Here is a 57,671-nt window from a genome sequence, read left to right on the forward strand (position 1 = left end):
AGTCATATTAATAGATTAATTAGAGGAACAGATTCTAATACTAATAAAAATGTTAGATTAGGGCTTTCGGTTACACAAAATATAAATAACGGTAATAGATACGGGATTAAAAATGCCTTTGTGGGGACTACTAATCAAAATGTTCCAATTGGATCGATCATGAATCCGTTAGGAACAGTTTTATATGGTAATTTACCACAGGTTCCTGAAGCAAAAAGATTGAAGTTTGAAATTTATTATACTAAAGCTAATTAAAATTAATTTATGTGTGGTATTGTTGGTTATATAGGTCATAGAGATGCATATCCAGTTCTAATTAAAGGTTTAAAAAGACTTGAATATAGAGGATATGATAGTGCAGGAGTAGTGTTGTTTGATGGTAATGATCTAAAATTATCAAAAACCAAAGGGAAGGTTTCGGATTTAGAAATTAGAGCAGCAGAAGAGAATACTAAATTTGGAAAAATTGGTATGGGGCATACGCGTTGGGCAACTCATGGAGTTCCTAACGATATAAATTCGCATCCTCATTATTCAAATTCTGGTAATATTGTTATTATTCATAACGGTATTATTGAGAATTATGAACCAATAAAGAAGGAGCTTATAAATAGAGGTTATTCTTTTCAATCAGATACTGATACAGAGGTATTGGTCAATTTGATTGAAGATGTGAAAAAGAAAGAAAATGTTGGTTTAGGAAAGGCGGTTCAGATTGCTTTGAATCAAGTCGTTGGTGCTTATGCAATTGCTGTTTTTGATAAAGAAAAACCAAATGAAATAGTTGTAGCTCGACTAGGAAGTCCATTAGCAATTGGAATTGGAGAAGATGAGTTTTTTATTGCCTCAGATGCAACACCTTTTATAGAATATACTTCAAATGCTATATATTTAGAAGATGAAGAAATGGCAATTGTGCGTCTGCACAAGCCAATGAAAGTGCGTAAAATTAAAGATGATTCTTTGGTTGATCCTTACATTCAAGAGCTTCAAATGAATTTGGAGCAAATTGAAAAAGGAGGATATGATCATTTTATGTTGAAAGAAATTTATGAGCAGCCAAATGTTATAAAAGATACTTATAGAGGTAGGTTGTTAGCTAATAAAGGGATTATTCAAATGGCAGGGGTAGAGGATAATATTGAAAAATTCCTTAATGCAAAGAGAATAATAATTATTGCTTGTGGTACTTCATGGCATGCTGGTTTAGTTGCGGAATATATTATTGAAGAATTCGCTAGAATTTCTGTTGAGGTTGAATATGCTTCAGAATTTAGGTATAGAAATCCAATTATAAATAAAGATGATGTTGTAATAGCAATTTCTCAGTCGGGAGAAACTGCAGATACTTTAGCGGCTATAAAATTAGCAAAAGAAAATGGAGCTTTTGTTTTTGGAGTGTGTAATGTTGTGGGGTCATCTATTTCGAGAGAAACTCATGCAGGAGCATATACGCATGCTGGACCAGAAATTGGTGTAGCTTCTACAAAAGCGTTTACAACACAAATCACTGTTTTAACAATGTTAGCATTGCGTTTAGCTAAGGCTAATGGGAAAATGACAAATTCAGATTATCAAAGATATTTGTTCGAATTAGAATTGATTCCAGAAAAAGTAACTGAGGCATTAAAGAGTAATGAAGTAGCAAAAGAAATTGCTGTAAGTTACAAAGATGCACCAAATTGTTTGTATCTTGGAAGAGGATACAATTTTCCAGTGGCATTAGAAGGAGCGTTAAAGTTGAAAGAAATATCATATATACATGCAGAAGGGTATCCTGCTGCAGAAATGAAACATGGGCCTATTGCCTTGATTGATGAATCAATGCCTGTTGTGGTGATTGCTCCAAATAAAGGGCATTATGATAAAGTAGTGAGTAATATTCAAGAAATTAAATCAAGAAGTGGAAAAATTATTGCTGTAGTAACAAAAGGAGATACTCAGGTTAGAGCCTTAGCAGATCATGTAATAGAGATTCCTGAAGTTTCAGAAGCGTTAACACCATTATTAACAACAATTCCTTTGCAATTACTGTCTTATCATATTGCAGTAATGAGAGGGTGTAACGTGGATCAGCCAAGAAATTTAGCCAAATCGGTTACTGTAGAATAATATATATAAAAAAGCGAATTTGATGTTTTCGCTTTTTTATTTCAAAAAACTCAAAGAAATTATTGCAAAATTGTTAACAAAAAAACTATCTTTGCAATCTGAAAAATGTATCGGTTTTTCAATACTAAATAGCTATTAAATAAATACATAAGCAATGTCTAAAGTTACAGGAAAAGTTGCAAAAATTATCGGACCAGTTGTTGACGTGGTATTTAACACGGAAAATGCTGAGCTTCCTAAAATTTATGATTCATTAGAAATCACTAAAGCAGACGGAACAAAATTAGTATTAGAAGTACAATCTCACATTGGTGAAGATACTGTTCGTACAATCTCTATGGATTCTACAGACGGTCTATCAAGAGGGCAAGAAGTTGCAAGTCTTGGTACTCCTATTCAAATGCCAATTGGTTCTGAAGTGTTTGGTCGTTTATTTAATGTAATTGGTGATGCAATTGACGGTTTAGGTGATTTACCTAAAGAAGGTTCAAATGGTTTGCCAATTCACAGACCAGCTCCAAAATTTGAAGATTTATCAACTTCTACTGAAGTTTTGTTTACAGGGATTAAAGTTATTGATTTAATTGAGCCTTATGCAAAAGGAGGTAAAATTGGTCTTTTCGGTGGTGCTGGAGTAGGTAAAACAGTATTAATTCAAGAGTTGATTAATAATATTGCAAAAGGTCACGGTGGTCTTTCTGTATTCGCTGGAGTAGGTGAAAGAACACGTGAAGGGAATGACCTTTTAAGAGAAATGTTAGAATCTGGAATTATCAAGTATGGTGATGATTTCATGCATTCTATGGAAGAAGGTGGTTGGGATTTATCTAAAGTAGATAAAAATACTATGAAGGGATCTAAAGCTACTTTCGTGTTTGGTCAAATGAATGAACCACCAGGAGCACGTGCGCGTGTTGCTTTATCTGGTTTAACTATTGCTGAGTATTTCCGTGATGGAGCAGGAGATGGACAAGGAAAAGATGTACTTTTCTTCGTTGATAACATTTTCCGTTTTACTCAAGCTGGTTCTGAAGTGTCAGCTCTTTTAGGACGTATGCCATCTGCGGTAGGTTACCAACCAACATTGGCTACAGAGATGGGAGCTATGCAAGAGCGTATTACATCAACAAAAACAGGATCTATTACATCTGTACAAGCGGTTTATGTACCTGCGGATGACTTAACTGACCCTGCACCGGCAACAACATTTGCTCACTTGGATGCTACTACAGTATTGTCTCGTAAAATTGCAGAATTAGGTATTTATCCTGCGGTTGATCCATTAGACTCAACTTCTCGTATTTTAACACCAACAATTTTAGGAAATGAGCATTATGCTTGTGCTCAAAGAGTAAAAGAGATTTTACAGCGCTATAAAGAATTACAAGATATTATCGCAATTCTTGGTATGGAAGAATTATCAGAAGAAGATAAATTAGTTGTGTCAAGAGCGCGTCGTGTGCAACGTTTCTTATCTCAACCTTTCCATGTAGCAGAACAATTTACAGGATTAAAAGGAGTTTTGGTAGATATCAAAGATACTATCAAAGGTTTTAATATGATTATGGATGGTGAGTTAGATCATCTTCCAGAGGCAGCTTTTAACCTTAAAGGGACAATTGAAGAGGCTATTGAGGCTGGAGAAAAAATGTTATCAGAAGCTTAATTTAGTATTCAGTGTTTAGTTGCAGCATTTAATATGTTAGCTAATCACTATTACTAATCACTAATTACTAGAAAATATGATTTTAGAAATAGTATCGCCAGAAGCTACATTATTTAAAGGAGAAGTTATTTCGGTAGCAGTTCCAGGAGTTAATGGAGAATTTCAAATGTTAAATAATCACGCACCAATTGTTTCATTGTTAACAAAAGGAAACGTGAAGATAAACGCTCAAAATATTAAAATAGAAAAAGAATTTATTTCTAAATTTAGTAAAATTAATGAGCAAACGTTTTGGTTACCAATTGATTCAGGTACTATCGAAATGAATGAAAATAAAGTTATTGTTTTAGCTGATTAAAACAATAAAAATAAATCTAAAATAAGTCTTGCAATTTGCAAGACTTATTTTTTTTCATAATATTTGTATATTAACTATCAATTTATCATGAAAAAACTGTTATTATTAACCTTGACAATTTTTACATGCAATACTTTTTCCCAGGATAATTGGCAAGAGCTAATGCATAATAAAAATGCTAACTTTAATGTAATTAAAAAAGATTTCGAGAAGTACTATGATTTAAATGTTTCTAATGCAAAGAAACTTCCAAAAGGAAGAGGGGTGAAACAATTTGAAAGATGGAAATATTATTGGCAAAACCGTGTAGATGAGAATGGAAATTTCCCTGAAGAAGGAAGTGTTCTTGAAGAAATTATAAAATATAGAAATTTACATACTAATAAATATACGACAGGTTCTGGTAATTGGTCTATTGTAGGACCTATTTCTTCACCTAGTAATGGAACTGGACAGATGAATGGTAATGGACGAGTAAGTTCGATTGCGTTTCATCCTACAGATCCAAATATTATTTATGTAGGAGCTCCTTCTGGAGGGTTTTGGAAAACATCAGATGGGGGAACAACTTGGACAGAATTTTCTAATGGATTAGTTCGTTTAGGGGTTTCGAGTATTGTCATAGACCCAATAGATCCAAATATCATTTATATTGGAACCGGTGATAGAGATGGTGGTGATGTTCCTGGTTATGGTGTTTGGAGAAGTATAAACGGAGGAGTAACTTGGACTGCTCGTAATACAGGAATGGGAAACAGAACTATTAATGAATTATTGATGGATCCTACCAATTCGAATATTATGGTGGCAGCAGGTTCTAATGGAGTAATTTATAGAACAACAGATGCAGGAGCTACTTGGACTGGATCTGCTGCATTAGCTTCTAATCCAAAAGATATTGCTTTTCATCCTACAAATTCAAATATAGTTTACGCATCTGGGACAACATTTCATAAGTCAACAAATGGGGGTGCCACTTTTACTCAGATAACGAGTGGTGTTCCAGCAGGTTCTCAAAGAATTGCACTTGCAGTTTCTGCAAATCAACCAGACTGGGTTTATCTTCTTGCGGGAGGAGGAAGTGGCTTGATAGGGATTTATCGTTCTACAGATAGTGGGAATAATTTTGCAACAAGAACAACTACTCCCAATATCTTAGGATATGTTACTAACGGTTCAGATACAGCTAGTCAAGCTTGGTATGATCTTGTTATTGCTGCCGATCCAACCAATGCAAATATAATTTACACTGGTGGCGTTAATCTTTGGAAATCTGTTGATGGTGGAGCAACAATGACCTGTGCTTCCTATTGGGTAGGAACGAGTGGTACGATTGATGGGGTTCATGCAGACCAACATGCATTGGAGTTTTCTCCGCATACTAACAATATATATAATGGGAATGATGGTGGGATTTATTTTTCTACTGATAACGGTTTGAATTGGAATGATATTAGTAGTGGTTTAGCCATTGCACAAGTTTATAAAATTGGAGTTGCGCAAACTGTTCCAGAAGTTGTTATCAATGGGTATCAAGATAACGGGACAGCTGTTAGTAACGGAACTACTTTTTCAACCGAGATTGGAGGAGATGGAATGGAGTGTATTGTTGATCCAACCGATGCTAACTATATGTATGGCGCTCTTTATTATGGAGATATTCGAAGATCTACGAATGGCGGTAATACGTTTTCAGGGAATATTGCAGGAACAATTGGTGAAACAGGAGCATGGGTAACACCTTATAAGTTAGACCCAAACAATGTAAATACCATGTTTGCAGGGTTTGATAACGTTTGGAGAAATACAGCAGTTAAAACAGGTGCAACATGGACTAAAATATCAAATTTTTCAGGAACATCTGACATTGTAGATTTAGCGATTGCTCCTTCAAATAGTAATGTCATGTATGTTTCTCGAAATGCTTCTGATAGATTCTATTCAACAACAAATGCATTAGCAGGTTCGCCAACTTGGACAAATTTAACAGCAAATTTACCATTTGCATCTACTCCTAAAGATATTGAAATAGATCCAACAGATCCAACACATCTATTTATTGCAATAGGGAATGATATTTATGAATCAACTAATTCAGGAACAAGTTGGACTAATGTTTCGGGTACTTTACCAAATATTTCTTTAAATACAATTGTAATTGATCATTCTAGCGCTGTAGATGCGATGTATGTTGGGATGGATGTTGGAGTGTATTATAAAGACAATAATTTAACAGACTGGGTATCATATTCTGCTGGGTTGGCGAATATTGAGATTTCTGAATTAGAAATTTATTCTAATGCAGCAGATTGTAAAAGCAAACTATATGCTGCTACTTATGGTCAAGGACTATGGATTAGTGATTTAAAAGACCCAGGAAATGTAGCACCAACAGCATGTTTTGAAGCTAGTCCAACAAATGGTTGTGTGGGTTCTGATTTTGTGTTTACAGATAATTCAGATTTTACTCCAACGTCTTGGTTGTGGACTATTACACCAGCAACGGTAACATTTGTTAATGGGACTTCATCAACTTCTCAAAATCCAGAAATGAGATTTTCAAATCCTGGTTTTTATACGGTAGAATTAACAGCTACAAATGCATATGGGTCAGATTCACAAACAAGAGTGTCTTATATTGAAGTTGTTGCAGGAACTATTGCTTCTGGATTTAATGAAGATTTTGAAGGAGATGCATTATGTAGTGTTGCAACAGATTGTGGAGTAACAGTTTGTGGCTTGAGTGGCTTATGGTCTAATTTAGTTAATGGAACTGAAGATAATATTGATTGGAGAGTAGATGAAGGGGGAACACCTTCTGCAGGAACAGGTCCAAGTGTAGATTATAATCCAGGAACAGCTACAGGGAATTATGTATATTTAGAAGCTTCTGGAGGATGTGTGAATCAGACAGCAATTCTCGAAAGTCAATGCATGATAATAGATCAAGGTTATGACTTTAAATATGCTTATCATATGTTTGGAACTACAATGGGAACCTTGCATACAGATCTTTTTGTTGATGGTTTGTGGCAAGAAGATGTAATTACTGCAATTTCTGGAAATAAAGGTAATGTTTGGAATATTGCAGTAGTAGATTTATCTCCATATATTGGTAAAACAATAAAGATAAGAATTAGGGGGATAACAGGAAGTGATTTTGAATCTGATATTGCTATTGATGATATTCAATTGGTGTCTAAATGTTCAGGAACTACAACTTGGAACGGATCGGCTTGGTCTAATGGAGTGCCAACAATAAGTACGCCTGTAGTTATAAATGGTGATTATAATACATCCGTAAGTTCAAGTTTTAAATGTTGTAGTTTAGTGATTAATTCTGGTTATGAATTAAATATTAATGATTCTAATTATGTGGTAGTTGAAAATGGAATTACTAATAATGGATCATTAAATGTAAAAAATAACGGTTCGTTAATTCAAATTAATGATACCGATACAAATGTGGGGGTTATTTCCTATGAAAGAATAGCGAATATAAGACAGCAAGATTATGTATTTTGGTCCTCACCAATTAAAAATTTTAATGTTGCAGACGTTTCTCCTTTAACACCTTCAGGTAAAATTTTTAAATGGAATCCAACCTTTGCAAATCCGAATGGAGCACTTGGGTACTGGATAAATACTCCCTCAGAAATTATGGCAGAAGGAGTTGGTTATATTGTTAAAGGACCAACAACATTTACGGCAACTCCACAAAACTATACTGCATTATTTAATAATGGAGCTCCTAATAATGGATTAATTCAAGTGCCAATTTCTAGAGGAGGCTATACTGGAAGTGATTATTCTGGAACCAATTCTGTTACAATTACACGATTCGATGATAATTGGAACTTAATAGGTAATCCTTATCCTTCGTCAATAAGTGTAATGGATTTCTTAACACTAAATAATACAAAAATTGAAGGGGCAGTTAGAATTTGGACACATGGAAATTTACCAAGTAGTAGTAATCCAAATCCTTATTATGGTAATTATAATTCAAATTATTCGGTTACAGATTTTATTGTTCATAATGGGACAGGAACAGTGAGTGGTCCAGCTGGATTTAACGGGTATATTGCAGGTGGTCAGGGTTTCATGGTTTTAATGAATGATGGAGCAGCTACTACAGATAATGTAACATTTAATAACGCATTGAGAAGTGAAACCTATTTAAATAATCAATTTTATAAGAGCAATAATTCAGAAATTGAAAGGAGTAGAATTTGGTTAGATTTGTCAAATGAAGATGCGAGTTCAGATAGAACCCTTATTGGATATGTTACTGGTGCTACAAATGCTAAAGATTGGTTGTTTGATGCTTTTACTAAAGTGGAACCAAACCAGCAACGAATCTATACTTTTGCTGAAAGTGATAAAATGATTATTCAAGGCTTAGGACTGCCATTTTCAGATGAAGATACAATTCCTCTAGGGGTTAATGTGCCATCAAATGGGAATTATACAATATCTGTTCATGCCGTTGATGGTCTTTTTGCAAATCAAGATATATTTGTAGAGGATACTAATCTAGGTACTCAAGCAGAAATTTCTTTGCAGCCTTATACTTTTTATGCAGATGCTGGTGAGATAAACGATAGATTTATTTTAAAATTTAAAGAGTCTGCATTATCAAATGATGATTTTACTTTAAATCCTAACGATATTATTATAAGTGGAGTTGATCAAATTGATGTAGTATCAAAAACAGACAATATTAAAGATATTTCAGTCTATGATGTTTTAGGAAGAAGGTTATTAGATATGAAAAACATCAATACTGATAAATATGAGATTAATACCTTAACGAAATCAAATACAGGACTATTCATAAAGATTACGTTAGAGAATAATAAAACAGTATATAAGAAGTATATTTTTTAGTTTTTTTTAAATAATAAAAATAAACAAAGTCCTGCAATTGCAGGACTTTGTTTATTTTTGAACTATGAAATTTCCAGAATCATTACACAATAAATTAGAGAATAGAAAGGAGAATAGCTTATTACGTTCACTTCCTCTAACAAGCAATTTAATTGATTTTGCTTCAAATGATTATTTGGGTTTTTCTAGGAATGAAGCTGTTTTTCAAAAAACACATCAATTATTAGTAGATAGAAAAATAATTCAAAATGGAGCAACAGGCTCTCGATTACTTTCAGGAAACCACGAATTATATTTTGAAGTAGAAGAACATATCGCTAATTTTCATGAATCGGAAGAAGCTTTGATTTTTAACTCTGGCTATGATGCTAATGTTGGTTTTTTTAGTGCTGTACCACAAAGAAATGATGTTATTTTATATGATGAGCTGATACACGCATCTATTAGAGACGGCATTCAAATGAGTTTAGCAAAAGCGTATAAATTCAAACACAATAACCTTGAAGATTTGGAGAAAATTATACAAAAGAATAAGACTATATGTAATGAAATTTATATTGTTACAGAATCTGTCTTTTCTATGGATGGAGATTCTCCCCATATTTTGCAATTAGTAAAGTTGACAGAACATTATGATGCCTTATTAATTGTTGATGAAGCGCATGCATTAGGCGTTTTTGGAAGCAAAGGAGAAGGTTTAGTACAAAGCTTGCAATTGCACGAGAAAATCTTTGCAAGAATCATGACATTTGGAAAAGGACTAGGTTGTCATGGGGCTGCAATTTTAGGAAGTAAGTTATTAAAGGATTATTTGGTGAATTTTTCAAGAAGTTTTATATACACTACAGCACTGTCTCCACATGCCGTAGCTACTATTTTGATAGCTTATCAAGAGTTAGAAAAAAGTAAGGAGTTAATCGAAAAGCTTCAATATAACGCTGATTTTTTTAACAAAGTAGCGTCTAATTTTTACACAACCACTCTTTACAACTCTTCTATAAAATCAATAGTTATTTCGGGTAATGAAAAAGTAAAAAATACAGCTTGGCTTTTAAAAGAAAAAGGATTTGATGTAAAACCAATTGTCTCTCCAACGGTACCTCAAGGGGAAGAACGACTTCGTTTTTGCCTACATTCCTATAATTCAGATAAGCAGATAGAACATGTTCTTCAATTGCTACAAAACATTTATAGATAATATAAACTATTTTAATTGTGTTTTTTGTGTATAGTTTGCGACCTTTGCACACTATGGAGGAAGTAAAATTTAAGAAAGTAGCGAGCTATCAATATTCATCTGAAGCGCTGATTTTTAAAGGAAAATTAGAATCTGAGGGGATTCAGGTTTTTATGAGGGATAATCATACTATTGATACAGACCCTTTGGTTAGTAATGCTATTGGTGGTGTGAAGTTGTTTGTTAAAGAAGAAGATTTTACTAAGGCAACTGCTGTTTTAGAAACTATTTCAAAATATGAAGTTGACAATCAAGGAGAAGGAATAACTTGTCCTAGTTGCAAAGAGAAAAAAGCAATGTTAGTTTCTGTTGTAGATGATGCAAAATCATTCCTGTCTATGCTTATAGCGCTACTTTTTATTGTTTTACCTTTCTATGTAAAAAGAAAATACAAATGTGATTCTTGTGGATTTGAATTCGAAAATAAAAAATAGAAAATGAAAATATTCGTAACAGGTATAGGAACCGATGTTGGAAAAACCATAGCCGCTGCAATTATAACGGAAGCACTAGAAGCTGATTATTGGAAACCAGTTCAAGCTGGAGATTTAGAGAATTCAGATACACATAAAATAGCAAAATATGTTTCGAATACAACAACAGTTTATCATGAAAATAGCTATGCCTTAAAGACTCCTGCAAGTCCTCATTATGCGGCAGAATTAGACAATGTAATCATTGATTTGAATACTATTAAAGAACCAAAAACAGATAATAATTTAGTTGTTGAAGGAGCAGGAGGTATTTTTGTTCCTTTGAATGATAAAGATACTATTGCAGATTTAATTCAACCCGATTATAAGGTTATAGTAGTTTCAAGACACTATTTAGGAAGTATTAATCACACACTTCTCACTATTGAAGCCTTGCAAAATAGAGGTATTGCAATAGCTGGGATAATTTTTAATGGCGATGTGAATAAAGCAACAGAATCGATCATTCTTTCTAAATCAGGTTTGAAAATGATTGGTAGAATTGATAACGAACCCTATTTTGATAAAAATGTGATTCGTTATTATGCAGATATATTCAGAGATAATCTTTTAAAAATTAAATAAAAAACAAAGAGAAAGGAAAATAGACTTCCAACTTTGTGTAAAGAGCAATTCTAACTTCAGATTTCTAAAATCTAATTTCAAAATGACACTTTCAGAAAAAGATACACTATATAATTGGCATCCTTATACGCAACATAAAACGGCATTTCCACATCCAGTTATTACAAAAGGAGAAGGAGCATTACTTTGGGATGAAAATGAAAAAGAATATATTGATGCTATAGCGTCTTGGTGGGTAAATCCATTTGGACATAGCAATCGTTTCATGGCAGATGCTATTTATAAGCAATTAACCACTCTAGAACATGTTCTTTTTGGAGGGTTTACACATAAAAAAGCAATTGCGTTATCAGAAAAATTAGCTGAAATATTACCTTCAAATCAAAAGAAATTTTTCTATTCCGATAATGGTTCTACAGCTGTAGAAGTTGCTATAAAAGTAGCGTTACAGTATTTTTATAATAAGGGAGAAAAAAAGACAAAGATTATTGCTTTTGAAAATGCTTTTCATGGCGATACTTTTGGAGCAATGGCAGCAAGTGGTATTTCTTTTTTTACAGAAGCTTTTCAAGGTTCATTGTTAGAAGTTGTTCGAATTCCTGTTCCAACCAAAGGGAATGAGGAAAAGTCATTGGAGACTTTTGAAGAGTTGTTAAAAACAAATGAATATGCAGCATTTCTTTTCGAACCTTTAGTACAAGGAGCTGCAGGAATGGTCATGTATGCACCAAAAGTTTTAGATCAGCTTATTCATGTCGCTAAAGAATATAAAGTATTTACTATTGCAGACGAAGTAATGACAGGGTTTGGAAAAACTGGAAAGAACTTTGCTTGCAATTATCTTCACGAACAACCCGACATGATGTGTCTTTCAAAAGCGCTTACTGGAGGAACAATTCCAATGGCTGTTACTAGTTTTACAAATGAAATTTATGAAGCCTTTTATGATGATGATACGTCAAAAGCATTGTTTCATGGACATACTTTCACCGCAAACCCAACAGGTTGTGCAGCAGCACTAGCAGCAATTGAATTACTAGAATCGAGTGAGATGCAAGCAAATATTCAAGAAGTGAATAAACAGCATTTAGTATTTCAAAAAAAGATAGCAACACACCCTAAAGTTAAAACAACAAGAGTGCTTGGAGTTATTTTTGCTCTGGAAATTCATGTAGATAGTCAGCAAGATTATTATGGAGCATTGCGTAACAAACTATATCGTTTTTTTATAGAAAATGGAGTCATTCTTAGGCCTGTTGGTAATGTAATCTATATTTTGCCGCCTTATATTATCTCAAAAGAGCATTTAGAGAAAATATATGCAACCATAGAAAAAGCATTAGCTATTATATAATTTTGATAGGAGCGAATCTCTAGGTATATTTGCAAACCATTTTCCTGCTGTTCACTATATCAGTCATTGCTTCGTTCCTTGCAATGTCTGGATGTCGTTTCCATCAGGGCTAAAAAGTAAATCATAAACCTCTTGAATCAAAAAATAGCCATAACCGCTTTAGCTTCCTTTTCTGCCTTAGGTAATTCTAAAAAAGAAATTTGGGAAAACTATTTAACCTCTAAAACCCTTATCACAAAAAAGCAAATAGGGAGCAAGTCAGTTTGGGCTGCTTCAATTTCTGAAGAATTGAAAGAAGAAATTCAAAAACTTCAGCAATCCGACATAAAATATAAAGGCTTAGATAATTCGGTTCTTTATGCAGTTTATGTTTCAAGACAGGCAATGCAACAAGCAAATTGGTCAACAAAAGATATTTTCGGAATTAATATTGGTTCTTCAAGAGGAGCTACTGAGCTATTTGAAAGATATCATGAAGAGTTTATAAAAACACAAAGAGTCAGTACACTAGCTTCACCTACAACGACTTTGGGAAATATTTCTAGTTGGGTAGCTAACGATTTGCAAAGTACTGGTCCAGAAATTTCACATTCTATTACCTGTTCCACATCATTACATTCTTTATTAAATGGAGTAGCATGGTTACAATCTGGAATGACAAATAAGTTCCTTGTTGGTGGTTCTGAAGCACCTTTAACACCTTTTACAATTGCCCAAATGCAAGCATTGAGCATCTATTCTCGACAAGAAGATGATTATCCTTGTAAGGCTTTTGATTTGGGTAAGAAAGAAAATACAATGGTAATTGGTGAAGGAGCAAGTGTTATAGCCTTAGAAATTGGACAAAAAGATAATGCATTAGCCTATGTAGAAGGGGTTGGCTACGCAACCGAAGTACTTCAGCATAATATATCTATTTCTACAGATGCAGAATGCTTTCAAAAATCAATGAAAATGGCTTTGAAAAACACGCCTATTGAAGAGGTAGATGCAATAGTGATGCATGCTCCAGGAACAATTAAAGGAGATACTTCCGAATTGAATGCTATTAGAAAGATATTTGGTCGTCAAGTACCATTCTTAACGACGAATAAATGGAAAATAGGACACACTTTTGGAGCATCTGGTTTGTTAAGTGTAGAATTAGCTGTACTGATGTTGCAAAATCAAGAATTGATAGGTATTCCTTTTTATGAACAAGAAAAAAGCGATAGACCAATTAAAAAAATTCTTGTAAATGCAGTTGGATTCGGTGGTAATGCAGTGAGTATCCTAATTTCAAAATAAAAATAATATAATTAGTTATAAAAAAGACATTTCCATAGCAAAACGTTTTTTCGGTATTGCTTTTGTTTTATTGGGTTTATTTGCGATACTGTCAACAGGAAGTTTTATACCATTAATGTTTGTTGTAATTGGGTTAGGACTTAATGTGGCAGAAGGATCGGAGATAGATATTACAGAGAAGAAGTTCAGAACTTTTCATGATCTTTTTGGTTTTAAAATAGGGTCTTGGAAGCCCATTCCAGATTTTGAGTATATTTCTGTTTTTAAAACTAAGGAAAGTCAAATTGTAAGGGTTGTAACAGCAGAAACAACAAATTCCTATGATATTATCCTAATTAACCTTTTCTATGATGGGAATAAAAATATCACATTCTATAAAACAACGAATAAAGAAGATGCATTTAGGGTAGCAGATCATTTTAGATTAGCATTAAATATTGATATTTTAGATGCTACAGGGCAAGAGAGAAAATGGTTGCCATAGAAATTACCAACAAAAAAGTCTCCTTTAAAAGAGACTTTTTCGGTTTCAGACTTTTTTATGGGAAAAGAATGAAACATCTAACTAAAATTTAAGCCTAACCAAAAGCTTAAAAACTAAAACTAACTCCTGAATACAACCCTATAAAATAGGGTCTAAAATTTCCAGAGTCATTGTTAAAAGTATTGATTTGGTATTTAAACATAGGTTGAATGTTTGCGTGGAATGATTTCCAAAAACTATATTTAAAACCCAAACCGACATTACTACTAAAATGTATGTTGTTTAGATTATTTGCCTTTCCTATTGTCATTTCAGAATCTTTCGTAATTAATGAAACCGAATTTTTGTTTAAGAATAGAGTGCTCATACCTCCAATCAACTCAATTCCAAGTTTTTTATCCACTATTTTATAACTAAGTTCTAGAGGGACTTCTATGTAGCCCATTTCTTGTTTTAAATTTCCTTCATTTTCATATTTAATGTTGTTTACTTCCATACTTAATGAAGAAACAACATCAGTCTCTTTATTTTTTAATATAAGAAATTGTGCATTTTCATTTGCTGTAATGTTTAATGAAGATGGAGTTCCTTCTTCTAATGACTTAGAATAATAGACATTATTAGTATTATAATTAAGAGAAATAGTATTAATACCAGCGCGAATGTCTAATTTTTTACTAATTGCATATTGAATTCCTATACCATAGCTTAATGATGTAGCATAGCTTTTTGAGTTATTTGTAAATTGCTCATCAATTGGAGAGCCTTCAGAAATTGAATTGAAATAAACAGGTGCAGCATTACTGCTAACAACCCATTTATTTCTCATCTCTTTTTCTTTTTCATCAGCATTCTTTCCCTCTTCCTTTTCTTTTAGCAATTGTTCTAATGCATTTGCCTCAGTATTTACATCAGCAACCACACTAGTACTATCTTTAATGACATCTAAATATTTTCCGTTTGTTGGCTTTTCTTTGATAGTAGTTATTTCTTTATTATATTCAATTGTTTCTTTAGCAACTTCTGTTTCATTTTTTGTTTTTAGTTTATTAGAACTAGTATTTGCAACTAAGTTTTTGTGTATAGTTTTCTCATTTGTAATGACTGTAGTAATAGTAGTATTTATTTTGTCATTTATCGAATTTATACTTGCATTTGTATTGTCTTCTTTAGCAATAATACTGTTTTCTGAATTATTGTTCAGTGCTAATCTTTTTTCTGTATTCGAATTTGTTTCTTCAGACTGTGTTGCTAGATTAGATTTTTTTTGAGCAGATTTTTTTTCGGTAGATTTAACATCAGAATAAATGGTTACTAATGTCTTATTCGCTGTAAGATTGTTTTTGTTGTTGGTGTTTTCAACAATTTCTTTATTATTGTCGCTATTATCTATTATTAAATCGTTGTTTGTGTTTTTTTCTGTCTTTAAATTAGTAAGACTAACAATTTCTTCTGTTCTTTTATTGGTTATAATTAATCTTTTGGTTGATTTTTTTTCAGATTTTATCTCATTTTTATTTTGTTCAACTAGCAAATCATTTTTATTTGTTTTGTTTTTAAAACGTAAATTGTTGTCTGTTTCTTTACTTGATTTCTCGTTGTTATCCTTCTCTATTAGAATTGATGTGTTATTTTCTTTAATAACAATTGGGGTGTTTATAGTATTGTCTTTTTTTAATGTTTCATTTTTAGTGTCATTGGCAATACTTTCATTTGTCTCGTTAGTATTTAGAATTAATTTTTTATCTATAACAGATTCTTTGGTATTGGAATCTTTTATTTTATCTTGAGTGACAATAGTATCTGTTTCTTTTGTCTCGCCACTATAAAATTCTAAAATGCCATAAGAAATTAATAACAGTGAAGCAGCAATGCCTGTTATTTTAAACCAAGTTGGGATAACTTTTTTGACTTCCTTTTTTTCTTCTAATTTAGAAGCAATAGCATCCCATGCCATACTTGGAGGTGTGGCTTCAAAGTCTTTAAACTTTTCTTGAAATAAGCGCTCTATATTTTTATTCTCTTTCATTTAATCTTAGGAATTGAAGCAACTTCTTGATTTTCAATTTTATTTTTCAATATGGATTTGGCTCTTGCTAAATTAGATTTAGAAGTTCCAATGTTAATATCTAGCATTTCAGCTATTTCTTTGTGAGAATAGCCGTCCATTACATATAAATTAAATACAAGCCTATACCTGTCAGGTAGTTCTTGTATTATTTTAGTTAAAAAATCTAAAGAAACATTTTCTTCTTCAATTTCAACTTCTTCAACTTCGGCAAAATTTTCTGAAACAATTTCAAGAATATTTTGTTTTCGATATTGTTGAAGGATATAATTAATAACAACTCTTTTTGCCCAACCTTCAAACGAGCCTTTAAAGTTAAATAGATTTATTTTCTCAAACAATATTAAAAAACCTTCTTGTAAATTGTCTTGAGCCTCCTCATAGCTTCTTGAATACTTAAGGCAAACGGCAAAAATCTTCGGACTTAAAAGTCGGTAAATTTGCTCAAAAGCTTTAGTATTTCCTTGCTTACATTCATTTATGAGGTTATCAAGTATCAAAGTTTTTTAAAATTTAGTCAACAACTGGGATTTCAACTTCATAGTAAATGTTTTCTCCACTTGCATTTGTTCCTTGCCAAAATTTGAAAATATATGATCCTGTGTTTAAAACACGAAAATCAAAAGTTGCTTCTGTTAATGTAGAAGTTGTAATGTTTTGACAATCGTTTCTTTCATAGACAACATTTTGTACTGCAAAAGTTCTAGTATTTTCATTTCTGTCATAGTAAATACCATCATAGACATGACATGTTGTTGGTTTTTTATACTTTACTTTTATATTGTAAGTATGGTCTAATTGAAAAGAATCGGGTACTACAACATCTTCAATTGGCAATAAGGCAAGATGGTATTTTTCACCTTCATCAACACTACATGAATTTAGTATTATAAATAGACTGAAAATAAATAATAATCGTTTCATAAATTCTTTTTTTTTTGTTAAGATGTTTATTTTTAAAAAAGGTTGCGTCTTAAAAATAAAAAATCACGAATATTTCGTGATTTTTTATTTTTCTAAGCATTGTTTGCTTTTATTGTTTCTTTTATTTTTTGTTCAAGTTCTTCCATTAGTTCTGGATTGTCTTTTATAAGGCTTTTAACTGCGTCTCGACCTTGACCTAATTTGGTTTCGCCATAACTAAACCAAGAGCCACTTTTCTTAACTATTTCAAACTCTACTGCTAAATCTAATACTTCTCCAACTTTAGACACTCCTTCACCATACATGATATCGAATTCTGCAGTTTTAAATGGAGGTGCTACTTTGTTTTTTACAATTTTAACTTTAGTTCTATTTCCAATAACATTATCGCCATCTTTTATTTGTGATGATTTTCTAATATCAACTCTAATAGAAGCATAAAATTTTAATGCGTTACCACCAGTTGTTGTTTCGGGATTACCAAACATAACACCAATTTTATCTCTTAATTGGTTAATGAAAAACACGGTACACTTTGTTTTGTGAATTGTTCCGGTTAGCTTTCGTAAAGCTTGAGACATTAAACGAGCGTGTAATCCCATTTTTGAATCCCCCATATCTCCTTCAATTTCACTTTTGGGTGTTAAGGCCGCAACAGAATCAATCACAACAATATCTACAGCACCTGAACGAATTAAGCTTTCAGCAATTTCAAGTGCTTGTTCTCCATTATCTGGCTGTGAAATAATTAAATTATCAATATCAATACCTAGTTTTTCAGCATAGAAACGATCAAAAGCATGTTCTGCATCTATAAATGCAGCAATTCCTCCTGCTTTTTGAGCTTCTGCAATGGCATGAAGTGTTAAGGTAGTTTTTCCTGAAGATTCTGGACCATAGATTTCTACTATTCGTCCTTTTGGATATCCATTTACACCTAAAGCTAAATCTAACCCTAAAGAACCAGAAGATATTGTTTCTACTTCTTCAACAGCAGAATCTCCCATTTTCATTACTGTACCTTTTCCGTAGGTTTTATCTAATTTATCTAAGGTTAATTGTAAGGCTTTTAATTTTGCTTCTTTATCTGAACTCATTTTCTTTATTTTTGGTAAAAATACCTAAATTTTCCTTTTTAGCAATGAAATTTTATTAACAAGATTTGTACTTTTTTTGTTGCTTTATGGATGTTGAAATATTAGTTAGAAGAATTAACTAATTCATATTCAGGATAGGTTTCTTTTAGGTAGCTTTCCGATTTTGATGGGATTGTTTTAATCATGATGTAAGAAACTAAATAAGTTGATACAGTGAGTAGGGTAATGAGAAAAATGATTGAATCATTAGGTGCAGATTTGGAATGAGTAATGAAAATATTAGTAAATTGAATGGGTAGCATTATTATTCCTGAGAAAGTTCCGTAACCTGAGATAATGTCTTCTAGGAGCCAAATTTTTCCTGTTTTTAGATTACGCTGCTTTTTTTTCCTGTTGTTTTTGTACAAAGCTGGGATTGACAAGAGAAGGAGTAGCCCAAAGAGTATAGGGACAATTTGGAACTGATACAAATGTTTGATTAAATTGAAAAATAATAGGAATAAAAATAGTGTAAGGATAATTTTAGGGACAGTGAAAAATGCTTTAAAATGGTGCCAAACAATTTTATTGTATCTTTTTCCTAGTGCAGTTTGTCTTTTTTCAACTACATCCATAAATCCAAACACCCCAAATTTTTTAAATTCAATTTCTAGAGCTTCTTCAAAAGTAATTTTTGGATTTTCTTGCCATTTTTCTTCAATTGCGTTGGCTAGATGATCGACTAACTCGCTTTGTAAATCATAAAATTCAACAAAATGCTGACGTGTAAATTGATATAGTTGATCTATTTGTTCTTTTGTTATTTTCATTTTATATAAAAATTTCTTTTTTTAATTCTGAGATAGTTTTTTTACGAACTTTTATTAAGACTAACAATGAGATGAATGAGAAAGTAAACACAAAACTCATGAAAAATCGCATTATAATATGGTTGAAGTCAATTGAATCTTTCCCTAAATTTATAATTGCTTGTGTGATATGTACTCCTATAAGGGGAAAGCTAAAGAGATTAAATAGTGTATGCGTTTTTAATATATGGAAATTATTAATTTTCCTAAATTTCCAAGAATATAAAAGTTGAAAAACACTTGCGAAACTAATCAATATTACAGCCGTTAAGCCAACTTTTGCTGGGTTTTCAAAGAAAGACGAAAAAATATAATATGCAACAAATACACATGCTGTAAATGTTATTTTAGGAAACGTAAAGTATTCTTTAACTTTTATTAGGTTGTTTTTTGATGCTTTTTGTTGAGCTAGTTTTTGTTTTTCGTTCATTAATGTATTAAAGCTTTTTTTGCCAAAACCTTCTTTTTTTGCCTTTAAAATAGCTTCTTCAAAAGTAATATCTTCTTGGTCTAAAATGTCTTCCACACTTAAAATCATATGATCAAGAATTTCCATATAGACTTCATAATATTTTATATTGCTTTTATTGATGAAGTTTTCAATGTGTGTGATTTGTTCCTCAGTTAGTTTCATTTATACAGTTTTGTTTTTTTATTTGATGACTTTAATAGATTTAATGAATATTTTATGTGATATATAATTCTTGATCATAAAGAATGTATAAATTAAGAATAAAGAACAATAGAATAATTGAAAGTGAACCATTGTTTCGTCAAAAGCTATTACTATTAAGCTCAAAATTAAGATTGGTGAGGATTGATTAACAAGAAAACGATATGTAGTTGGTTTTGATTTATAGTTAACCAATGCAATTAAAACAACCATTATAGTAGAGAAAACAATGCTACTCATTGAAATTATTGTAGAAAAAGGTTTTAAAATTTCAATTATATTATTTTTATAATAATTGATAGACAAAATCCATATAGCTGAGATTATAGAAGACATAAAAAAGTATTTTTTAGCTTTTGATGCTAATCTGTTTAAAATTATTTTTGGAAATGAATGAATAATACCTACGAAAAAATTGCTGCTATAGACAAATTGACGCTTCCATTTATCTAGAACTAAGCACAAAGCGCTTTCAAAATCTGCTCCTTTTGTAATCATTTCTTGCTCAATTTGAGTTGCAATATGGTCTACTAATTCTAATTTAATGTCGATATATTTAATGCCTTTTTTTTCTAAAATGGCATCTATAGTTTGTATTTGTTCTGATGTAAGTGTCATCTTAATAACTTAGTTTAGGATTAACAATGGTTTGCATGTTTTTAATAAACTCTTCTAATTCGGCTAATCGGTTAACTGTTTCAGTTGTGCCTTTTTCTGTGAGTTTATAATATTTACGTAGTCTATTGTCAACTCTCTCAACTTCAACTTCAAGAATGCCTTCTGCTTCTAGTTTGTGCAAAGCTGGATAGAGTGCACCTTCGGTAATATTCAACTCTCCTTTTGTAATTTCTTTAACCATTTGAGTAATTTCATAACCATACATTCTCCCTTTTTCCTCTAAAAGTTTCATTATAATAGTGTTTAAGCTTCCTTTGTATAATTGTGAGTTCTTCATTATTGTTTTTTTTTATCATTACAAATATATACATAAAAAACTTATGCATAACATTCTTATGTATATATTTTTTCACTTTTTATTAATTAGGTTTCTTATTTTTGTAGAAAATATTAAGTTAATGTCAACATTCTATAAATTAGTAATAAAAGAAATAAAAAGAGAGACTGCTTCTTGTGTCTCAATTCTTTTTAATGTTCCAGAGGAGTTAAAAGCATTCTATAAATTTGTTTCAGGTCAATATGTTTCCTTGAAAGTTACTTTAGACGGGCAAGAGGTAAGAAGGGCGTACTCGATTTGTTCTTCTCCAAAAAGTGGAGAATTGAGAGTAGCTGTTAAAGCAATTAAAAACGGATTTTTTTCAACATTTGCTAATGAGAAATTAAGCGTAGGTAATTTAGTTGAAGTAGGTTTGCCAGAAGGGAAATTTATTTTTGAACCTCAGGTAGATAGGCAAAGAAATTATGCTGCTTTTGCAGCGGGAAGTGGAATTACACCTATTACTTCAATTATTAAATCAGTTTTGGAAGAAGAACCAAAAAGCACGTTTATTTTGGTCTATGGGAATAAGAATCCAGAAGAAACTATTTTTCATGATGAATTGCAAGCGTTACATCTAAAGTATGTTGGACGTTTTTTTGTGCATTATGTGTATAGTAAAGTAAATATTGAAGGAGAATTATTTGGAAGGATAGACAAGTCGGTAGTTAACTTTGTGATAAACAACAAGCATAGTGAAAAATCATTTGACAAATTCTATTTGTGTGGTCCAGAAGAAATGATAGATACTGTTTCTGCTGTATTAAAAGAAAATAATGTTTCGGAGAAAGATATTAAATTTGAATTGTTTACTGCTTCTTCGAATGAAGGTGTAGAAAGTATTGCTTTAGGAGGGCATACAAAAATAACAGTTGTGGTTGATGATGAAGAGACTTCTTTTGAAATGAGTCAAAAACAAACCATTTTAGAAGCAGCACTAAAACAAGGAATTGATGCTCCTTATTCTTGTCAAGGAGGTGTTTGTAGTAGCTGTATTTGTCGTGTTACAGAAGGAAAAGCAGTGATGAAGAAAAATGCTATTTTAACTGATGGTGAAATAGAAGAAGGGCTAGTTTTAGCATGTCAGGCAGTGCCAACAACAGATATAGTTTTTGTGGATTTTGATGATGTTTAATTGATTCTCATCTGTAATTTTTATTAAAAACAAAAAAACTACCATTTAAGAAGAGGTAGTTTTTTTGTTTTTGATAAGTTTTTAACTCAATATTGAGAATTATATTGACAAATATTCTTTAGGTTAGCTATATGTTTTTTTATTTGAAAATGTAGTTTAGCACACCAAAAATCAGTGCAGTTTCCATATTATTAGTTCCAGTTGGGTTAAAAGAATCGGTTTTTGTATTATTCATAATACAAAGGTTGTTAACATGATAGAGGTTGTTTAAAGAATAGTCTGTTTTAGTTATTAAATAATGTGTTTGAGTGTTTAAATCTTTGTTGTAGGTATAGAAAGTAAAAGGTGTTTCAGTTTTAAAACGAATAGGATTAAAATGAAATGAATCTTTAATTGTTGGTTTTTTTAAATCAGGTAAAATATTTTCAGCCTGTTTTGTTTGCGAAAAGCTTATCGCACTAAAAGCAAATGTAAAAAGAAATGTTTTTTTTCATTTTGCAGATCGAATATTAAAAATAAACTCTAATAAAAGGGATAAAAGGATCTGCATAAACACCTTGATTTTCTTTGTACAATACATTGTAACGTATTCCAATAGTCACGTTATTTGTTCTATAACCAGTGCCCAAAAACAAAGCTGTGTTCCAGAAATTGTCAGATGCTCCTCCGTAAAATGAACTAAAAGATGTGTTTACTCTTAATTGTTCTAATTCTGCGGAAACTTGAATTTGTTGTATCGGATTAACTAATGCAATAAGACTACCTCCGTAGATATTAGAATTATAAAACCCTTTTTGACTAACATAGCTATATTGCAATCCTGCACCAGCAGAAATGTATTCGTTAATGTTATAAATCGCACTTGGAGCTACTGTAATATTAGTAAAATTATTACCAAAACCTAACCCTAGACCACCACCAATTTGAACTTTTTCCCAAAAAGGACTTTTTGTTCTAATCTCTTCATTATCTTGTGCGTTACCTTTTAAACTATATGTTAGTAAAAACGTAAAAACAAGAAATTTTGTTAAATAAATAGACGTATTCTTTTTCATAAGCAAGTTTTGAAAAAAATTATGTTATAAAAGTACAAATTTCTTTAAAAGATTATTACAAATGTTTTATTTTTGCATAATATTTTTTAACCAAATCGTCATTTAGACAAGATATATGGATAGGTTTTCCTTTTTAAATGCTGCACACACTGCTTTTTTCGCAGATTTATACGATCAATATTTACAAAATCCTGATACAGTTGAACCAAGTTGGAGAAGTTTTTTTCAAGGTTTTGACTTTGCTAGCGAATTTTCAAGTCCAGTAGAACAGTTGTCTGCTATTGCTAGTGGAGGAGCTACTGTAAACGAAAATGCTGAAAAGCTTCAAAAAGAGTTTAATGTTTTAAAGTTAATTGAAGGATACAGAACAAGAGGACATTTGTTTACAAAAACAAATCCAGTTCGAGAGCGAAGAACATATTCTCCAACCTTAGCAATAGAAAACTTTGGATTATCACAATCTGATTTAACTACTGTATTTGATGCTGCAAAATTGGTAAACATGCAGCCAAGCACCTTGGCAGACATTATTAAACATTTAGAAAGTGTTTATTGTTCTTCAATCGGGATTGAATATATGTATATTCGTGACCCAAAAGTTCAAGAATGGATTAAAAACAGGTTAGATGTTAATGACAATCAACCACAATTTTCGGCAGACAAAAAGAAAAACATTCTAAAAAAATTAAACGAAGCAGTTTCTTTTGAAACATTTTTACATACTAAATATGTTGGACAAAAACGTTTCTCTTTAGAAGGCTGTGAATCTGCTATTCCTGCATTAGATGCTTTGATTGAAGGAGCAGCAGAAAAAGGAGTAGAGCAATTCGTGATGGGAATGGCGCATAGAGGAAGGTTGAATGTGTTAGCTAATATTTTTGGAAAAAATACTCAAAACATATTCTCAGAATTTGATGGAAAAGATTATGATGACGATATGTATTTTGATGGAGATGTGAAATACCATTTAGGATTAACATCCGACAGAACAACTGCATCTGGGAAAAAAATAAATTTGAATTTAGCACCTAATCCATCTCACTTAGAGACAGTTGGAGCGGTAATTGAAGGTATAGCAAGAGCAAAACAAGATAGAGATTATCCAAACGATTTTTCTAAAGTTTTACCTATCGCAGTACATGGAGATGCTGCTGTTGCTGGACAAGGAATTGTATATGAAATTATACAAATGGCTAAGTTAGACGGTTATAAAACTGGTGGTACTATACATTTAGTAATAAACAACCAGGTTGGTTTCACAACAAACTATTTAGACGCTCGTTCTTCTACTTATTGTACAGATGTAGCGAAAGTAACTTTGTCTCCTGTATTACATGTTAACGCAGATGATGCAGAGGCAGTAGTACATGCAATGTTGTTCGCATTAGATTATAGAATGGAGTTTGGAAGTGATGTTTTTATTGATCTTTTGGGATATAGAAAATACGGACACAATGAAGGAGATGAACCGAAGTTTACACAACCAATTTTATATAAGACAATTGCTAAACATAAAAATGCAAGAGATATTTATGCTGAAAAATTAAAAGCAGCAGGAGTGATTGATGCAAATTATGTAAAAGAATTAGAAGAAAAATACAAATCAGATTTAGATGAAAACTTAGAAGAGTCTCGTAAAAAAGACTTGACTGTGATTACTCCATTTATGCAAAATGAATGGACAGGTTTTGAGCAAGTATCTGATGATGGAATGTTACAAAAAGTTGATACTACTTTTGATAAAGAAAAATTGTCAGAAATAGCAAAAACAATTTCTGAATTGCCTAAAGATAAAAAGTTCATCAATAAAATAGCAAAAATTATTGATGCAAGAAGAGAAATGTTCTTCGAAAAAGACGAATTATATTGGGAAATGGGAGAGCTTCTTGCGTATGGTTCTTTGCTATCTGAAGGATATGATATTAGAGTTTCTGGTCAGGATGTTGAGAGAGGAACATTTTCTCATAGGCATGCTGTTGTAAAAGTTGAAAATTCTGAAGAGGAAATAGTATTACTAAATGATATTAAAGATAAAAAAGGTAATTTCTATATCTATAATTCACACTTATCTGAATACGGAGTATTAGGTTTTGAATATGGATATGCGTTAGCCTCTCCTAATACGTTAACAATTTGGGAAGCGCAATTTGGAGATTTTTCAAATGGGGCGCAAATCATGATCGACCAATATATTTCTGCAGGAGAAGATAAATGGAATAATCAAAATGGTTTAGTAATGTTGTTGCCGCATGGTTATGAAAACCAAGGAGCAGAACACTCTTCGGCTCGTATGGAACGTTATTTACAGTTGTGTGCAAAACACAATATGTATATAGCTGATTGTACTACACCAGCGAACTTCTTTCATTTGTTAAGAAGGCAAATGAAAACAAATTTTCGTAAGCCATTAGTAGTATTCACTCCTAAGTTATTATTGCGTTATCCTATGGCGGTTTCAACAGTTGAGGAGTTTGTAAATGGACAATTTCAAGAAGTAATAGACGACCCAAATATTACAGATAAAAAAGCAATTAAGACATTGGTTTTCTGTACTGGTAAAGTATATTATGATATTATTAAGAAACGTGAAGAACTAGAAAGGAATGATGTTGCTGTAGTTCGTTTGGAGCAATTATTCCCATTAGCCACAGAACAGATAAAAGCTATTATTGATAGTTATCCAAATGCAGATGATTATGTTTGGGCACAAGAAGAGCCTAAAAACATGGGAGCTTATAGTTTTATGTTGATGAATTTTGATCTTGTAAAATTAAGATTAGCATCACCAAAAGCCTATAGTGCACCAGCAGCGGGAAGTTATGAGCGTTCTAAGAAGCGTCAGAAAAAAGCAATTGAAATGGTATTCGATAAAACAATATCACAATAGAATTAAAGTGCTATTTAATCAATAGCCAAACAACACAAAATAAAATAGTCCTAAAAGATCAAAATTATTAAGATATGATTTTAGAAATGAAAGTTCCTTCTCCAGGGGAATCAATTACAGAAGTAGAAATTGCAACTTGGTTAGTGCAAGATGGTGATTATGTAGAAAAAGATCAAGCTATTGCTGAGGTAGATTCAGACAAAGCAACGTTAGAATTACCTGCTGAAGCAAGTGGAATTATTACACTAAAAGCAGAAGAGGGTGATGCAGTAGCAGTAGGACAAGTAGTTTGTCATATTGACACAGCCGCAGCAAAACCAGAAGGAGGAGCAGCACCAGTGAAAGCAGAAACAAAAGTAGAAGAGAAAAAAGAAGAAGCTCCAAAAGCAGCACCTGTTCAAGCGACAACGTATGCAACTGGAACACCTTCTCCAGCAGCTAGAAAAATATTAGACGAAAAAAATATTGAGCCTTCTGCAATTGTAGGTACGGGTAAAGGAGGAAGAATAACTACTGAAGATGCAATCAATGCTGTACCGTCAATGGGAACTCCAACGGGTGGGTCTCGTGGTACTGAAAGAACAAAACTTTCAATGTTGCGTAGAAAAGTATCAGAGCGTTTAGTTGCTGCTAAAAATGAAACAGCAATGTTAACAACTTTTAATGAAGTTAACATGACGCCAATTAATACAATACGTAATCAATATAAAGATGAGTTCAAAGCAAAACATAATGGTATTAGCTTAGGATATATGTCTTTCTTCACAAAAGCAGTTACAAGAGCTTTAGAATTATATCCAGATGTAAATTCTATGATGGATGGTGATTATAAAGTGGCTTATGATTTTGCAGATATTTCAATTGCAGTTTCTGGACCAAAAGGATTAATGGTTCCTGTAGTTCGTAATGCAGAAAATTTAACTTTTAGAGGAATTGAAGCTGAAATTAAAAGGTTAGCACTTAGAGCTCGTGACGGACAAATTACAGTTGATGATATGACAGGTGGAACATTTACTATTACAAATGGTGGTGTTTTTGGAAGTATGTTATCTACTCCAATTATTAATCCTCCACAATCAGGAATTTTAGGAATGCATAATATTATTGAGCGTCCAATTGCTGTAAATGGAAAGGTTGAAATTCATCCAATGATGTATGTAGCATTATCTTATGACCACAGAATTATTGATGGTCGTGAGTCTGTAGGTTTCCTAGTTGCAGTAAAAGAAGCGTTAGAAAACCCAGTGGAATTATTAATGGATAACAATCCTAAGAAAGCTTTAGAACTATAAATAGACTTTGTCGTTCTGACGAAAAAGAATCTAAATATAAAATCCCAAACTCTCATGAAAAGGAGTCTGGGATTTTTTGTTTACAAAATGAAGAAGTAATCATTTTCAATTAATAAATTTATTTCATTTTTACTTTTATGCAGAAATGAAAAATGCTATAATAAATGATCTCTATATAGTTGACTTTGCTAAAAAAGTGAGGCGTTTGATATTGATATATTTAATATTAAAAAATATAGTGTCATTAAAGTGTATGAAAATCAAGCTCAGCCTGCAATATTTTTAAGAGAAGTTGATTTTTTTGGCACTTAGATGTTAAAATTAATTGCTGAAATTCAACATGATTGTTGGAATTTTCAGGAAGTACTTTTTTATATGTACTTGATTGAAATATAAAAAATGGATTAGATGTAAATTGGTTGTTGATTCCTGAAATCCCAGATAATTTAGTTCAAATTCATAAGGATATTAAGGAATTAGGCTTTTTGAAATGATATTTAGTTTACTTTAAATACAAATAATGATTTGAATAGTCTATTATCGCTTTCCCTTTTAGTAAAATATCAGCACCAATAATACCATCTACGGCTTTTGTTTTGTAATGTTGTAAGGCTTCATTCACATGGCTCATATCGAAAATAACAATATTGAAGTTGTTGGTTTTCCAATGGCTTAGTTTTAGATTGTTTCTTTTGGATAATTGCGTTTCCATTCCGGTAGCACCAGCACCAGCTGCTTTCGTTTCAGAATTTTCAGCAAATAATTTAAATTTTTCAATTCCTTCAATTCCTACACAGCTATTACTTGCTCCTGTGTCTAAAATGAAAGTCCCTTTTATGCCATTAATTGCTCCTTTAATTAATAGATGTTGTGTTTTTAGAATTGTAAATTTAATTTTTTTATATTTTTTTTCTTTTAAGAAATCTTGTAAGTCTTCCATTTATGTAGCTCTTGTTTTTTCGATATTTGCCATTATTAGTACAAATATGCGAAAGTTTTGCCTTCTTTTAACTTTAAGAAACTTCGTTTTTTGTGAATTTTATACACAATCAAAAAAAATGACAAATTCCGAAAAGTGGATGATAATGGTACTTCTAGGTAATATGTTAAAGCTTCTATAATATGCAAATACTCTTTAATAATAGTTTTTTTGCATTAGTAATAGAATCAGCTTTTGAGTAATCTGTTTTGCTATTATGGTTTTACTTAAAAAGAGAATGATTTTTTGAATAATTACTATAAAAATGAGTTAATTAATCAAATGCTAGCAAAAATATTTTTTACAAAGACTGAATAAATTGTTTTTGTTCTCACATATTGAAAAGTTCTTGCAGTAATCGGCAGTTCGGTTTTCAAAAAACGGACTATTGGTATTTAGGATTTTTGTCTTTAAAATAAAAAAAGTATATTGAAAAAATTGTGTGTTTAAAATTAATAAAGACAAGTTCTAAAAGATTTAATTCGGCTCAAGGTCTTTTTAAATGATTTAGATTAAATTTGCCGAAAAAACACAATTGATACTTACCGATACACATACGCATTTATATTCTGAAGAGTTCGATGAAGATAGAGATGAAATTATTCAAAGAGCTTTAAAAGCAGGAGTTTCGAGATTTTTTATTCCATCGATAGATTCTAGTTATACACAAAAGATGTATGATTTAGAAAAAGATTATCCTTCGAATATTTTTTTAATGATGGGGCTTCATCCAACTTATGTTAAAGAAAATTATTTAGAAGAATTAGAGCATGTAGAACAAGAATTAGCTAAAAAAAAATTTTATGCTGTAGGTGAAATTGGCATTGATCTATATTGGGACAAAACATTTTTGAAAGAACAGCAACGAGCATTTCAATATCAAATTCAATTGGCTAAAAAATATAAATTAGCAATAAATATTCATTGTAGAGATGCTTTTGATGAAGTTTTTGAAGTTTTAGAGGCAGAAAAATCAGATGATTTGTTTGGAATCTTTCACTGTTTCACTGGTGATTTTAAACAAGCTCATAAAGCAATAGAATTAAATATGAAATTAGGAATAGGTGGGGTTGCTACTTTTAAAAATGGTAAGATAGATCAGTTTCTTAATGAGATTGATTTAAACCACATTGTTCTTGAAACAGACGCTCCTTATTTAGCTCCAGTTCCCAATAGAGGAAAACGAAATGAAAGCAGTTATACATTGCTGGTAGCTCAGAAATTAGCCGAAATATATCAATTGCCATTGTCCGAAATCGCAAGGGTTACAACAGAAAATTCAAAATCGATTTTTGGAATTTAACGCAGAATTAGCCTTAATTTATTATTTTTTTTGTTCTTTTGCGTACAGATTTTTTAAAAATCCCTATGCAGAAATTTGATTCCATTCGTCCGTTTTATGATTCTGAGGTTAACGAAGCCTTATGTTCGTCATTAAATCATCCTATGATGAAAGCAATGATGAACTTCACTTTTCCTGATGTAAAAGAAGAGGTTTGGAAAGATCAATTAAGAAAAACCCATTCTATTAGAGATTTCCAAATTAATTTTGTGTACCAATCTATAAAGAAAGTATTGGAAAATAGTTCAGATGGTTTAACCACCTCTGGATTTGAAACGCTAGAACCGAATACTTCCTATCTTTTTATATCTAATCATAGAGATATTATTTTAGACACATCTTTGCTTAATGTTTCATTGTTTGATCATGGGTTGGTTATGACAGCTTCAGCTATTGGAGATAATTTAGTAAAGAAAGATTTTGTTTTAAAGTTGTCAAAATTAAATAGGAATTTTTTAGTCCAACGTGGTTTAACACCTAGAGAGCTATTGCAAAGTTCTAAGTTAATGTCTGAATATATTAATCATTTAGTTTCTAAAGAAAACCGTTCTGTTTGGATTGCACAACGAGAAGGAAGAACAAAAGACGGTAACGATGCAACACATCAAGGAGTGTTGAAAATGTTAGGAATGGCTTCTGACGTAAAAGAAGTGACGGACTATTTTAAAAAATTAAAAATAGTTCCTGTTTCAATTTCATATGAGTATGATCCAACCGATGCTTTAAAAATGCCTCAATTGTTAGCACAAGCAAGAGATGAAGTGTATATTAAAGATAAAAATGAAGATTTCATTACACTTTTAAGTGGAATAATTGGTCAAAAGAAGCGAATTCATATTCATGTTGGTCGTGTTATTGATACAGAATTAGACGAAATCAGATCTAATAATGATAATGCTAATAAGCAAATTCAAGCTTTAGCTAATGTTATTGATGATTCTATTTTGCAGCATTATAAACTCTGGCCAACGAACTATATTGCCTATGATATTTTGAATAATACTGATCGTTTTTCACATTTATATACTTCAGATGAAAAACAATTGTTTCAAAGAAGATTCGAAATGAGGATAGATACCGATAATAATACGTTGAGAGAAGGCTTTTTAGCAATGTATGCGAATCCAGTAGTTAATAAAATGAAGTACACTAATGCAGAATAAAGCACAAATACTATTAATTTATACCGGTGGAACAATCGGAATGATAAAAGATGCAAGTACAGGAGCGTTAAAAGCTTTTAATTTTAAAAAACTATTAAACAAAATACCAGAATTAAAGTTATTAGATTGTGAAATTGATACTATTTCTTTTGATGAGCCAATAGATTCTTCAAATATGAATATCAAATATTGGCAACAAATTGCTAATATTATTGATGAAAATTATCAACGTTTTGATGGTTTTGTTGTTTTGCATGGTTCTGATACAATGTCATATAGTGCATCTGCTTTGAGTTTTATGTTTGAAAACCTTTCCAAACCAATAATTTTTACAGGTTCCCAATTGCCAATAGGAGATTTAAGGACAGATGCAAAGGAGAATTTAATTACAGCAATACAAATTGCTTCATTGAGAGAGAAAGGAGAGGCAATAATACAAGAAGTTGGACTCTATTTTGAATATAAATTGTATAGAGGTAATCGAACAACCAAGATAAGCGCAGAGCATTTTAATGCTTTTTCTTCACCAAATTTTCCTGAATTAGCCGAATCTGGAGTGCACTTAAAAGTAAATAAAGATGTTTTGTTGAAGAAAATTGCAGGAAAACCGCTAAAAATTAACAAGGAATTTGATCAAAATGTAGTTATTTTAAAAGTTTTTCCAGGAATAAATGAAAAAGTTGTAGAGGCTATTATAAATATTCCTGGATTAAAAGGAATTATTTTAGAAACCTATGGTTCTGGAAATGCTCCTACAGAAGCTTGGTTTGTTGAGAAATTGAAGCAAGCAATTGAGAAGAAAATTCATGTGGTAAATGTGACGCAATGTACTGGTGGAGCAGTGGCTATGGGGCAATATGAAACGAGTACACAACTTAGAGATATTGGTGTGATTTCTGGTTTTGATATTACTACTGAAGCAGCGATAACCAAATTAATGTATTTGTTGGGGCAAAAAGTTGCCTTTACAGTCTTTAAAACTATTTTTGAGACAAGTCTTAGAGGGGAATAAACGTAAAAAAAGGTGTTAAAATTTTTATTCCTGAGAATTTTTACGTTATTTAGCGCCCTTGAAATTGATATGGAACAATGGAGAGGTGTCCGAGAGGTCGAAGGAGCATGCCTGGAAAGTATGTATGCTCCAAAAGAGCATCGAGGGTTCGAATCCCTTCCTCTCCGCAAAAGAAATATTTTTAATTTCATAAATTATTTTATACTTTTAACCAAATTAACTAATTAAAATTAAGAACAAAAGCGATGAAAAGATTATTTTCTATTTTAGCAATCACAGGGCTTATGACTTTTGGTAACATTCAAGCTCAAGATTCTACAGCAACTGAAACTCCTGTAACTGAAGAAGTACAAGACGTTCAAGAAGAAGCAACTGATGAAGCAGCAGCAGTTGTAGAAGAGTCTACTGAAGAAGAAGCAACCTTTACACAAGAAATGAAAAAACGTTTTATTGAAGGTGGTCCTGGTTTTATGGGAATTGTATTAATCTGTTTGATTTTAGGATTAGCAATTGCTATTGAAAGAATTATTTATTTAAATCTTTCTTCAACAAACTCTAAAAAATTGATTTCTAATGTAGAAGACGCATTAAAATCGGGTGGAGTTGAAGCAGCAAAAGAAGTATGTAGAAATACTGCAGGTCCAGTTGCGTCAATCTTTTACCAAGGTTTAGATAGACATTCTCACGGTATTGAATCAGCTGAAAAAGCAGTAGTTGCTTACGGTGGTGTGCAAATGGGACAATTAGAGAAAAATGTTTCTTGGATTTCATTATTCATCGCATTAGCACCGATGTTAGGATTCATGGGAACGGTAATTGGTATGATTGAAGCGTTTGACCAAATTCAATCAGCAGGATCAATGGAGCCATCTTTAGTTGCTGGAGGTATTAAAGTTGCCTTATTAACAACTGTATTTGGACTTGTAGTTGCAATTATTTTACAAGTTTTCTATAATTACATTATTGCAAAGATCGATTCTATCGTTAATGATATGGAAGATGCTTCAATTAGCTTAATTGACATCTTATCTGACTATAAAAAATAATAACCCTTAAAAGACAATTGTCATGAAATTACACAAGTTAACTAAATTTGCAGCCATTGTCATTGCCATTTTAAGTGTTATTTTCTTGTCTGGAATTTTGGCTTCAAATGATGAGCCAGCAGATAATATTTGGATTGGATACTTGATTTATTTATCATACCTTGCACTTATTGTATGTGTTGGTGTAGTTTTGGTATATGTATTGAAAAATCTTGTTTCAAATAAAGAAAATTTTAAAAAGACAATAATTAGCGTTGCGCTATTCTTGGTAGTATTGTTATTATCATATGTTTTTGCTAGCGATGGAGAGGTAGTAGCAAATGGAATTAAATATTCTGGTTCTACTTCAAAATTATCTGGAGCAGGATTGAATGCATTTTATGCACTTTTCCTAGTAGCAATTGGTACAATGGTATGGTCTTTATTTACTAAAATTAAAAAATAACTATGGCAAAAAGAGAAGCACCAGAAGTAAATGCTGGTTCCATGGCAGATATTGCCTTCCTTCTTTTAATCTTCTTCTTGGTCACAACTACCATTGGAGTTGATCAAGGAATCAATAGATTGCTGCCAAGGTATGAGGAAAATCCTCCCGTTCCACCAATTAATGAAAGAAATATCTTGAGAGTCTTGGTAAATAAAGACAATCAATTATTGGTTAATGAAGCGGTAATGGATGTTAAAGATCTAAGACAAGCTGCTATTGATTTCTTGGAAAACAATGGAAAAGGAGATTGTTCTTATTGTGAAGGAAAAAAGAGCCCAACGTCATCTGATAATCCAGATGAGGCTGTAATCTCTTTAATGAATGATGGAGAAACGACTTATCAAACCTATGTAACGGTTCAAAATGAGTTGGTTGCTGCCTATTATTTTTTAAGAGATAGAGAAAGTATGAAGCGTTTTGGAAAAAAATATACAGAGCTTGAATATGTTGCTAATGATCCAGCATCTAAAGCGGTTGAAGGTTTAGTGGAAGAATTAGAACCTAAGGTAAAGCAAATTCAAGATATGTTCCCAATGCGACTTTCTGAAGCAGAATCTAAAAAGAACTAATAACCCTTTAAGTTTTAGAAATTATGTCTAAATTTAAAAAGAAAAAATCAGGTGCAATTCCTGCAATTTCTACGGCATCTTTACCAGATATTGTATTTATGCTTTTGTTCTTCTTTATGACTGCAACAACCATGAAGGATAGCGATTTGATGATTGAAAATAGATTACCAAAAGCTGATCAAACAGCAAAATTGCATAAAAAACAATACATTATGTATATTTATGCAGGTAAACCTAAAGATGGGTATAAATCTTTAGGGGCTTCAGATCGTATACAGTTAAATGATAAGATTTCAACTGTAGCCGACTTGAGAAGTTTTGTAATCACTGAAAGAGCAGAGAGGAATTCTGAAGATGAAAAATATTTAACAGCTTCATTAAAAATTGATAAAGATGTTAAAATGGGATTAGTGCAGGATATTAAAACTGAATTGCGTAAAATTGATCAGTTAAAAGTAAACTATACTACCAATCAAGGAAGTGCACTAGACAGATAATTTATCTTTTCATTTAAATTATATAAAAGACACGCAATAAGCGTGTCTTTTTTTTGTTATTTTTATACCTTAATTCTTCTATCCTAAATGAAATATCTTTTTTTTGTTATTTTTTGTTTAAATTTTTCTGTTCTTTTTCCTCAAGAAAAAGAATATAGTTTGCCTGTAGATTCACTTTTTAGAGAGGATCAATTTTACGTATCTGTAAGTTATAACTTGCTTAGAAATAGTCCAAAGGGTTATTCGCAATATTCATTTTCTTCTGGCGTTACATTAGGTTTTTTAAGAGATATGCCATTTAGTAAAGATAGGAAATGGTCAATAGGAGCTGGTCTAGGATATTCTTATAGTGATATTAAGCATAATCTTAAGGTTGTACCTTCAGTACAAAATGAATATAGTATAGATAATTCCTATGACAGGAGTAAACTAAGGTTGCATTATGTAGAACTGCCTTTAGAAATTAGATGGCGAAACGCTACGTATGAAAGTCATAAATTTTGGAGGGTTTATGCTGGTTTTAAATTGAGCTATTTGTTTTCAGATACTAGTATTTTTGATTCTAAATCAATAGATTTTAAGTTGAGAAATAATAAAGACTTGTCAGAAATATTATATGGTCCTTATCTTAGTGTTGGTTATAATACTGTTAATTTGTATGCTTATTATGGTTTAAATTCTCATTTTAAGAATACAAAAATAGGAGATGAAGATTTAGAATTGAACTCCTTCAATGTTGGTTTTATATTTTATATTTTATAGCCAAATATTCCAAAATGTAATTTGGGAACCAATTCCGATTAAGCTTCCAATTATTAGTTCAAAAGGTGTGTGCGATTTCATATAGAGTCTTGATGAAGCAACTAAACCAATCATTATTGTTGATAATGAAATCGTATTGATTAGTTGAATTTGAAAGTGTATTGATAAGGCATATATAAAAGTTGCTAAAGAACATATTCCTATCATGTGTAGGCTTACTTTTGTTTTTATATATAAAGAAGCATAAGCAATTATAGAGCTTAACAGTCCTCCCATGAAAAAATAGTAGAGTTCTGGTAAATTGTCTAAAGATGCGCTTAATTTGATTAAAATTAACAGTAATGTTGCTTGAATTAGTAATGGTAGTTTTCTTTCTTTTATTGTTGCTTCAGTGAAGGAAGAAATTAATCCCAAAGACATGAAAAGATAATATAATGATATTGGGAGTAATAGGGTTAGTATGCCTACTTGTAATAATGTTAAATAGAATTGCGATTTATATTGGTATGTCTGTGTTGTGAAAAAAAAGAAAAGTGTACCATATATTGAAATAAAAATAGGATGAAACACATATGAAAATAATGGTAATATTTTTTTAAACTTCATAGGTTTCATGCTTAATATATCTTGTAAACTGAAAAAGTTTGAACTTTATTTTATTGTAGTTTAAAATTCAAACTTTTTCAATAATTATATTTTTTTTCTAAGTCTTGCAACAGGAATGTCTAATTGCTCTCTGTATTTTGCAACTGTTCTTCTAGCAATTGGGTAGCCTTTTTCTTTTAAAATTTCGGCTAATTTATCATCAGGAAGAGGTTTCTTTTTGTCTTCTTCGTTTATCACAACTTCAAGTATTTTTTTTATTTCTATTGTTGAAACGTCTTCGCCTTGATCGTTTTTCATTGCCTCGCTAAAGTAGTCTTTGATTAACCTTGTGCCATAGGGTGTTTCAACATATTTGCTGTTGGCTACTCTAGAAACAGTAGAAATGTCTAAACCGATTAAATCCGCAATATCTTTCAATATCATTGGTTTTAGTTTTGTTTCGTCTCCTTCTAGAAAATATTCTTCTTGATAATGCATTATTGCATTCATCGTTACATAAAGAGTTTCTTGGCGTTGTTTTATAGCGTCAATAAACCATTTTGCAGAATCTAATTTTTGCTTTATGAATTGTACAGCATCTTTTTGTGAATTAGATTTTTCGTTAGTGTCTTTATAGCTTTGAAGCATTTCTTGATATTCTTTAGAAACATGTAGCTCAGGAGCGTTTCTGCCATTAAGAAGTAACTCTAATTCTCCATCTATAATTTTAATAGTGAAATCGGGAACAATATGTTCTATAGGTTTTTGATTGCCATCATATGCTCCACCTGGCTTAGGGTTTAATTTTTCAATTTCATCAATTGCTTTTCTTAGTTGTTCTTTAGAAATTTCATATTTCTGAAGTAATTTGTCATAGTGTTTTTTGGAAAAAGCATCGAATTGATTTTTTACAATATCAATTGCCAAACCTATACTTTCTGTTGGTGTTTTGTGTTTAAGTTGTAATAGTAAGCATTCTTGAAGATCACGGGCAGCTACACCAGCAGGTTCTAGCTCTTGAATAATACCAAGTATTCTTGTTGTGGTCTCTTCATTAGTATATATTCCTTGTGTAAAAGCCATGTCGTCAACAATGTCTTGGATGCTTCTTCTGATATATCCTACATCATCAATACTACCGACTAAAAACTCTGCAATTTCTCTTTCTTCGTCACTAAGAATGAAAGTGTTTAATTGGTTTAATAGGTCTTGATGAAAGGTAACTCCTGCAATAAATGGCATACTGTTGTCTTCATCATCATCGCTATAATTATTTGCTTGATATTTATAATCAGGCGTTTCGTCATTACTTAAATATTCATCAATATTAATGTCTTCTGCTTCAATTCTTTCGCCTTCAAAATCATCATATTCATCATTTGTGTTGTCATAGTCATCATCATATTCGGAACTTTCTTCCTTTCCATTTTCCAATGCTGGGTTTTCAACTAATTCTTCTTGTAATCTTTGCTCAAATGCTTGTGTAGGCAATTGAATCAATTTCATTAATTGAATTTGCTGAGGAGATAATTTTTGAGATAATTTAAATTGTAGGCTTTGTCTTAACATTATTTAGGTTCGTATAACAGTTAATCGTTTAATCGATTTTTGATTAAACAAATATACGATTAAACGATTAAATATTTAATTAAAATTCTGCGTTTTGTGGGGTTCTTGGGAAAGGGATTACATCTCTAATGTTTGTCATTCCTGTTACGAAAAGTACTAAACGTTCAAAACCTAATCCGAATCCTGAATGCACAGCAGAACCAAATCTTCTGGTGTCTAAATACCACCATAATTCTTCTTCTTCGATTCCTAATGCTTTCATTTTTTCAACAAGTACATCTAGACGTTCTTCTCTTTGAGAACCTCCAACAATCTCTCCAATTCCTGGAAATAGAATGTCCATTGCTCTTACTGTTTGTCCGTCTTCATTTAAACGCATGTAGAATGCTTTAATTTTAGCTGGATAATCAAACAAAATCACTGGGCATTTAAAATGTTTTTCTACAAGGAATCTTTCGTGTTCACTTTGTAAATCTGCTCCCCATTCATCAATGATATAGTTGAATTTTTTCTTTTTATTTGGGGTAGAATTTTTTAAGATGTCAATTGCTTCTGTATATGAAACTCTTTTGAAATTATTGTCTAAGATAAAGTTAAGTTTTTCTAATAAACTCATTTCACTTCGATCTGCTTGTGGTTTTGCTTTTTCCTCTTCTAATAAACGTCCTTCAAGGAATTTTAAATCGTCTTCACATTTTTCTAATGTGTATTTGATTACATATTTAATGAAGTCTTCCGCTAAATCCATATTAGCATCTAAATCATTAAAAGCAACTTCCGGCTCAATCATCCAGAATTCTGCTAAATGACGAGATGTGTTTGAGTTTTCTGCACGGAATGTTGGTCCAAATGTATAAACTTGGCCTAGTGCCATAGCATAAGTTTCAGCTTCTAATTGCCCTGAAACGGTAAGATTTGTTTCTTTTCCGAAGAAATCTTCTTTGTAGTTTACTTTTCCATCTTCGTTTCTTGGTGTGCCATCAAAAGGGAGTGAGGTTACTTTAAACATTTCTCCTGCTCCTTCAGCATCACTACCTGTAATTATTGGAGTGTTAACATAGAAAAAACCATTCTCTTGAAAATATTGATGAACTGCAAATGAAAGCGTAGAACGCACACGCATTACTGCACTGAATGTATTTGTACGCACTCTTAAATGTGCTTGTTCTCTTAAGAAATCTAAACTCGGTTTGTTCCTTAATTGTATTGGATATTTTTCAGCATCACTATCACCAAGAATTTCTATTTTTGATACTTGAATTTCTACTTTTTGTCCTTTGCCTTGACTTTCATTTAGTGTTCCTGTTACAGAAATTGCAGCACTTGTTGTGATTCTTTTTAATGTTTCTTCTGGTGTATTCTCAAAATCGATCACACATTGAATATTATTTATAGTTGAACCATCATTTAAAGCTATGAATTGATTGTTTCTGAAACTTCTTACCCAACCTTTAGCGGTTACTTCTTGAAGTGTTTTCGTGTTGTTTAAAAGATCGTTGACTTTTATATGTTTCATTTTGTAAACTTTTTATAATGCAAATATAATTATTCGTTTTTATTTTCTTCTTCTTTATCTTCGGCTAAGATATCGATAGTAGGTTCTATAAATTCGTGTTCATTTGCGATTGATTTTTCTAATGATAATAATAAAGCTGGCAATAAGATTAAATTAGAAAGCATCGCAAACAAAAGAGTTGCAGCAACTAAACTTCCTAGTGCTACAGTACCTCCAAAGCTTGATAGTGTGAAGACTGAAAAGCCAAAAAATAGCACTACAGAGGTGTAAAACATGCTAATACCTGCTTCCTTGACAGTATTGAAAACTGATTTTTTAATTTTCCAATTGTTTGCTTTTAATTCTTGGCGGTATTTGGCAAGAAAATGAATCGTGTCATCTACAGAAATACCAAAAGCGATACTAAATACTAATATAGTAGATGGTTTGATAGGTACACCTAAAAAGCCCATTAGACCAGCGGTTATGATTAGTGGTAAGATGTTGGGTAATAATGATATAATTATCATTTTGAAGGATCTGAATAGATATGCCATTAATAACGAAATTAAAAATATGGCAAACAAAAGAGATAAAACTAAATTTTTAACAAGATAATGTGTCCCTTTTTCAAATACATATGCTTTCCCTGTCATCGTAACGGTGTAGCGTTCTTTAGGGAATAATTTATCTATTTTTTCTTGTAATCGATCTTCGATTTTTTTCATTTTATCGGTACCAATATCTCTCATAAATGTAGTAACACGTGCATATTGCCCAGTGCTGTCAACATAGCTTTTTAGCATGTTTTCATTTCCTTTTTGAGTGGAGTTTTTTATATAGGACAAGATAAAAGCTTCTTCTTGTTTTGTTGGGAGTTCATAATATTCTGGGTTTCCATTATAAAATGATTGTTTTGCATATTTTACAAGGTTAACTACAGAAACTGGTTTTGATAATTCAGGTATTTCTTCAATTGTTTCCTGAAGTTCATTTATTCTTTTTAGAGTTGTCGATTTTAAAGCTCTTTTGGGTTTTTTTGTGTCGATCATTATTTCTAAGGGCATAACTCCATCAAATTCTTTTTCATAGAAAAGGATGTCTTCAAAAAAACCTGTTTTCTTTGGCATGTCCTCAATGATGCTTCCAGAAATTTTAATTTGGAAAATGCCAATAATTCCAAAAACTAAAAGTCCAATTGCAGAAGAATAGATAATTACAGGATGTCTGCGAATACTGTTCTCTATCCATTTTATAAAAGTATTGGTGTAATTTTTTCCTAAGTGTGCTAAATGTTTCTCTTTTGGAAGAGGCATATAGCTATATATTATAGGTATAATAATCAAGCAGAGTAGGAATAAAAACAAGATGTTTAAAGAGGCAACAATACCAAACTCTTTAAGTAACTCACTATCTGTTATAATGAAAGTGGCAAATCCAGCAGCGGTTGTAAGGTTAGTCATTAATGTAGCATTTCCTACTTTAGAGATGACTCTTTGGAGTGATTTTGCTTTGTTACCATGTTTTTTAATTTCCTGTTGGTATTTATTAATTAAGAAAATACAATTTGGAATGCCTATTACAATAATTAGAGGTGGAATAATAGCAGTTAGAACAGTAATTTCATAGTTTAGTAGTCCTAAAGTTCCAAACGACCACATTACACCGATAATAACAATAATCATTGAGATAAAAGTGGCTCTAAAACTTCTAAAGAAAAAGAAAAATAATAAAGATGTTATTAGTAAAGCTGCACCTACAAAAAGACCAATTTCATCAATAATGCTTTGTGAGTTTAGTGTTCTTATGTAGGGCATGCCTGAAATTTTTAAATCAATTCCAGTTTCTTTTTCAAAAGCTTTGACTTTTTCTTTATTTAAGTATTTTAGGACGAAGTCTTTTCGAGCAGCCGTGTTTACAATTTTTTTATCAATATAAATTGCAAATCGAACAGCACCAGACTCTTTATTGAAAAGCATTCCTTCGTAGAAAGGTAGGTCATTGAAAAATTCACTTTCTTTCTTTTTAAGATAACTGTCACTAATTTCTTCATTGTTTATGAAAGGAATTAGTTTGAATTTTTTTGCAGAAGTATCTTTTTTTAACACTCTTAAATCCTCAATAGAAAGCGATAATTCTACAGCTTTGTCTTTTTTAATTTCTCCAATAAAATCTTCCCAAAGTTTTAGATTTTTAGTATTAAAAAAAGTAGAATCTTTAAAGCCAATTACAATTAGGTTACCTTCTTCTCCAAATTTATCTAAGAAAGAACGGTATTGAACATTTATTTCATGTTCATCTGGTAAGAGATTTGCTTCTGTATAAGTGAAACGCATATTCTTCCATTGAAATGCCATGAAAATTGTGAAAAGCACGAGAGTAATTAGTAAAAAGATACGATTACGTAAAATTTTACTTGCTATAAAATCCCAAAAACTAGTGGATAACCATTTAAACATTGCCAAAATTTTGAAGCGCAAAGGTAACGATTCTTGCTTAAATACTTAGTTACCAACAAAAAAAAGAATGTCAGATTGTTTAAATTCCTAAATCTATGAAATAGGATATTTTTAAAGATAAATTATCTTCAAAAATTGGAAGTTGATTTGGACCATATCTATAAAAAACGGTTGCTCCAAGCCCTTTGTAAATTTTATTGCATTCGATTCCGCTTTCAAAGAATCCTTGTTCTAAAGATTTAAAATTTAATCCATTATGGCTATTAGATTTATTGATTTCACCCCATGCCATTCTTGTTGCAATTGAAAATTCAGGATTTATTCTATATCCTAATCTAATTTTATTGAAGGTGTGTTTTAATTGAAGAGAGACATATTTATCGGAGAAAAATTCATTAAAATACATGGTTTCATAACTGTCTTTACCTGCAAATGTTATTCTTTGTAGGAGCGCATCTCTATTAAGGTTGTTGGGTTGTAAACTATATAGATGAGTAAGAGGAACATCTCCAAAAGCAATTCCAGTTTGGAAAAGTAAAGAACTTTTATGGCCAGAAATAAATGGAAGTTCATAGAAAGTTTTGAAATCTATTTTTGTAAAATTGAAATTATTTTCTAATACATCAGGTAGTGTTTGTGTTACTTGAAACGAGAATTTTGGATGTCTTTTTTCATATTCTATTCGGTTTTTTGGAGTGAGCATGAAACTGCTGAAAGGATTCCATTGCAAGGCAAATTGAGCGGCAGTAACATTATATTTGTTATAGGCGATTTCTTTGTTAATGAAAGTGTAATCAAACTGTGGTATAATTTCACTTCTTGAAACAGAAAAATATGCGTCAGAGTTGGCAAAGTAGCGTGTTTCTATGAAAACAGAAGCTGTTTTGTGTTCATAGAATGTAGAAATATTTATGGGTCTTGGGTCGTATAGTTTGAATCTTCGACTATCTGTTGCAAAAGTTATTTTTGAGATTTCGTCTAAATCATCTTCATAGGAAGCGCTTACCCAAGTCTCACTTTCTTTGTGTATTAAGATTGAAGGTGTAATGTTATATTTGAATTTTTTGTCTTTTATGCCATAGGCCCCGTAGGCTCCAATTTTGTATTTTTCAGACATTTTTTCATTGGTTACTCCTCCCAAGCCTAGTCTAAAACCTTCGAAATTATTGTATTTTATGATGCTTCTTAAATCTAAATCAAAGTAATGAATAGGGTAATATCCATTTAATAATTTTTTTCCAACATAGATTTTTTTTTCGATTTTTCTTGATTTAGATAAACTATCAATAACAAAATAGGTTCCAGATTTGCGTGTGTCCAAAGTGTCTTTTGAGAAAGTTGCCCAATATTTTTCAGGTTTGTCTAACCCGTCTTTTGCAATTTCTATTTTAATACCGTCGTTTTTAAAGTTAATTTCTTTATTAAACTCGATATCAAAAGGAGTCGATTCAATAATTAAATAAACTTGATCTGTGGTATTTGAATTTTGACTAGGTTCAAGAGCAGAACTAAACTCAATTTTTCTTCCTAAAATTTTGATGTCGTCTTCATTGTTCCCTTTCAAGACTGTAAATTTTCTTTTCTTTGGAAACCATAACTTTTCTTTTTCTTTGTAGTCAAAAGTGTAATCTGCATTGATGTTTACAATTCCATAGATTCTATAATATGCTTTTGCAATAGCAAAAGTTTCAGCATCAACATAGAGTAGTCCTCTTAATCGACTGGATTGAAGTTTTTTGGGTTGGAAAAATACTTTATATGTTTTCCTGTTTTGTATTTTAAGAGAATCAACAAGGTAAAAGTTGTATAAACGTCTTCCATAACTAGAAATAGGATTCTGTAAAGGTGTTTCTAGTATTTCAAAAGGATTTTCATATACAGAGTAGGAAACTAGGTTTAATCCTAAATATTCATATAGAGGTTCTTTGAAGCCAGCCATTCTAGAAGCTAAAATAGTTTCTTTTTGCTTCTTTTTGTTGTGTTGGATAAGATTTACTTTTTCAGTTTGATATAAATGATGTTTCTCAACAATTTTTTTAAACTTGTAGTTTGAAGAATCTAGTTTTATCTTGTTTTTTCCAAAAAGGCGTTTTTTGAATATAGTATCTATTTTGCTAGAGATAGAATCTGGATTAGCGGTGATAATAATATTTTCGTAATTCTTGTATTGAAAACTGTTTAGAATGTTTTCTGGTTGGTTCTTTTTTTTGTTATTAATTACATTCCGAATAATCTTGTTTACTGTGTTGTCTGTATAGATCTCTACTTTTTTATAAGTATCTAGGTCAATAGTCATTTTTATGACTATAAACTCTTCGTTTTTAGAAATATAAACATTTTTTCTATGATAACCTTTATAGGTTATAATTAGTGGTTTGTCATAAGCAGTAATGTCTATAGTGAATTTTCCTTCCCAGTTAGTGGTGAAAGTTTTGTCTAGGTATTCTATTTTGCAAAAAGAAAGTGGAACTCTACTGTCTATATCGATAATCTGACCTTTAATTTTGTTTTGACTTTTGCTATGTATTGAAAGAAAAAGAAAAATTAATAACGTAATGTATCTCATTAAGTAACAGAATTGATGAAAATTTATAAATATGAAAACTACATAAATAGATGGTTTAAATGTATGTTTAATTAAATTGTTTGACAAATTATTTTTAATGAGTTTGCAATTTTTTTTAAAACAAAAAAATGTTAGATTTTGGGAAATTTATTTCATAATAAGTAGATGATTTAATTATTTTATGTTAAAAAATTGATAAAAATCAAGTTTTTTATTGATAAAACCGTAGTTTTTTAATTGTTGATTTTAAATATGTTTGTGCAAATAAATAAATTAACAAACAAACAAATTAACAAATGAAAAAAGTAACACTTAGTTTCGCTATCGTTTTTATGATTTTATCATGTCAACAAGAATCAAATAATAATCGAGAAGAATATTCAGGAAGCAACGATGAACAATCATTAGCAAACTTATTTTATGGAAAAACAGCGAACTCAGATTGTCATTTTGAATATGAAGGTTCAAATGGTCCTGATAATTGGAGTTCTATCTGCGGAAATGAATGGCAAGATTGTGGAGGACATTCTCAATCTCCAATAAATATACAAACTAGTAATGTGGTTGAAAATGATAATTTAGAGGATTTGGAATTTAATTATTCTAATTCTTTTACGAAAATTATTAATAATGGGCATACCATACAATTTGATTATGGCTCTGGAAGTACTCTTTCTGTAAATGATAAAACCTATGAGTTAAAGCAGTTTCACTTTCATACTAGTAGTGAACACACAGTAAATGGAGTTAGTTATCCCATGGAAGTGCATTTAGTGCATCGAGATAATACTACAGGTTTACTTGCTGTTGTGGGGGTCTTTTTTGAACTGTCCAATACTGATAATCCGTTGTTATCTAATTTTATGAATAATCTGCCATTGAATGAAGGAGATGTGTATAATAGTAATTTTTGTTATAATGCTTTAGGATTTTTAGATTATGAAGACGAAATAGAAGAATATTATAATTACTCGGGTTCATTAACAACACCTCCTTGTTCTCCAATAGTGAGTTGGTTTGTGGTGAAAAACAGGATAAAAATTTCTAGAACACAATTACAAAAGTTTGAATTGCTAATGCAAAAGAATAATAGACCAATACAATTATTGGGAGGTAGAAATGTTTTTGTACCAGAATCTTAGATTATAATAAAAATAATCATGTAGCGTTTATTATATAGACTTCTAAAGTGATTTTGAAGAAAAATTTAAAGTCGGTTTTTAATTAAAAACTGACTTTTTTGTAATACATAGGTTTGTTTTAGTCAAGAAGAATGTTCTTGTTTGGTTTAAAAAAAAAAATAAAATGTTGTTTCCAAAAGATAATTTTTTAGAAGAAAATGAAGAATTAGCAGAGTATTTATATGAATTTTATTCAAGTAAGACACAAGATGTGGAAACTTTAATTAAATTAAAGAAAAATCAAGTATTATTCCATCAAGGTGTATTTCCAAGTTGCGTTTTTATTGTTAAAAAAGGCATCTTGAAAGTTTTTACCATTGACAGAAATGGGAAAGAGTATATTTTTAGTTTGGTTAAGGAAAATAATATTATAGGTTATTCTACATTAATGTCTAATACGTCCTATCTATATTCTATTACAGCCATTACAAATTGCGAAATAGTGGTTATTAATAAAGATTTTTTTCATTCTCTTTTTGAAAGTGATTCTCATTTTTTAAAAAGAATGAATTCTAATTTAATTAGAAGTTTGATTGCACTTACTCATAATGCACACATAATCGCAAATTATTCTGTGAGAGAGCGAACAGCTTTGTCGTTGCTTAATCTTCAAGATTTTTTCACGAAGCTATCCTGTTCAAATGGTTATATAGAATTGTCTAGAGAAAATCATAGTAATATTGTGGGGACTTCTGTAGAGTCTTTGGTAAGAGTTCTTCATGATTTTAAAATAGAGAATTTAATTGAAGTAGATAAATCCAAGATTAAGGTTTTAAATAAACAAGGGCTAATTAAAGCTTCAGGGTTTCTATAAAAAAAATCCAACTCAAAAAAATAAAAGTTGGATTTTTTTTATGTATCTTTAGAAGAAGCAACTAAACTTTCATTATTTCAGCTTCTTTTATTACTAAGTGTTCATCAATTTTTTTAATAAATGCATCAGTCAATTTTTGAACATCTTCTTCTGCTTTTTTACAAATATCTTCTGAAGTTCCGTTTTTTTCTTCTTTTTTAATATCTGTGTTTGCATCTTTACGGGCATTACGAACACCAATTTTTGCATCTTCAGATTCAGCTTTAGCTTGTTTAACTAGCTCGCGTCTTCTTTCTTCTGTTAATGCAGGAATATTAATAATAATGTTTTCTCCGTTATTCATTGGGTTTAAGCCTAAATTTGCAATCATAATTGCTTTTTCGATAGGTTGAAGCATTGGTTTTTCCCAAGGAGTAACAGTTAATGTTCTTGCGTCAGGAGCATTAATATTTGCTACTTGAGATAATGGTGTTTGTGATCCATAATACTCAACAAAAACACCACCAAGCATTTGCGGTGAAGCTTTACCAGCTCTAATATTTAAAAATTCTTTTTCTAAATGTGCTACAGAACCTTCCATTGATTCTCTGGCACTGTCTATTATGAAATTAATTTCTTCTGTCATTTTCTTAAGTTTTTATTTCAAAAATATGTCTAAGTATTACTACTTGGTGTTCATTTATATGGTAACAGTTGTTCCAATAGTTTGCCCTTCACAAACTTTTAATAAATTACCTTCTTTGTTCATGTCGAATACAATAATAGGTAACTTGTTTTCTTGACTAAGAGTAAACGCTGTTGTGTCCATAACATTTAATCCTTTTGCTAATACATCTTCAAATGAAATATAGTCAAATTTTACTGCATCTGCATTCTTTTCTGGGTCTGATGTGTAAACACCATCAACACGTGTACCTTTCAAAATCACATCAGCATCTACTTCAACACCTCTTAGTACTGCAGCAGTATCAGTTGTGAAATATGGATTTCCAGTTCCTGCACCAAAAATAACAATTCTTCCTTTTTCTAAGTGTCTTGTTGCTTTTCTTTTAATATAAGGTTCGGCAATAGCTTCAATTTTTAAAGCGGTTTGCAAACGTGTTTGCATTCCTGCTTCTTCCAATGCTCCTTGTAGTGCCATTCCATTAATAACTGTTGCAAGCATTCCCATATAGTCTCCCTGAACTCTGTCCATTCCATTACTTGCACCAGCAACTCCTCTAAAGATATTTCCACCGCCAATGACAATGGCAATTTCAATTCCTTTGTCATGAATTTCTTTTATTTCCTGCGCATATTCTGCTAAACGCTTAGGGTCAATACCATATTGTCTGTCACCCATTAGGGCTTCACCACTCAATTTTAGAAGAATTCTTTTATATTTCATTGGATTGGTTCTATTTATTTTCTGATGCAAATATAATTATATATCTATAGAAAAAAAATGTTGAATTATATTATGAGCTTAATTCTATAAAAGTGTTTTTCGCTTCATCATACCCAATTTCAAAAATTGTTTTCATTTTAGACTTACTGGTTTCAAAAGTACTAAAGTTTGCTAATTCTTTTGGTTCAATGATAGTATCGCACAAACTGAATTTTTGATAATTTCCTTGAGCAGAAAGTAAGTCGAAAGCTCTTGAAGTGATTGATTTTATAGAATTTAAATCTTTACTTTCTATATTTTGAATTGGACTAACATAGATACCAATGATGTTTTCACAATTACCGAGTAATAAATCGGTTGGAAAATGATTTAAAATGCCACCGTCACTATATAGATTGTTATCTATTTTATAAGGAGTCAGAACTCCAGGGAACGAAGCAGAAGCAAGTATCGCATCGGTAACTTTTGTTTCGTCATTAAAAATTTTCAATTTACCTTTCACTAAGTCAGTAGCTGTTATTTTTACAGGTATGGGTAAATCTCCAATTCTTGCATCTTTGAATATGGCATTGAAATAGGTTTTAAAGGAATCGGAATCAATTATTCCAGGTTTTTTTAGTGTGAAATGTTTCCAATTAAAGAAATAAATGGACTGAAAAAAGTTTAATATCTCATTAGGGGTTTTTCCAAAAGAATACATAGCCGCAATAATAGCACCAGCACTTGTGCCAGATATAATAGTGGGTTTTATATTTTGTTCATTGAGAAATTGAAGCGCACCTGCATGTGCAATACCTTTTGAGCCTCCACCTGAAAGAGCAATCCCAATGTTTTTAGATTTTAAATCCATTTGTAACTAAACTAACATTTAATGTTCAAATTTAGTCTTAAATTTGTCAAATAAATGTTTTAGTATGAAAAATATAATAGAAAATGCACTTTTGAATGCTTATACTTATTCGGAATATAGAAAATTAGTAAGTCAATTAATTAGTGAAGGAAAATCTACAGGACATATTCAATCAGATGATCTGTTGCACTATTCAGAGTTAAATGAAACAAGATTAAAAAGATTAGATAAAACAATCGTTGTTAGTGATGAGAATTTATCAAAAATTGCCAATTTAAATAAAAAATATACTTGGTTAGTTATCTCTGAAGGCTGGTGTGGAGATGCAGCTCAGTTATTGCCTATAATTAATAAAGTTGCAGAAGCTTCAGATAATATTGATTTAAAAATTGTTTTAAGAGACGATAATGAGGATTTAATGAGTCAATTTTTGACTAATGGAGGAAAAGCGATTCCAAAATTAATTATTCTTGAAGCGGAGACAAACGAAGTAATTGCAGATTGGGGACCAAGGCCAGAATCAGCAAGAAAGCTAATTGCAGATTATAAAGCTACACATGGAGTTGTTGATGAGCCCATAAAGGTTGAACTACAAAAATGGTATCTTCATGATAAAGGGCTAACAACTCAAAGTGAATTACTAGCCCTTTTGGAAGCTCATTCAAAGAAACAAAATGAAATAGTTTTAGACTAAAAATTTCTTTTGAAGTATTGTTTTGTTATAATTCACTTGTAAAATATATGTTCCTTTAGACAGTACTGTTGGTAAGGTGAACGTTACTATGTCTCCAAGTACAAAATGTTTATTGGTATAGAGTAAAGAACCCAATATTGAGTAAACAGTCACGACGACATTAGCATTTATGAAATCTCTAAAAGCAATGTTTATCTGATTGTTTACTATTGGGTTTGGATATATATACATGAAATTATCATTAAGGACGACTTTAGAAAAATCTTTCTTAAAAATGGGCAATTTTTCAAATGTCTCTCCAAGAACAGTAGTGGCTTGCTCTTTGGTCATGCAAAGCCAATCTTCCATTATGGTAGCATAAATCTGTCTAAAATCAAATTGCATTGGTACTTGGTCATTTACTGTTGCATTTTGTGGTAAATTTGGAGATGTTCCTATCATGCCAGAAACAGGATGTGCTGTTCCTTCAACATTTGCAACACCTGTATTTAAAGAGGTACCAAAAAAAAGCACGGGAGCACTGGATCCATGATCTGTACCAAAACTACCATTACTTTTTACTCTTCTTCCAAACTCACTAAAGGTCATTCCAGTCACTTTTTTGTCTTTACCCATTTGCTTTAAATCGGCTTGAAACGCACTGACAGATTGTGATAATATACTTAGATTTTCAGGTTGTTTCCCTAATTTTCTATCTGTATCGAGCACTTGATTCTCATGTGAATCAAAATTTTTATGATGGTTTACAATATAAATTGGAGTTTGAAGGCCTCCATTAATTAATCGAGCTACAATTTTTAACTGAGCAGCTAATTTATTGTCTGGATATTCAATAGAAGGAGGGTTTGTTACATTATATGCCGATTGAATTGTTTGTCGATATGCATTACTTTGATCTTTCATTAGTCTAAGGAAAGTAAGTTCTAAACCATAATCTGTATTAGGTGCAGGGTCGGTTGTTTCGTTAATTACGTTCAATAAATCATTAGGGTCTGGAGCACTATATCCCATGTTTATATTAGGACCCTGTAATGAAAAAGGTAATGTTGAACCAATTTGAATTGCTAAGGGGTCTGGCATGTTAGAATTGGGATAATTTTCTGGAAAACCAGGATAGATCTCATCTAAAGCCCTACCAATCCAACCTGTATTTAAAGTTTCATCGCTTTTTGAGCCAGTAAACCAAATGTCGGTAGCTCTAAAGTGACTGTAACTTGGGTTAGGATAAGAAACACCTTGAACAATCATTAGTTCTCCTGTGTTGTACATTTGTTGCATTTGTTGCATTGCAGGATGCAGACCTGTAGTTGGGTTGTGATTTAATGATAATACCTCTGTTTCCGCTATTAATATATTAGAACGTGCATTTGACAATTCAGACCATTTGTCTCTTGGAAAGACAGTATTTAAACCGTCATTTCCACCATTCATTTGTATAATGACTAAGATTTTGCCACAATTCATGGCTGCATTAGCTAGTGTTTGCAAATTGCTACTTTCTAATTGTGAGGAGGCTAACACTGGAATCTTATTAAACAATAAAGGTGCAGACACTAAAGCGGTTGACTGTATAAATTTTCTTCTTTTCATTTTCTTCGATTTTACATTAATTGAAATTCTGCCAATTGAATTAGTGTTAAAAACAGACTGTCTAAACGACTTTTTACTATTTGTTTGTAGTTTTCGTCTGTAGGGTTTTGCGTATAGGCAACCCAAGCGCTTGTCCAATAATAATCACTTGCTTGATCAGAGAGTAAGTTTTGTGTTTTTAGTATGTTTTTCTGTTCAATACTTAAATCAATAGGTAAAAGATATTTAATGCATTCTGCTACTAACAGATTTGGATCTTGACAAATAGTGTCTGAGAATTGCAATACAAAAGTTAAGGTGTCAGCTTTTATAGTTGTAGTATATCCATTTCTACTTAACGGGATACCATAAAAAGCATAGGCAATGAAGGCAAAGCGTTTTTGTATAGTGTTAGAATTTATCCAATATTCATGAAAGGAAGGGTTTTGGTAGAAAGCTTGCCAACCTGCTACATTTGGAATGCTTCCCATGCTCTGTCCCATATCATATAATAGATCATTTATTCTTTTCCAAATATAATATTGCGTGTCATGATTTGTTGGGTCTGGAATAGTTGTTTCAATATTAAAAGTTCTAATGAATCCGATAAACAGGTCAATTGGCGATTTTATATAAACACCTCTATTCGCCATGTCATAAAAATGTTCACTTTTGAATAGTTTTTCTAAAACAGGTAGTATTTCCCAGTTGTTGGCTACAAAATGTTGTGCTAAAGGGATGATAACATTATCTTCTATATGTTGGTCAATATCATAGTAAACAAAGAAACGATATAATCTTCTACAGATATATTGTGAAACTACTTCGGTTTTTGAAAAAATCATATCTATAAAAGCATCCAATTCTGTTGCACCTGTAAAAGGAATTATTGTATTGTTGAAAAAAGGAGAAAATTGTTTGCTACTTTCATCGTGTTTGTTGCTTACAAAATCAGTAGTTGGGTTTGGTGTGTTTAAGTTTTGAACCCTCCAACCTGTTAATACTTTTGCAGCTTGAATAACATCTGGTTGAGAATATTGGCTATTTGACCCTTTACCAAGTGTAAATAACTCCATTATTTCTCTTGCAAAATTTTCATCGGGAGCATTTTTAGTATTTGCCTGGTTGTTTAAATAATACATCATGGCAGGTTGGGTTGCAATTTCTCGAATTAGAGCTTTAAAATTGCCACCCGAATAAGCTCTTAAGTTTTTTATATATTGATAGCTTACTCGTGCTGAATTTCCTGAGATATATTGATTTGAACTCGCTTTAATAAATTCGAAATCAATAGGTATGAAATGATACCAAAATAGGACCATTTTTTCTCGAATTGAAATGTCTTGATTAATGGCTAAATTAGTCATCCATGCTGTTAAACTTTGAATGCGTTTTCTATCGGTAATATTTCCTGTTCCTAGGTTGGTGAAAGGATTTGTTGTCCAATCATCTCCATAAGGTAAATTGTTTTCATCTGGTTCTTCTATTTCATAATTGTTAATGGGGGGAGAAGGAATGGCGGGATCTATTGTTAAGATTAAATCTACAGCTTGTGTAATAGACATCGCAGTAATGGTGTCTAGATCGGTTTTTTTAAAACCAAAACCAGTTCTTTTAAGTAAATGAATGGCTTGTCTGTCTGTCCAAGGTCCAGTATAAACATTCAATCCAGAGGTGATAGGGTTTACTCTTTCTAACGAATCATTATCGTTAACTTCTTGATTTTTGTTTTTTCTTTCTTTAGTTAAATATTTTCTGCCATTATAAACTTTCCGTGAATATTTTTCAAATAATGGATCGGTTGTTCTTGAGTGCTCTCTATAATTTGAGAAAATCTTTCTAAGAAGCGTTCTTCTAGTTAATGTACTTTTATTCATTTGTTAAGTGTTCTTAAGGTGTTGTAAAACAGGGCTTGAACGTAAAGTTAACAAAAAAAGTATTTAGAAAAACAACAAAGTTAAATAGTGTGAAAAAACGAAACAACTGTTCTGTTAATTATACACTTTTTAGATAAAAAAAGAATTTTGAGTTATTCTAAAAAGTTAAGAAACTTGTTCTTTAACTTTTCTTTCAAACTCATCTGGGGTAATAGCGTTTTCAACATTATGTTCTCCTATTTTGGTTCTTCTTAAAACAGTTAAATGACCTCCAGAATGTAACGCTTTTCCAAAATCATAGGCGATAGAACGAATATAGGTTCCTTTACTACAAACAATCCTGAAATCTATTTCAGGTAAAGCGATTCGGGTAATTTCAAATTCATGAATTGTGGTTTTACGTGCTTTAATTTCAACTTCTTCTCCTACACGAGCATGTTCGTAGAGTCTTTTTCCATCTTTTTTAATGGCAGAAAAAACAGGCGGTTTTTGGTCAATTTCTCCCAAAAATTGAAGTGTTGTTTCCTTTAGTAGTGTTTCCGTGATATGTTCTATAGGAAAAGTAGCATCTATTTTGGTTTCTAAATCATAGGAAGGAGTAGTTGCTCCAAGGCAAATGGTACCTGTGTACTCTTTCGTCTGACTTTGAATTTCGGAAATGGTCTTAGTGAATTTTCCTGTACAAATAATTAATAATCCAGTTGCTAAAGGGTCTAAAGTGCCAGCATGTCCAATTTTAAATTTCTTAGGTAAATCAAAATTGTTTTTTAATATATATTTTAATTTATTCACAGCTTGAAACGAAGACCAGTTCAAGGGTTTGTCAATTAGTATTACTTTGCCTGCTAAAAAATCGTCTGCTTGCATTAGATAATTGTTAATTTTTGAACAAAAAAGTGAATTAATAGTATAGCAATACCCGCTATAATTCTATAATAGCCAAACAGTTTAAAACCATGTTTTGTTAAGAAACCAATAAATGATTTAATCGCAATTAATGCAACGATAAATCCAACAATATTACCAATAACAAGTAAGTTTATTTGTTGGTCGGTAATCTCAAAACCAGCCTTGTTATAATCATAAAGTTTTTTAACTGTTGCACCAAGCATAGTTGGAATGGCCAGAAAAAATGAGAACTCTGCGGCTGCTGTTCTAGATAATTTTTGACTCATACCACCAACGATACTCGCACCACTTCTAGATACTCCGGGTATCATAGCTAAACATTGAAACAAACCAATTTTTAAGGCTGTTAAATAGGAAATTTCGGTGTTTTCTGAGTTTCCAAACCATTGATCTACTTTTAACAATAGAAAACCACCAACGATTAGAGATATTGCAACAACAATTGGACTTTCGAGCATGCTGTCAATAAAATCATTAAGTAATAAACCAAAAATTACAGCTGGAATAAAAGCGACAAATAGTTTGAAGTAAAAATCTAAACTTTGAAAAAAACGTTTAAAATAGAGCACCACAACAGAAAGTATCGTTCCTAATTGTATTACAATTGTAAAAAGTTTTGTAAAATCGTCGCCTGCAATTCCAAAAAAAGAAGAGGCAATAATCATGTGTCCTGTAGATGAAACAGGTAAAAATTCGGTAATTCCTTCAATTATAGCAAGGATAATCGCTTGTAGTGTATTCATAGTTAGCAAAAATATGTTTTTTTTTAATAATAGTTTCATAGTTTTTTTGTAGATTAGATAATTACTTGTTAATCTTTTATAGTCAGATTGTTAGTATGCAGATTTTTGTAAAACAATCGTCATAAAACTATTTTAATTATATATCAAAAGATGAGATTCCGTTCGTGAAATACTTACAAATTGACAAAGAATGATAATCGATATAATTTTAAAAATAAATTCTATGAACATGAAAAGTTACTTTTATGTCTTCTTTTGTTGTTTTTTTCAAGTACTTGTATTGGCTCAAAATAGTGATAAAGAAAGTTTTGAAACCGTGAAAAAGAGAGTTTCAAAGGTGTTTTTTAATGCTCCTTTAGAAGCCAGAAAAGATGCATATTTGCTTTCAAGAATAGCCAAAACAAAAGAAGAAAAGGTGATTTCATATCAATATTTAGGGTATATATATGATTTATCAGGAAATTCAGATTCTGCACGTTATTATTTTTTAAAAAGACTCGATTATACCAAAAGAAATTTTTTAAAAACAAACTTGTATTATCAATCTGTAATCGATTTTTGTAATTGGGGAACGAGCTATGTAGATGGAAATGTTTTGGTAAAGGAATTAATAAGTGCGTTGTCTGATATTGATGAAAAAAAATTTTCACAAGAAAAAGGATTAATGTTTATGCTAATGGGCGACATCTTTTTGAAAGATTTTGAATATGAAAAAGCAGAAAAATATTATGACAAATCGTTTAGCTTAATCAAAGGGAAATATGTGAAAACAGATTACTTTATGAGGAAAGCAGATATAGACATCTTAAAAACAGAATATACAAAGGCTAAAGAAGATCTGTTAAAAGGGTTAGCGTCTTTCAAGGAAAAAAACATATATACTTATCCTTTATATTTGAATAAATTAGGACATGTGTCATTATTACTTGGCGAATATAAAAAGGCAAAACAATATTTGGAAGAATCATTATTGTATCAAAATAAAAATGGATTTAATAATTTATCTTCTCAAACCTATTTAAATCTATATAATTTAGAAAAAGAAAATCAAGTGAATAAAACTTTGGAAAAAAAATATTTGGACCAAGCTTTAGCCTATAATGGTGGAGATATTTCGGTATTGAAAGATATTTATTTAGGATATAAAGATTATTATTCAAGAGAGAATAATTTGGTAAAAGAAAATGAGTTTCTCAATAAATTTAAAAAATTAAATGATAGTATTTTCAATATAGAAAAAGTAAAAGTTAAAACAGATATTGAATCAAGGTATCAGTTAAATGAAAGTAAGAAAGAGATTGCGTTAAAAGAGAGTGTTATTAAAAAAGATAAAAGAATTAAATTACTATATTCAATTGGAGTTGTTGTGTTGTTAATTTTTGTCATTGCACTAATAATTTTCTATTTATTGAAATTAAGAATTCAAAAAAGATTAAGAGAAAATCAGAAAACACTTCATGAAGAGCAATTAAAATTAATGCTTGAAAATCAAAGAGTAGAGATTATTAAAGAAAAAATTAAGGCAAAAGTTGAAGAGAGAGGACGTTTGTCATTAGAACTTCATGATGGAATAGCTAGCGAAATTGGCGCATTAAAGTTGACTATTTCTAAAGAATCTACGCTAGATAAATTAGAAATAGAATCGGTTGTAAATAAAATCGATAAGCTGTATAATGAAGTTCGAAATTTGTCACATGATTTAGATCCAGATAACATTGATTGTGTTGAATTTTCTCAATTTGTAGAAAACTTGTGCATGCAAATTGAAAAAAATGGATTAGAAACGATTAAAGAGTTATATATCACAAAGAGAATTGATGGCCTAGATGCAGAAGTGTTAGTTAATGTATATCGAATTATTCAAGAGGTGACTGCTAATATACTTAAACATGCTCTTGCCACAAAAGTAGTTTTTGATGTTGTGGAGAGCATGGAAAGTTTATATATTCATATTAATGATAATGGAATTGGCTATAATTTGAATGATGCAAAAAAAGGAATTGGATTAAAAAATATTGAAAAAAGAGTTAAAAATGTTGGAGGAAAGCTAGAAATTTCAAGTAATAATAATGGAACCGATGTTAAAATTACTATTCCAATGGAACGGATTACCCCCTGAAAACCATGGTCTCAATTTTAAATAGTTTTCTCAAATTTGTCTCAAAGTAAACTATTAACTAAAAATAATAATATGAGAGCAAACTTACTAAAATACATTTTTTTAACTATAGTCTTTTTGTTTGAGACTTGTCTTTTTGCGCAAAATTCAACTGATAGTAGTGCGGAAGACTTATTAGATGCAACCCAATGGAACACTTTGTTCCCTAAAAGAGCAGGAACATTTGGAACACACCCACAAGGCTATGTCACTGATTTTTATTCTTTTGAAAACTTTAGCCAAGCGGTTGCTGAAATGGCAGATTATTTGGTCGAGATAAGAAAAAAACAAGGGGTATGGGGAGAATTAGTTACAATTACAAAAAAATCCACAAATCAAAGTTATATTTATTCAGATGTTGATTCATGGTGGCATACAAACACAACTCCTGAAACTGTTATAAATGTAGATTTCGAAGACTTTTTAAATACGTCATCAATTTTAAATAATAAAAGAGAATTGGCTGCTTTTTTAGCGAATATTTCAAAAGAAACCACTGGTGGATGGCAATTGCCAGTTGGTGGAGGTGCAGCAGGGGACTATGCTGTTTGGGGACTTTATTTTGTGCATGAGGTTGGATATACAAGTGCAAATTCAGCAGGAACCTATTCTCAAGCAAATGCTGATTTTCCACCAAATCCAACTAAAGGTTACTATGGAAGAGGCCCAATACAGTTGTCATGGAATTATAATTATGGTCAATTTAGTAAATTTTTATATAATGACTCTAGTATCTTACTTAATGATCCCGATTTGGTTCAACAAGATGGTGTTTTGGCTTTTAAATCTGCTATTTGGTTCTGGATGATGCCTCAATGCCCAAAACCTTCTTGTCATCAGGCAATGCATGAACTATGGACGCCTCAAACGGGAGATTATTCGGCTGCTAAAATGTATAAAAAGGGATTTGCACACACAAATAATATTATTAATGGAGGCTTAGAATGTAGAAATACATCTTCTGCAGCTTTTACTCAGAAAGTCGTTTTACGTTCTGAATTGTATAAATATTATCTTTCTATTTTAGGGTTTAGTACTCAAGATATTGCTTCGGAGGATTCTGGAGATTATTCAACATTATGCTATGAAAGTACAACTAATGCTATGGAAAACTATGTGAATTGCAATGTGAGTACGCTTGCTAGTAGTAGTTTTAATTTGAAAGCAGTTTCTATTTTCCCTAATCCTGGAGATGAAGATTTATTCATTGAATATGAAAAACCTATTTCAAACGTTGAGGTTTATAATGTGATGGGGCAAATGATTATGCAAATTAAACCTAATGAATTGAATTGTAGAATGAATGTGTCAAATTTTGCCGCTGGAGTATATCTAATTCATATTGAGAGTGAATCTTCAAAAGCAGTTTTTAATTGGATAAAAAAATAATCTTAAAACACTAGAGGCTAATTGTTTATAGCTTCTAGTGTTTTGTTAATCAATAATAATGTCTCGAAAAAAAATAGTAATAGTAGATGATCATAAAGTTTTTTCGGAAAGCTTAAAGATGGTATTAGAGTCACATGAATATCATGTTAC

The 57,671-nt window shown here is 31.2% G+C and carries 50 protein-coding genes and 1 tRNA gene (2 of these 51 running past the window's edge); 29 read left to right on the forward strand and 22 right to left on the reverse strand.

Features of this window, described 5'->3' with window-relative positions:
- The 11 genes from ACZ49Z_RS08130 to ACZ49Z_RS08180 form a co-directional block, all read left to right on the forward strand.
- Positions 1–255, forward strand: partial view of a DUF4270 domain-containing protein gene (locus ACZ49Z_RS08130; RefSeq protein ID WP_464307672.1) — the 3' portion only. Its footprint begins 1,392 nt before the window's first position; only the last 255 of its 1,647 coding nucleotides appear in the window; its start codon lies beyond the left edge, outside the window; it ends in the stop codon at positions 253–255.
- A gap of 9 nt (positions 256–264) precedes the next feature.
- Positions 265–2,112: a glutamine--fructose-6-phosphate transaminase (isomerizing) gene (gene glmS, locus ACZ49Z_RS08135; RefSeq protein ID WP_464307673.1), complete on the forward strand. Its 1,848-nt coding sequence runs from the start codon at positions 265–267 to the stop codon at positions 2,110–2,112.
- Between the two features lie 154 nt (positions 2,113–2,266).
- Complete coding sequence (gene atpD / locus ACZ49Z_RS08140; protein WP_464307674.1) at positions 2,267–3,778, forward strand: F0F1 ATP synthase subunit beta; 1,512 nt, start codon at positions 2,267–2,269, stop codon at positions 3,776–3,778.
- Positions 3,779–3,854: 76 nt separating this feature from the next.
- Positions 3,855–4,136, forward strand: a complete 282-nt coding sequence (locus ACZ49Z_RS08145) for a F0F1 ATP synthase subunit delta/epsilon (protein ID WP_464307675.1) — start codon at positions 3,855–3,857, stop codon at positions 4,134–4,136.
- A gap of 87 nt (positions 4,137–4,223) precedes the next feature.
- Positions 4,224–9,026: a VPS10 domain-containing protein gene (locus tag ACZ49Z_RS08150; RefSeq protein ID WP_464307676.1), complete on the forward strand. Its 4,803-nt coding sequence runs from the start codon at positions 4,224–4,226 to the stop codon at positions 9,024–9,026.
- A gap of 64 nt (positions 9,027–9,090) precedes the next feature.
- Positions 9,091–10,224, forward strand: coding sequence for an aminotransferase class I/II-fold pyridoxal phosphate-dependent enzyme (locus ACZ49Z_RS08155; protein ID WP_464307677.1), 1,134 nt, complete (start codon positions 9,091–9,093; stop codon positions 10,222–10,224).
- 53 nt (positions 10,225–10,277) lie between these two features.
- Positions 10,278–10,697 (forward strand): putative signal transducing protein, encoded by a 420-nt coding sequence (locus ACZ49Z_RS08160; RefSeq protein WP_464307678.1) that lies wholly within the window; start codon positions 10,278–10,280, stop codon positions 10,695–10,697.
- Between the two features lie 3 nt (positions 10,698–10,700).
- Positions 10,701–11,321: a dethiobiotin synthase gene (bioD, locus tag ACZ49Z_RS08165; RefSeq protein WP_464307679.1), complete on the forward strand. Its 621-nt coding sequence runs from the start codon at positions 10,701–10,703 to the stop codon at positions 11,319–11,321.
- Positions 11,322–11,403: 82 nt separating this feature from the next.
- Positions 11,404–12,675: an adenosylmethionine--8-amino-7-oxononanoate transaminase gene (bioA, locus tag ACZ49Z_RS08170; protein WP_464307680.1), complete on the forward strand. Its 1,272-nt coding sequence runs from the start codon at positions 11,404–11,406 to the stop codon at positions 12,673–12,675.
- A 132-nt stretch (positions 12,676–12,807) separates the two neighbouring features.
- Positions 12,808–13,962 (forward strand): beta-ketoacyl synthase N-terminal-like domain-containing protein, encoded by a 1,155-nt coding sequence (locus ACZ49Z_RS08175; protein ID WP_464307681.1) that lies wholly within the window; start codon positions 12,808–12,810, stop codon positions 13,960–13,962.
- A 115-nt stretch (positions 13,963–14,077) separates the two neighbouring features.
- Positions 14,078–14,446 carry a hypothetical protein gene (locus tag ACZ49Z_RS08180; RefSeq protein ID WP_464307682.1) on the forward strand — a complete coding sequence of 123 codons (369 nt, stop codon included), beginning with the start codon at positions 14,078–14,080 and terminating at the stop codon, positions 14,444–14,446.
- A gap of 106 nt (positions 14,447–14,552) precedes the next feature.
- Here the strand turns inward: ACZ49Z_RS08180 and ACZ49Z_RS08185 are convergent, their stop codons facing one another.
- The 8 genes from ACZ49Z_RS08185 to ACZ49Z_RS08220 form a co-directional block, all read right to left on the reverse strand.
- A complete protein-coding gene (locus ACZ49Z_RS08185) occupies positions 14,553–16,475 on the reverse strand; it encodes a hypothetical protein (RefSeq protein ID WP_464307683.1) in 1,923 nt (640 codons plus the stop codon).
- Positions 16,472–17,014, reverse strand: coding sequence for an RNA polymerase sigma factor (locus tag ACZ49Z_RS08190; RefSeq protein WP_464307684.1), 543 nt, complete (start codon positions 17,012–17,014; stop codon positions 16,472–16,474). The genes ACZ49Z_RS08185 and ACZ49Z_RS08190 overlap by 4 nt, the downstream gene beginning before the upstream one ends.
- 13 nt (positions 17,015–17,027) lie before the next feature.
- The gene (locus ACZ49Z_RS08195) at positions 17,028–17,438 is read right to left on the reverse strand and encodes a hypothetical protein (protein WP_464307685.1); all 411 of its coding nucleotides are present in this window, start codon (positions 17,436–17,438) and stop codon (positions 17,028–17,030) included.
- A gap of 92 nt (positions 17,439–17,530) precedes the next feature.
- A complete protein-coding gene (gene recA, locus ACZ49Z_RS08200; RefSeq protein WP_464307686.1) occupies positions 17,531–18,535 on the reverse strand; it encodes a recombinase RecA in 1,005 nt (334 codons plus the stop codon).
- A 101-nt stretch (positions 18,536–18,636) separates the two neighbouring features.
- On the reverse strand, positions 18,637–19,344 hold the full coding sequence (locus ACZ49Z_RS08205; RefSeq protein ID WP_464307687.1) for a hypothetical protein: 708 nt from the start codon (positions 19,342–19,344) through the stop codon (positions 18,637–18,639).
- 1 nt (position 19,345) lies between these two features.
- Positions 19,346–20,017 (reverse strand): hypothetical protein, encoded by a 672-nt coding sequence (locus ACZ49Z_RS08210; RefSeq protein WP_464307688.1) that lies wholly within the window; start codon positions 20,015–20,017, stop codon positions 19,346–19,348.
- Positions 20,018–20,035: 18 nt separating this feature from the next.
- Complete coding sequence (locus tag ACZ49Z_RS08215; RefSeq protein WP_464307689.1) at positions 20,036–20,674, reverse strand: hypothetical protein; 639 nt, start codon at positions 20,672–20,674, stop codon at positions 20,036–20,038.
- 1 nt (position 20,675) lies between these two features.
- A complete protein-coding gene (locus ACZ49Z_RS08220) occupies positions 20,676–21,011 on the reverse strand; it encodes a PadR family transcriptional regulator (RefSeq protein WP_236458250.1) in 336 nt (111 codons plus the stop codon).
- Positions 21,012–21,132: 121 nt separating this feature from the next.
- Between ACZ49Z_RS08220 and ACZ49Z_RS08225 the strand changes: the two genes are divergently transcribed.
- Positions 21,133–22,185 (forward strand): 2Fe-2S iron-sulfur cluster-binding protein, encoded by a 1,053-nt coding sequence (locus tag ACZ49Z_RS08225; RefSeq protein WP_464307690.1) that lies wholly within the window; start codon positions 21,133–21,135, stop codon positions 22,183–22,185.
- Positions 22,186–22,694: 509 nt separating this feature from the next.
- Here ACZ49Z_RS08225 and ACZ49Z_RS08230 read toward each other — a convergent pair.
- A complete protein-coding gene (locus tag ACZ49Z_RS08230; protein WP_464307691.1) occupies positions 22,695–23,240 on the reverse strand; it encodes a hypothetical protein in 546 nt (181 codons plus the stop codon).
- 115 nt (positions 23,241–23,355) lie between these two features.
- Here ACZ49Z_RS08230 and ACZ49Z_RS08235 point away from each other — a divergent pair, with 115 nt between their 5' ends.
- Positions 23,356–26,127, forward strand: a complete 2,772-nt coding sequence (locus tag ACZ49Z_RS08235; protein WP_464307692.1) for a 2-oxoglutarate dehydrogenase E1 component — start codon at positions 23,356–23,358, stop codon at positions 26,125–26,127.
- A gap of 74 nt (positions 26,128–26,201) precedes the next feature.
- Positions 26,202–27,419, forward strand: coding sequence for a 2-oxoglutarate dehydrogenase complex dihydrolipoyllysine-residue succinyltransferase (gene odhB, locus ACZ49Z_RS08240; RefSeq protein WP_464307693.1), 1,218 nt, complete (start codon positions 26,202–26,204; stop codon positions 27,417–27,419).
- Positions 27,420–27,921: 502 nt separating this feature from the next.
- Here the strand turns inward: odhB and ACZ49Z_RS08245 are convergent.
- Positions 27,922–28,359, reverse strand: coding sequence for a retropepsin-like aspartic protease (locus ACZ49Z_RS08245; protein ID WP_464307694.1), 438 nt, complete (start codon positions 28,357–28,359; stop codon positions 27,922–27,924).
- A gap of 574 nt (positions 28,360–28,933) precedes the next feature.
- Between ACZ49Z_RS08245 and ACZ49Z_RS08250 the strand changes: the two genes are divergently transcribed.
- The 9 genes from ACZ49Z_RS08250 (at position 28,934) to ACZ49Z_RS08290 (ending at position 35,276) form a co-directional block, all read left to right on the forward strand.
- Complete coding sequence (locus ACZ49Z_RS08250) at positions 28,934–29,701, forward strand: TatD family hydrolase (RefSeq protein ID WP_464307695.1); 768 nt, start codon at positions 28,934–28,936, stop codon at positions 29,699–29,701.
- A gap of 65 nt (positions 29,702–29,766) precedes the next feature.
- Positions 29,767–30,903: a 1-acyl-sn-glycerol-3-phosphate acyltransferase gene (locus tag ACZ49Z_RS08255; protein ID WP_464307696.1), complete on the forward strand. Its 1,137-nt coding sequence runs from the start codon at positions 29,767–29,769 to the stop codon at positions 30,901–30,903.
- Complete coding sequence (locus ACZ49Z_RS08260; RefSeq protein ID WP_464307697.1) at positions 30,893–31,915, forward strand: asparaginase; 1,023 nt, start codon at positions 30,893–30,895, stop codon at positions 31,913–31,915. The genes ACZ49Z_RS08255 and ACZ49Z_RS08260 overlap by 11 nt, the downstream gene beginning before the upstream one ends.
- 79 nt (positions 31,916–31,994) lie before the next feature.
- Positions 31,995–32,082: transfer RNA gene (locus ACZ49Z_RS08265), tRNA-Ser, on the forward strand.
- A 78-nt stretch (positions 32,083–32,160) separates the two neighbouring features.
- Positions 32,161–32,961: a MotA/TolQ/ExbB proton channel family protein gene (locus ACZ49Z_RS08270; protein WP_464307698.1), complete on the forward strand. Its 801-nt coding sequence runs from the start codon at positions 32,161–32,163 to the stop codon at positions 32,959–32,961.
- 22 nt (positions 32,962–32,983) lie between these two features.
- Entirely contained in the window at positions 32,984–33,406 is a 423-nt protein-coding gene (locus ACZ49Z_RS08275; protein WP_464307699.1) for a hypothetical protein, read from the forward strand.
- Between the two features lie 2 nt (positions 33,407–33,408).
- Positions 33,409–34,017, forward strand: coding sequence for an ExbD/TolR family protein (locus tag ACZ49Z_RS08280; protein ID WP_464307700.1), 609 nt, complete (start codon positions 33,409–33,411; stop codon positions 34,015–34,017).
- A gap of 23 nt (positions 34,018–34,040) precedes the next feature.
- Positions 34,041–34,514, forward strand: coding sequence for an ExbD/TolR family protein (locus ACZ49Z_RS08285; RefSeq protein ID WP_464307701.1), 474 nt, complete (start codon positions 34,041–34,043; stop codon positions 34,512–34,514).
- An 87-nt stretch (positions 34,515–34,601) separates the two neighbouring features.
- Positions 34,602–35,276 (forward strand): porin family protein, encoded by a 675-nt coding sequence (locus ACZ49Z_RS08290; protein WP_464307702.1) that lies wholly within the window; start codon positions 34,602–34,604, stop codon positions 35,274–35,276.
- Here ACZ49Z_RS08290 and ACZ49Z_RS08295 read toward each other — a convergent pair.
- From ACZ49Z_RS08295 to ACZ49Z_RS08315, 5 genes are all read right to left on the reverse strand, one after another.
- Positions 35,271–35,882, reverse strand: a complete 612-nt coding sequence (locus tag ACZ49Z_RS08295) for a hypothetical protein (RefSeq protein ID WP_464307703.1) — start codon at positions 35,880–35,882, stop codon at positions 35,271–35,273. The two genes, ACZ49Z_RS08290 and ACZ49Z_RS08295, sit on opposite strands and share 6 nt — an antisense overlap.
- 84 nt (positions 35,883–35,966) lie before the next feature.
- The gene (rpoN, locus tag ACZ49Z_RS08300; RefSeq protein ID WP_464307704.1) at positions 35,967–37,430 is read right to left on the reverse strand and encodes an RNA polymerase factor sigma-54; all 1,464 of its coding nucleotides are present in this window, start codon (positions 37,428–37,430) and stop codon (positions 35,967–35,969) included.
- 79 nt (positions 37,431–37,509) lie between these two features.
- Positions 37,510–38,946 carry an asparagine--tRNA ligase gene (gene asnS / locus ACZ49Z_RS08305; protein ID WP_464307705.1) on the reverse strand — a complete coding sequence of 479 codons (1,437 nt, stop codon included), beginning with the start codon at positions 38,944–38,946 and terminating at the stop codon, positions 37,510–37,512.
- Positions 38,947–38,975: 29 nt separating this feature from the next.
- Positions 38,976–41,384, reverse strand: a complete 2,409-nt coding sequence (locus ACZ49Z_RS08310) for an efflux RND transporter permease subunit (protein WP_464307706.1) — start codon at positions 41,382–41,384, stop codon at positions 38,976–38,978.
- A gap of 79 nt (positions 41,385–41,463) precedes the next feature.
- Complete coding sequence (locus ACZ49Z_RS08315) at positions 41,464–43,950, reverse strand: DUF5686 family protein (RefSeq protein WP_464307707.1); 2,487 nt, start codon at positions 43,948–43,950, stop codon at positions 41,464–41,466.
- Positions 43,951–44,246: 296 nt separating this feature from the next.
- Here ACZ49Z_RS08315 and ACZ49Z_RS08320 point away from each other — a divergent pair, with 296 nt between their 5' ends.
- Positions 44,247–45,092 carry a carbonic anhydrase gene (locus ACZ49Z_RS08320; protein WP_464307708.1) on the forward strand — a complete coding sequence of 282 codons (846 nt, stop codon included), beginning with the start codon at positions 44,247–44,249 and terminating at the stop codon, positions 45,090–45,092.
- 163 nt (positions 45,093–45,255) lie between these two features.
- Positions 45,256–45,945 carry a Crp/Fnr family transcriptional regulator gene (locus ACZ49Z_RS08325; RefSeq protein ID WP_464307709.1) on the forward strand — a complete coding sequence of 230 codons (690 nt, stop codon included), beginning with the start codon at positions 45,256–45,258 and terminating at the stop codon, positions 45,943–45,945.
- A gap of 61 nt (positions 45,946–46,006) precedes the next feature.
- On the opposite strand, the gene frr is transcribed toward ACZ49Z_RS08325, so the two are convergent.
- The 3 genes from frr to ACZ49Z_RS08340 form a co-directional block, all read right to left on the reverse strand.
- Positions 46,007–46,570 carry a ribosome recycling factor gene (gene frr / locus ACZ49Z_RS08330; RefSeq protein WP_464307710.1) on the reverse strand — a complete coding sequence of 188 codons (564 nt, stop codon included), beginning with the start codon at positions 46,568–46,570 and terminating at the stop codon, positions 46,007–46,009.
- 54 nt (positions 46,571–46,624) lie between these two features.
- Complete coding sequence (gene pyrH / locus ACZ49Z_RS08335; RefSeq protein ID WP_464307711.1) at positions 46,625–47,332, reverse strand: UMP kinase; 708 nt, start codon at positions 47,330–47,332, stop codon at positions 46,625–46,627.
- A gap of 70 nt (positions 47,333–47,402) precedes the next feature.
- A complete protein-coding gene (locus ACZ49Z_RS08340; RefSeq protein ID WP_464307712.1) occupies positions 47,403–48,182 on the reverse strand; it encodes a patatin-like phospholipase family protein in 780 nt (259 codons plus the stop codon).
- A gap of 64 nt (positions 48,183–48,246) precedes the next feature.
- Here ACZ49Z_RS08340 and ACZ49Z_RS08345 point away from each other — a divergent pair, with 64 nt between their 5' ends.
- Positions 48,247–48,876, forward strand: a complete 630-nt coding sequence (locus ACZ49Z_RS08345; protein ID WP_464307713.1) for a thioredoxin family protein — start codon at positions 48,247–48,249, stop codon at positions 48,874–48,876.
- Here ACZ49Z_RS08345 and ACZ49Z_RS08350 read toward each other — a convergent pair.
- The 4 genes from ACZ49Z_RS08350 to ACZ49Z_RS08365 all read right to left on the reverse strand — a co-directional run bounded on the left by ACZ49Z_RS08350 (position 48,868) and on the right by ACZ49Z_RS08365 (position 53,974).
- Positions 48,868–50,466 carry a DUF1501 domain-containing protein gene (locus tag ACZ49Z_RS08350; protein ID WP_464307714.1) on the reverse strand — a complete coding sequence of 533 codons (1,599 nt, stop codon included), beginning with the start codon at positions 50,464–50,466 and terminating at the stop codon, positions 48,868–48,870. The genes ACZ49Z_RS08345 and ACZ49Z_RS08350 overlap by 9 nt on opposite strands.
- Positions 50,467–50,477: 11 nt before the next feature.
- On the reverse strand, positions 50,478–52,322 hold the full coding sequence (locus tag ACZ49Z_RS08355) for a DUF1800 domain-containing protein (RefSeq protein WP_464307715.1): 1,845 nt from the start codon (positions 52,320–52,322) through the stop codon (positions 50,478–50,480).
- 165 nt (positions 52,323–52,487) lie between these two features.
- Positions 52,488–53,189 carry a tRNA pseudouridine(55) synthase TruB gene (truB, locus tag ACZ49Z_RS08360; RefSeq protein WP_464307716.1) on the reverse strand — a complete coding sequence of 234 codons (702 nt, stop codon included), beginning with the start codon at positions 53,187–53,189 and terminating at the stop codon, positions 52,488–52,490.
- The gene (locus ACZ49Z_RS08365) at positions 53,189–53,974 is read right to left on the reverse strand and encodes an undecaprenyl-diphosphate phosphatase (RefSeq protein ID WP_464307717.1); all 786 of its coding nucleotides are present in this window, start codon (positions 53,972–53,974) and stop codon (positions 53,189–53,191) included. The genes truB and ACZ49Z_RS08365 overlap by 1 nt, the downstream gene beginning before the upstream one ends.
- Positions 53,975–54,203: 229 nt before the next feature.
- On the opposite strand from ACZ49Z_RS08365, the gene ACZ49Z_RS08370 reads away from it, so the two are divergent.
- From ACZ49Z_RS08370 to ACZ49Z_RS08380, 3 genes are all read left to right on the forward strand, one after another.
- A complete protein-coding gene (locus ACZ49Z_RS08370) occupies positions 54,204–56,093 on the forward strand; it encodes a sensor histidine kinase (protein WP_464307718.1) in 1,890 nt (629 codons plus the stop codon).
- A 72-nt stretch (positions 56,094–56,165) separates the two neighbouring features.
- Positions 56,166–57,521: a glycoside hydrolase family 19 protein gene (locus ACZ49Z_RS08375; RefSeq protein WP_464307719.1), complete on the forward strand. Its 1,356-nt coding sequence runs from the start codon at positions 56,166–56,168 to the stop codon at positions 57,519–57,521.
- Positions 57,522–57,579: 58 nt separating this feature from the next.
- On the forward strand, positions 57,580–57,671 hold the 5' portion of the coding sequence (locus ACZ49Z_RS08380) for a response regulator (RefSeq protein ID WP_464307720.1). Its footprint extends 538 nt past the window's final position; the window shows 92 of its 630 coding nt (coding positions 1–92); the start codon lies at positions 57,580–57,582; its stop codon lies off the right edge, out of view.

This window comes from Flavobacterium sp. KY-23415 (assembly GCF_055384985.1).

What these genes read in the sequence shown, in the direction of transcription:
- glmS (WP_464307673.1), top strand. Translation starts at nt 265, where the DNA reads ATGTGTGGTATTGTTGGTTATATAGGTCATAGAGATGCATATCCAGTT.
- atpD (WP_464307674.1), top strand. Translation starts at nt 2,267, where the DNA reads ATGTCTAAAGTTACAGGAAAAGTTGCAAAAATTATCGGACCAGTTGTT.
- ACZ49Z_RS08145 (WP_464307675.1), top strand. Translation starts at nt 3,855, where the DNA reads ATGATTTTAGAAATAGTATCGCCAGAAGCTACATTATTTAAAGGAGAA.
- ACZ49Z_RS08150 (WP_464307676.1), top strand. Translation starts at nt 4,224, where the DNA reads ATGAAAAAACTGTTATTATTAACCTTGACAATTTTTACATGCAATACT.
- ACZ49Z_RS08155 (WP_464307677.1), top strand. Translation starts at nt 9,091, where the DNA reads ATGAAATTTCCAGAATCATTACACAATAAATTAGAGAATAGAAAGGAG.
- ACZ49Z_RS08160 (WP_464307678.1), top strand. Translation starts at nt 10,278, where the DNA reads ATGGAGGAAGTAAAATTTAAGAAAGTAGCGAGCTATCAATATTCATCT.
- bioD (WP_464307679.1), top strand. Translation starts at nt 10,701, where the DNA reads ATGAAAATATTCGTAACAGGTATAGGAACCGATGTTGGAAAAACCATA.
- bioA (WP_464307680.1), top strand. Translation starts at nt 11,404, where the DNA reads ATGACACTTTCAGAAAAAGATACACTATATAATTGGCATCCTTATACG.
- ACZ49Z_RS08180 (WP_464307682.1), top strand. Translation starts at nt 14,078, where the DNA reads ATGTTTGTTGTAATTGGGTTAGGACTTAATGTGGCAGAAGGATCGGAG.
- ACZ49Z_RS08185 (WP_464307683.1), bottom strand. Translation starts at nt 16,475, where the DNA reads ATGAAAGAGAATAAAAATATAGAGCGCTTATTTCAAGAAAAGTTTAAA.
- ACZ49Z_RS08195 (WP_464307685.1), bottom strand. Translation starts at nt 17,438, where the DNA reads ATGAAACGATTATTATTTATTTTCAGTCTATTTATAATACTAAATTCA.
- recA (WP_464307686.1), bottom strand. Translation starts at nt 18,535, where the DNA reads ATGAGTTCAGATAAAGAAGCAAAATTAAAAGCCTTACAATTAACCTTA.
- ACZ49Z_RS08205 (WP_464307687.1), bottom strand. Translation starts at nt 19,344, where the DNA reads ATGAAAATAACAAAAGAACAAATAGATCAACTATATCAATTTACACGT.
- ACZ49Z_RS08210 (WP_464307688.1), bottom strand. Translation starts at nt 20,017, where the DNA reads ATGAAACTAACTGAGGAACAAATCACACACATTGAAAACTTCATCAAT.
- ACZ49Z_RS08215 (WP_464307689.1), bottom strand. Translation starts at nt 20,674, where the DNA reads ATGACACTTACATCAGAACAAATACAAACTATAGATGCCATTTTAGAA.
- ACZ49Z_RS08220 (WP_236458250.1), bottom strand. Translation starts at nt 21,011, where the DNA reads ATGAAGAACTCACAATTATACAAAGGAAGCTTAAACACTATTATAATG.
- ACZ49Z_RS08225 (WP_464307690.1), top strand. Translation starts at nt 21,133, where the DNA reads ATGTCAACATTCTATAAATTAGTAATAAAAGAAATAAAAAGAGAGACT.
- ACZ49Z_RS08230 (WP_464307691.1), bottom strand. Translation starts at nt 23,240, where the DNA reads ATGAAAAAGAATACGTCTATTTATTTAACAAAATTTCTTGTTTTTACG.
- ACZ49Z_RS08235 (WP_464307692.1), top strand. Translation starts at nt 23,356, where the DNA reads ATGGATAGGTTTTCCTTTTTAAATGCTGCACACACTGCTTTTTTCGCA.
- odhB (WP_464307693.1), top strand. Translation starts at nt 26,202, where the DNA reads ATGATTTTAGAAATGAAAGTTCCTTCTCCAGGGGAATCAATTACAGAA.
- ACZ49Z_RS08245 (WP_464307694.1), bottom strand. Translation starts at nt 28,359, where the DNA reads ATGGAAGACTTACAAGATTTCTTAAAAGAAAAAAAATATAAAAAAATT.
- ACZ49Z_RS08255 (WP_464307696.1), top strand. Translation starts at nt 29,767, where the DNA reads ATGCAGAAATTTGATTCCATTCGTCCGTTTTATGATTCTGAGGTTAAC.
- ACZ49Z_RS08260 (WP_464307697.1), top strand. Translation starts at nt 30,893, where the DNA reads ATGCAGAATAAAGCACAAATACTATTAATTTATACCGGTGGAACAATC.
- ACZ49Z_RS08270 (WP_464307698.1), top strand. Translation starts at nt 32,161, where the DNA reads ATGAAAAGATTATTTTCTATTTTAGCAATCACAGGGCTTATGACTTTT.
- ACZ49Z_RS08275 (WP_464307699.1), top strand. Translation starts at nt 32,984, where the DNA reads ATGAAATTACACAAGTTAACTAAATTTGCAGCCATTGTCATTGCCATT.
- ACZ49Z_RS08280 (WP_464307700.1), top strand. Translation starts at nt 33,409, where the DNA reads ATGGCAAAAAGAGAAGCACCAGAAGTAAATGCTGGTTCCATGGCAGAT.
- ACZ49Z_RS08285 (WP_464307701.1), top strand. Translation starts at nt 34,041, where the DNA reads ATGTCTAAATTTAAAAAGAAAAAATCAGGTGCAATTCCTGCAATTTCT.
- ACZ49Z_RS08290 (WP_464307702.1), top strand. Translation starts at nt 34,602, where the DNA reads ATGAAATATCTTTTTTTTGTTATTTTTTGTTTAAATTTTTCTGTTCTT.
- ACZ49Z_RS08295 (WP_464307703.1), bottom strand. Translation starts at nt 35,882, where the DNA reads ATGAAGTTTAAAAAAATATTACCATTATTTTCATATGTGTTTCATCCT.
- rpoN (WP_464307704.1), bottom strand. Translation starts at nt 37,430, where the DNA reads ATGTTAAGACAAAGCCTACAATTTAAATTATCTCAAAAATTATCTCCT.
- asnS (WP_464307705.1), bottom strand. Translation starts at nt 38,946, where the DNA reads ATGAAACATATAAAAGTCAACGATCTTTTAAACAACACGAAAACACTT.
- ACZ49Z_RS08310 (WP_464307706.1), bottom strand. Translation starts at nt 41,384, where the DNA reads ATGTTTAAATGGTTATCCACTAGTTTTTGGGATTTTATAGCAAGTAAA.
- ACZ49Z_RS08315 (WP_464307707.1), bottom strand. Translation starts at nt 43,950, where the DNA reads ATGAGATACATTACGTTATTAATTTTTCTTTTTCTTTCAATACATAGC.
- ACZ49Z_RS08320 (WP_464307708.1), top strand. Translation starts at nt 44,247, where the DNA reads ATGAAAAAAGTAACACTTAGTTTCGCTATCGTTTTTATGATTTTATCA.
- ACZ49Z_RS08325 (WP_464307709.1), top strand. Translation starts at nt 45,256, where the DNA reads ATGTTGTTTCCAAAAGATAATTTTTTAGAAGAAAATGAAGAATTAGCA.
- frr (WP_464307710.1), bottom strand. Translation starts at nt 46,570, where the DNA reads ATGACAGAAGAAATTAATTTCATAATAGACAGTGCCAGAGAATCAATG.
- pyrH (WP_464307711.1), bottom strand. Translation starts at nt 47,332, where the DNA reads ATGAAATATAAAAGAATTCTTCTAAAATTGAGTGGTGAAGCCCTAATG.
- ACZ49Z_RS08340 (WP_464307712.1), bottom strand. Translation starts at nt 48,182, where the DNA reads ATGGATTTAAAATCTAAAAACATTGGGATTGCTCTTTCAGGTGGAGGC.
- ACZ49Z_RS08345 (WP_464307713.1), top strand. Translation starts at nt 48,247, where the DNA reads ATGAAAAATATAATAGAAAATGCACTTTTGAATGCTTATACTTATTCG.
- ACZ49Z_RS08350 (WP_464307714.1), bottom strand. Translation starts at nt 50,466, where the DNA reads ATGAAAAGAAGAAAATTTATACAGTCAACCGCTTTAGTGTCTGCACCT.
- ACZ49Z_RS08355 (WP_464307715.1), bottom strand. Translation starts at nt 52,322, where the DNA reads ATGAATAAAAGTACATTAACTAGAAGAACGCTTCTTAGAAAGATTTTC.
- truB (WP_464307716.1), bottom strand. Translation starts at nt 53,189, where the DNA reads ATGCAAGCAGACGATTTTTTAGCAGGCAAAGTAATACTAATTGACAAA.
- ACZ49Z_RS08365 (WP_464307717.1), bottom strand. Translation starts at nt 53,974, where the DNA reads ATGAATACACTACAAGCGATTATCCTTGCTATAATTGAAGGAATTACC.
- ACZ49Z_RS08370 (WP_464307718.1), top strand. Translation starts at nt 54,204, where the DNA reads ATGAAAAGTTACTTTTATGTCTTCTTTTGTTGTTTTTTTCAAGTACTT.
- ACZ49Z_RS08375 (WP_464307719.1), top strand. Translation starts at nt 56,166, where the DNA reads ATGAGAGCAAACTTACTAAAATACATTTTTTTAACTATAGTCTTTTTG.